Here is a 42,110-nt window from a genome sequence, read left to right on the forward strand (position 1 = left end):
CTGCGCGAGCAGCTATCACCCAGTAATGGGAATCCCCCTCCTGTGACGCGAAGCGCTAAGGTGGGGGAGGATGTCAACTTTCATGTTCTTGGTGCCGCTGGCCCCGAGATTGGCGCTGACCGAGGGGGTGAGGTTGGTGTCAGCCAGATCGGCGCCGAGCAGGGCATTCTTGAGCTTGAGCCCGGCCACCCGCATGTCCGGGTTGGCGGCCAGCACCGCCTCGACCAGGCGATCGAGCGCAGGATCCTGGAATCCCCTTCCACCAGGGGCCTGCCTGCTGCACGGTGAGACCCCGGCTCTCCTGCTGCCATGCTGGCGCCACGTCGAGATCGGGTCTGTGATAGGTGCTCTGCTGGCTGCAGGCACCGAGGCTGGCGGTGAGCATCAGGCTTAGCCCGAGCCTTGATAGGTTGTGCATCGTCATTCCCTCGCCAGTGCCTCCACCGGATCGAGCCTGGCCGCATTGCGGGCGGGCAGGTAACCAAACAGGATCCCGATGAGGGAGGAGCACCCGAAGGCCATCAGGATGGAGAAAAGCGAGAAGCGCATCTGGAAGCTTTCCACGAGCAGGGAGAAGAGAGCGCCGATGAGCAGGGCGAGGCCGATACCGAGCAGCCCCCCCAGCAGGCTGACCATCACCGCCTCGATGAGGAACTGTTGCAATATGTCGGATTGGCGGGCGCCGACGGCGATGCGGATCCCTATCTCCCGGGTACGCTCCACCACCGAGACCAGCATGATGTTCATCACTCCGACGCAGCCGACGATGAGGGAGATCACCGCGATGGCGGAGACCAGCAGTGTCAGGGTGGCGGTGGTCTTCTCCACCGATTTGACGATGCTGTCGCTGCTGAAGGTGAAGAAGTCCTTCACGCCGTGGCGCTGGATCAGCAGGGCGACTGCCGCCTGCTCGGCCAGGGCGGGCTGGACGCCGTCCTTGACCCTGATGGTGATCTGGGTGAAGTGCTGCTGGGAGAGGAGACGGCTCATGACGGCGCTGTAGGGGAGCCAGACATTGACCGACTGGCTGCTGCGGCCAAAGCCGGTCTCCTGGGTGACCACCCCCACGATGCGCACCGGCAGGGTGCCGACCAGCACCACCTGGCCGACCGGGTCCACCTTGCCGAGCAGGCTCTCTATGGTCTTGCCATCCACCACGGCGACTGCCGTCCGGTTGCGAATGTCCCGCTCATCGAGCAGGCGCCCCTGGGTGAGCGTCATCCCCTTGACCCGGAAAAAGTCGTTGCCGACCCCGATCACGCTGCCGCTGCTGGTTTTGTTGCGATAGCGAAGCTGGCCGGATGTCGCTATCTGGGGGCTGGCCCCCTCCAGATAGGGCTGGCCGAGCAGCGCGTCGAGATCCCGCTCGTTCAGGGTCTGGATGCTGGCGGCCTTCTCGTCTCCCCAGTCCTTGCCGGGGAAGATGTCGATGGTGTTGGTGCCCATGGCGTTGATGTCGTCGATCACCTTGGCGCGCGCCCCCTGACCGAGCGCCACCACGCTGACCACGGCGGCGATGCCGATGATGATGCCGAGCATGGTGAGGAAGGTGCGCATGCGATGGGCCAGCATGGCGTGCAGGGCCATGCGCCCCGCCTCCCGGTAGCGATCCCAGCCCCGGCTTGCGGTGTGGACGGCGGCGCCTGTGCCCTGTGCATCTTGCCCGACAGAGGGAGCGGCCAGCTGGCTGCCGTCACCTGGCTGCGGGTGGGTCGGCGTCCCGGATGGGGAGGCTGCGTTGTCATCGGTCGCCCGATGGCTGCTGTCCTCCACTACCCGCCCGTCACGCAGGGTGATGATGCGATCCGCATGGCTTGCCACCGCCATGTCGTGGGTCACCAGAATGATGGTGTGGCCCTGGGCGTGCAGCTCCTTGAGGATGGTCATCACCTCCTTGCCGCTTTGGCTGTCGAGAGCGCCGGTGGGTTCGTCCGCCAGGATCACCTCGCCGCCGTTGGCGAGCGCCCGGGCAATACTGACCCGCTGCTGCTGACCGCCGGAGAGCTGGCCGGGTCTGTGGTGGCTGCGATCCTGCAGTCCCAGGCGGGTCAGCAAGGTGCGGGCTCGGGCCTGGCGATCAAGGCGGGCAGTGCCGGCATAGATGGCGGGGATCTCCACGTTGGCGGCCGCATCCAGATGGGGTAGCAGGTGATAGCGCTGGAAGATGAAGCCGAAGTGGTGGCAGCGCAGCCGTGCCAGGGAGAGGGCATCCAGGGTCGCGGTGTCCTGGCCGCGAAACAGATACTGGCCCCCGCTCGGGCGATCGAGGCAGCCCAGCAGGTTCATCAGGGTCGATTTGCCGGAGCCGGAGGCGCCGACGATGGCCACCATCTCCCCGGCATCGATGGCGAGATCCAGCGGGTGCAGCACGGTCACTTCGTGCTCTCCGCTCTGGTAGCGCCGCTCGATGCCCTTGAGACGGATCAGGGGCTCGCTCACGGCTCCATCTCCCCTTCATCGTGCAGGGCCGGCTTGCCTTGCTCCAGGATCACCTTCTCATGCTCGGTCAGGCCGCTCACCACCTCAATCTTGATGTCATCCTTCATGCCGGTCTTGATGCGGCGGGTCTCTCTCTGATCCCCCTCCTTGAGCAGGCTGACCTCGTACTCGTTGTCGCCAGTCTTCTTGCCGAGGGCGGTCTGGGGAATGGCCAGTACCTGCTTGCGCTCGCCGAGCACGATGGTGACCTGGGTCGTCATGGCGACCCTCAACTGATGGCCGGGGTTGGGCACATCGAACAGGGCATAGTAGTAGATGGCCGCATTGCTGGTGGCCGTGGTGCTGGCCGTCTGCTCATTGATGTTGGTGGGTGCCAGCTCGACCGTGCGAAGGGTACCGTGGTAGCGAGTATCCGGATCCCCTATCAGGGTGAAATAGACCGGCATGCCCGCCTTGACACGGGTGACGTCCGCTTCGGAGATCTGGGCCTTGACCGTCATGGTGTCGAGATTGGCGAGCTTGAGCAGGGTCGGTACCGTCTGGCTGGCGGCCAGGGTCTGCCCCTGCCGGGTGACGATGGAGACGACGGTACCATCCATGGGGGCCTGAATGCGGTTGTAGCCGAGCTCTGTCTTGGCGCGCTCCACCTTGATGATGGCGTTGTCGATGTCGGCCTGGGCGCTTTGCAGCTCGGCCCGGGTGACGGCAAGCTGGGCTTCGGCGCTCTCCAGATCCGCACGAGAGCTCGCTTCCTGCCGAAACATCTGCTGCTGGCGGCGCCAGGCAAGCTCGTTCTGTTTGAGCTGTGCCTGCTTGATCTTGAGCTGGGCGCGGCGGCTGGCCAGCTCAGCTTCGGCGGTCTTGAGGTTGTTCTGGGCGATCAGGGGATCGATCTCCGCCAGCAGCTCTCCTTGTTTGACCTGTTGACCCGCTTCCACCGCGAGATAGGTGACCTGACCCGAGACCTGGGCCCCCACATCCACCTGCTCGATTGCCTGCAGTACGCCACTGGCGAGCACCGTCTGCTCCACATCCTGGCGGGTTACCGTTGCGGTCAGTACCGGGTCCGGTGTGTTGCCTGGCCAGGCCAGCCAGGTGACGAGAGGGATCAGCACAAGGGCGAGCAGGGCGAGCTTGCCGGGTTTTCGAAGAGCTTTCATTTATCACCTGAACGAAACGAGCGAAGGCGTGCAAGGGCCATATCGTGCAGCAAATGGCCCTCAAAAAGAAGCGAGCAATGTGTAAGAAATCGTGTGGTTCTGGCGGTGACGCAGTGGAGGAGGTCAAGCTGGGGGAGGATGACGGCGGGGCGTCAGAAACAAGAAGACCCGCTCAGGGAGCGGGTCTTGTGGTGTCAACCGACGGCTTTGAGCAAGGCGGCGTGAGGCTCGTGGCAGATCTGGATATCGAGGGGCAGTTTGTAGAGGAGCAGGCGGGCCAGCGAGCCCTCCATCCAGTGATGACGGCTGCCGACCAGCAAGAGATCGGCGGGGTGGGCGGTCAGCCAGCGCTGGAGATCCGGCACCACGTCATCCACCACCAGGCACTGGTAATCCACCGGATGAGACAGCTGGGTGATGAGTTCACTGATGATCGCCTTGGCATCCAGGGTGCCCTGGGCGCTGCGCTCCTCTTGTGACAGGGACAGACTATTGCGACGGGTCTTGCTGCTGTGGGTCAGGTGCAACAAGGTCAGGTTGGCGCCCAGCCCTTGTGCCAGACGGCTCGCCTTGGCCAGTGTCTCCTGCTCGTAATCCTTGCCTTCCAGCAACAGCACAATATTGGTCGGGCTCATAAGCAGTTCTCCTTGGCAGGTGCGGGTCAGACGGCGGAAGCGCGCTCCCATCCTCCCTTCCCGCGAAATGTCAGCTCAAACGAACCCGGTGTGTTTGCCTCAAGCGTCACCTTCTGTCGATGGCAACTGAAGGTACCGAGTCCGTTTACATCATCATAACAGACTGAGTTGAATGGAAAATGAAGGAGTGGGTCCGTTCGAAATGTGAATGAGTGCAACGAAGATGAGTGGTGTCCTGACCATGGCGATGGAAGCCCGACTGGGTGATGACCAGTCTGACAGACTCAGACTGAGCATCAAGACACGTGCCGCGGATTAGCCAGGGCAGCCCCTCGTTCTTTCTTGCGGCTCACGGCATCGGTCAACCAGGCCGGCGCCGTCGGCAAGAGGCTTCAACTGGCCACCGCGATGATGACTCGGTCAATCTGAAAGGGCCGACATGGACGGGAGGATGTCCCGCCCGCCCCGTGGTCAGCTTGCGAGCAACTCACGGGCATTGGCCAGGGTGTTGTCGGTGATCTGATCGCCCCCCAACAGGCGGGCCAGTTCGTTGAGCCGGGCGCCCGGGGTGAGTGCCTGCATCTGGGTTTCCGTTGTCTTGCCGTCGGTGTGTTTGCTCACCACCATGTGCTGGTGACCCTTGCCTGCCACCTGGGGCAGGTGGGTGACCACCATCACCTGGGTGGATTCGCCGAGCTGGCGCAACAGGCGGCCCACCACGGCGGCGGTCGGGCCGCTGATCCCCACATCCACTTCGTCGAAGATAAGGGTCGGGGTGGAGATCTTGCGTGCACTGATCACCACGATGGCGAGGCTGATACGCGACAGCTCGCCGCCGGAAGCCACCTTGCCAAGGGGTTGGATGGGCTGGCCCGGGTTGGTGGTGACCATGAACTCCACCCGATCGATGCCAAGGGGCGAGAGGCTGCTCTGGGCATCGGGTCGAACCTCGATGGCGAAGCGGCCATCTGGCATCGCCAGTTCGTGCATGCTGGCGCTTACCTTCGCGCCAAGCTCCTCGGCATAGCGCTGGCGACTCTGGCTCAGGGCCTCGGCGGCCTGCACGAAGGCCTGGCGGGCCGAGGCCAGCTCGTCTTCCATCCCCTCGAGTCGCTCTTCGTCGGAGTTGAGGCGGGCCAGATCGGCGGCCAGCTCCTGATGGTAGTGGGCCAGCTCCGCCGGTTTGACATGGTGCTTGCGTGCCAGGTTGATGGCCTTGGAGAGGCGGCTCTCCAGCTCGTTGAAGCGCTCTGGATCCAGTTCCAGCCGGTCGAGATAGCTGCGCAGCTCGCTGTGGCTCTCCTGTACGCCGATCAGGGCTTCGTTGAGCATGCCGAGCACGTTGCCAAGCCGGCTGTCCATGCCGACCAGGGTCTCGGCCCTGTCCACGGCCGTCTGCAGCAGACCGGCGATGGTGGTCTCTTCATTGTCATAGAGCAGATCGAGGCAATACCCGCACTCCTGCATCAGATCGGTGCCATTGGCGAGCCGCTGATGCTCCTCTTCAATCTCTTCAAACTCTCCCGGCTGAAGGGCAAATTCGTCCAGCTCCTGCACCTGGTATTCGATGAGTTGACGGCGGGCTTCCCGCTGCTGCTGCTCGGCCTTGAGCCGGTTGAGCTCGTTTTGCAACTGGCGCCACTGCTGGTAGTGGCGGCGCACATCGTCGAGGAGCAGATGATGACCGGCGTAGCCGTCCAGCAGGGCGAGCTGGTAATCGGGTTTGAGCAGCATCTGGTGAGCGTGCTGACCGTGGACGTTGACCAGCAGTTGACCCAGGTTCCTGAGCTGGGCGAGGGGGACGGGAACCCCGTTGATATAGCTGCGAGAGCGCCCCTCGGCGGACAGTACCCGCCGGACGATGCACTCACCGTCATTTTCAAGCTCGTTGGTGGCGAGCCAGGCCCGGGCGGCAGGATTACCCTCCAGCAGGAAGCGGGCACTCACCTCGGTCTTGTCGCTGCCCGGGCGCACCATGCTGGCTTCGGCGCGCTCCCCCAGGCAGAGCCCCAGAGCATCGATGGCGATGGATTTGCCCGCGCCGGTCTCCCCGGTGATGCAGGTCATCCCCGGTTGCAGATCGAGCTCGAGAAACTTGACGATGGCGAAGTTGTTGACGGTCAGCTGGGTCAGCATGGTCTCATCCTGTATGGGCCAACATTACTGTGTATGTATCCAGTATATACTGGTCTTATATACAGTAAAGTGGGCAGGGAGGATTTTTGCGAAACAGGGGGAGGGCAAGGATGTCAAGGCCGCGGCATGGGTGTGAGGCCGATCAGATGGCCTGCAAATCAACCTGCGTACCTGGCATGGGCTGAGGCGATGCGAGAAGCCACCTTGAGGGGCTCTCTTGTGGTGAGTGGCTGGCTGAGACACACTCGAAACAGTCCTGGTTGAGCCTGGGCTGTGTACAGACCTCTTCGCAAGGATGCGTCAAGATGATCCATACCCCAACCCTGCTGCTGATCTCCCTGGCAATCAACCTGATGTCGGGGCTGATCATGTTGTTCATCCACTCCTTGAAGCCAGGTCGAGGCAACTTTCTGTACTGGTCCCTCTCCGCTTTTCTCTTCTCCCTCTCCATCCTGCTGCTCAGTCTGGGGGTGTTGGGCGGCCATCCGGCGCTGGGCATCCGGGTCGGCGGCCTGGTCTCGCTCATGAGTATCCTGCTGTTGCTCGCCGGTTTTTGTGCGCTTTACGAGCGCGCATGGCATCCCCGTGCCGTGGGGGGAGGCGTGGCGGTGTTGCTGCTGCTCTATCTGGGACTGTCCAGCCTCGCCCCCGTGCGCATTGTGTTGGCTCTGATGGAGTCGATGTTGTACCTGTGGTGCGCCTGCCTCATCGTCTCTCTCGGCCGGCAACAGAAGCGGGTGCTCCATGCGGTGGCGCTCATTTACCTGCTGCATTTCACCATCCTGCTGAGCCAGGGGGGGCTGCTCTTGCTGGGAGTCGAAGAGCGGATGGGGGACGGAGGTTGGCTCGATCTCATCTTCTTCATGCACATGGTGCTGACCATCGGCTCGGTGTTGTTGCTGCCTCTGGTGGCCTATGTGGAGACGGAGGAGGCATTGCTGGCGCTCTCGGAGCGGGATCCCCTCACCGAGGTGCTCAATCGGCGCGGCCTCTTCAGGCACGGAGAGGGTACTACGCCTGGCCAGACGCGCTGCATGGTGGTCCTGGACATCGATCACTTCAAGCGGGTCAACGACCAGTTTGGTCACGGCTGCGGGGATGAAGTCATTCGCTATGTGGCCGGGGTGCTGGTGGCCGAGGTACGCAAGGATGATCTGGTGGGGCGCATTGGTGGCGAGGAGTTTGCCATCATCATGGGGGGCGTGAGCGGCCAGATGGCCCGCGACATCTGTGACCGGATCCGGCGCCAGATAGAGACGGGCTCCCGGCAGGGGGCCTGCCTGCCGTGCGAGGGGGTCACGGTGAGCATGGGGGTCGTGTGCGCCAGTGCCGAGGCTGACCTGGCTCTGATGCTGACCAAAGCCGATGCTGCCATGTACCGGGTGAAGGAAGCGGGGCGAAACGGGGTGCATCTGGCATTCGAGCCGGCACCGCCTCGGCTGGTCGAAAGCAGCGAGGGGTAGACCCTCGCCACAGGTGTTGCCTGGCTAGAAGAGCTTGCTGCCCCAACCGAGCTTGTTGCGCAGCACGTGGAAGTAGCTGTAATCCAGCGGATGCACCAGATGAAGCTTGTGGCTGCTCTTTTTGATGAGGATTTCGTCCCCCGGGTGGACCGCCAGGGTGACCTGGCCGTCGCAGCTCACTTGCATGGCGTCGTCCTGGTTGTCTGGCGAGACCAGCAGCCTCACTTCGCTGTCCGCATCCAGCACGATGGGGCGGCTGCTCAGGGTGTGCGGGAACATGGGCACCAGCGTGATGGCGTTGAGTTTGGGGGTGAGAATGGCGCCCCCTGCCGACAGGGAGTAGGCGGTGGAGCCGGTGGGTGTCGCCACGATGATGCCGTCCGAGCGCTGGCTGTACATGAAGCTGCCATCGATATAGACCTCGAACTCGATCATGTGGGCAATCTTGCCCGGGTGCAGCACCGCCTCGTTGACCGCGAGGTTGCTCGACTTGCGCTCCCCGTGGCGATAGACGGCGGCCTCCAGCAGGAAGCGATGCTCGCTCTTGAAGTGACCCGAGAGCACCTGCTCCAGGGGCAGCAGGTAGTCTTGGGGCGAGAGATCGGTCAGGAAGCCGAGGTTGCCGCGGTTCACCCCGATCACCGCCACATCGAACCGTGACAGCACCCGGGCGGCCCCCAGCATGTTGCCGTCACCGCCGACGACGATGGCGAGATCCGCCTGCTCGCCGAGCTGCACCAGATCCATCACGTTCTCCCCGAGCAGCCCCAGGGTATGGGCCACCCGGCTCTCCAGCAGCACGCGAAAGCCGCGGCTGGTCAGGTACTGATACAGGCCGGTCAGGGTCTGGTTGGCCCCCTCGTGATGGGGCTTGCCGATGAGGGCAACGGTTTTGAACGGAGAATCCATAGGTTATCGGGTCTGGGAGAGTCTTGGGGGGAGTATACCGCGCTTTGCCGGGGATTTGTCTGCCTCCGTGGCGGTTGGTGCAATCGGCCCCGAAAAGGGGCTGCCTGGCACGCGGATGGGCGCCATTGTGCCCGATCTGCCCTTTTCCCCTTGAAAGCCGGGGCTGTGTCCCCATAATAGCGCCAACACAGGGTCTGCTGGCGCGTGTCGCTTGTCTGAACGCCAGCCACCCTCACACGCAACCCCTGAATATTGGAGATGTCATGAGCCACGAAGAACAAAAGGTTGAAGCGATGGAGCAAGTGGAAGCCCAGCCAGTCGAACCGACCGATGTAGACAGTGAAGTGACAGCCGAGCAGGCCCGCATCGCCGAGCTGGAGGCCCAGCTGGAGGCGGCCCAGCAGGCTTCCCTGGAAGAGCGGGAGCGCGCCATTCGCGCCGTCGCCGAGATGGAGAACCTGCGTCGCCGTGCCGCTCAGGACGTGGAGAAAGCCCACAAGTTTGCACTGGAGAAGTTCGCCGCAGAGCTCTTGCCGGTGCTGGACAACCTGGAGCGCGCGATCGAGCTGGCGGACAAGGAGAACGACACCCTCAAGCCGATGATTGAAGGGGTCGAGCTGACCCTGAAATCCATGCAGAGCGGCGTGGCCAAGTTTGGCCTGGTGGCGCTGGACCCGACCAACCAGCCGTTCGACCCCAATGCCCACCAGGCCATGAGCATGGTGCCCAGTGCCGACGTGGCGCCGAACACCGTGATCGCCGTGATGCAGAAGGGCTACGAGCTCAACGGCCGCGTCATCCGCCCGGCCATGGTGATGGTCTCCAAGTCCGCTGACTGATCACGCTGTTCTCACCAAGCCCGCCGCTTGGCGGGCTTTTTGTTGGATGTGGCGCCAGAAAACGTGTCTGGTGTTATTTGGCTGTCAGGTGGCCTGTATGCAGGTTTTTTCAGGGCCGGACTTGAAGCGCCGACTTGAGACCCCATATAGGTTGCAAGGCCACGGCGGCACAAAAAATTTGATGCCGGGAGCTTGAAAGCCACAGTGGCAGGCCCCACCTAGCCGTTAACGTATCAAGGCGAGCCCCTCGCCAGTTTATTCAAAGTATTTGGAGATTCGTCAAATGGGTAAAATCATCGGTATTGACCTGGGTACTACCAACTCCTGCGTCGCTATTCTGGATGGCGACCATGCTCGCGTGATCGAGAACGCGGAAGGCGACCGTACTACTCCGTCCATCATTGCCTATGCCGATGACGGCGAAATCCTGGTTGGTCAGCCGGCCAAGCGCCAAGCCATCACCAACCCGAAGAACACGCTGTTCGCCATCAAGCGTCTGATCGGCCGTCGTTTCGAAGATGACGAAGTACAACGTGACCTGAAAATCATGCCGTACGCCATCGCCAAGGCCGACAACGGTGACGCCTGGGTTGAAGTGAAAGGCAAGAAGATGGCACCGCCGCAGATCTCTGCCGAAGTGCTGAAAAAGATGAAGAAGACCGCCGAGGACTACCTGGGCGAGCCGGTGACCGAAGCCGTCATCACCGTACCGGCCTACTTCAACGACGCCCAGCGTCAGGCCACCAAGGATGCCGGTCGCATCGCCGGTCTGGATGTAAAACGCATCATCAACGAACCGACTGCTGCGGCTTTCGCCTACGGCGTCAACAAGGTCAAGGGCGAGCGCAAGGTTGCCGTGTATGACTTAGGGGGCGGTACCTTCGATATCTCCATCATCGAGATCGACGAAGTCGAAGGCGAGACCACCTTCGAAGTGCTGGCAACCAACGGTAATACCCACCTGGGTGGTGAAGACTTCGACAACCGCGTCATCAACTACCTGGTTGACGAGTTCAAGCGCGAGCAGGGCATTGACCTGCGCAACGACCAGCTGGCTCTGCAGCGTCTGAAAGACGCCGCCGAAAAAGCCAAGATCGAGCTCTCTTCTGCCCAGCAGACCGACGTCAACCTGCCGTACATCACAGCAGATGCCACCGGTCCGAAGCACATGAACATCAAGGTGACCCGCGCCAAGCTGGAATCCCTGGTGGAAGACATGGTGAAAGACTCCCTGGAGCCGGTTCGTGTCGCCCTGAAAGACTCCGGTCTGGCGGTTGGCGAGATCGACGACGTCATCCTGGTGGGCGGTCAGACCCGTATGCCGCTGGTTCAGAAGACTGTGGCCGACTTCTTCGGCAAAGAGCCGCGCAAAGACGTCAACCCGGACGAAGCCGTGGCCATGGGTGCTGCCATCCAGGGTGCCGTACTGTCCGGTGACAAGACCGACGTACTGCTGCTGGACGTGACTCCGCTCTCCCTGGGGATCGAAACCATGGGCAGCGTGATGACCGCGCTCATCGAGAAGAACACCACCATTCCGACCAAGAAGTCCCAGGTGTTCTCCACCGCCGAAGACAACCAGTCTGCCGTGACCATTCACGTGCTGCAGGGTGAGCGCAAGCGCGCCAGCGACAACAAGTCCCTGGGCCAGTTCAACCTGGAAGGCATCCGCCCGGCACCGCGCGGTCTGCCGCAGATCGAAGTGACCTTCGACATCGATGCCAACGGCATCCTGCACGTCTCCGCGAAAGACAAGGAGACCAACAAGGAGCAGAAGATCACCATCCAGGCCTCTTCCGGTCTGTCTGATGACGAGATCGAACGCATGGTACGCGAAGCCGAAGCCAACGCGGCCGAGGACAAGAAGTTCGAAGAGCTGGTGCAGGCCCGCAACCAGGCTGACGGTCTGGTCCACTCCGTGCGCAAGCAGGTCACCGAAGCCGGTGAAGCTCTGCCTGCCGACGAGAAGACCAAGATCGAGACTGCCCTGAGCGAGCTGGAATCCGCCATCAAGGGTGACGACAAGGCTGCCATCGAAGCCAAGCAGCAAGCGCTGCTGGAAGCGTCCCAGAAGCTGATGGAGATTGCCCAGCAGCAGGCTCAGGCGCAAGGCGCCGCCGGTGCTGACGCCGGTCAGTCCTCCTCTTCCGCCAAGGCTGACGACGACGTGGTCGACGCCGAGTTCGAAGAAGTGAAAGACGACAAGAAATAAGCCCGACCCGGATGGGCGAAGTCCGCTTCGCCCATCGGCTCAGAATCTGTTCACGGTCTGTCGCGAGAGGCCGTCAGCAAGGTAAAGAGCAGCGCAGGAACCGGAGCGTATATATATACGTGAGGATTCCGAGCAGCACATGAGCCTTGATCACGGCTTCGTAGTAAGAGTGTGAGCAGATTCGTCAATGAATTTACGGGCGTTGGGTAACCAACGCCCGTCTGCGTAACTGCTGATATAGCAACAGGATGAGTATGTCGAAGCGCGATTTCTACGAAGTGCTCGGGGTGTCGAAAGGTGCCGACGAGCGCGAGATCAAGAAGGCGTACAAGCGTCTGGCCATGAAGTATCACCCGGATCGCAACCAGGGTGATGCCGGGGCTGAAGAGAAGTTCAAAGAGGTCAAGGAAGCCTACGAGGTCCTGACCGACGAGAACCTGCGTGCCCGTTATGACCAGTACGGTCATGCCGGGGTGGATCCGAGCCAGGGTGGCGGCCACGGCGGCTTTGGCGGTGGTGCCGATTTCGGCGACATCTTTGGCGATGTGTTTGGCGACATCTTCGGTGGTCGCGGGGGCGGTCGTCGCGGCCCGGCCCGTGGCGCCGATCTGCGCTACAACATGGAGCTGACGCTGGAAGAGGCGGTGCGCGGGGTCTCCAAGGAGATCAAGATCCCGACCCAGGTCCACTGCGAAGTGTGCAACGGCTCCGGTGCCCATACTGGCAGCTCCGCCCAGACCTGCCCCACCTGCCACGGCTCCGGCCAGGTGCAGATGCGCCAGGGCTTCTTCGCGGTGCAGCAGCCCTGCCCCCACTGTCACGGTCGCGGCAAGATCATCAAGGATCCGTGCCGCAAGTGCCATGGGGAAGGGCGCTATCAGAAGACCAAGACCCTGTCGGTCAAGATCCCGGCCGGGGTCGATACCGGGGATCGCATCCGTCTCTCCGGCGAAGGGGAAGCGGGGGAAACCGGCGCATCGGCGGGGGATCTGTACGTACAGGTTCACGTGCGCGAGCACGAGATCTTCGTCCGTGACGGCAACGACCTCTACTGCGAAGTGCCCATCAGCTTCACCACGGCGGCGCTCGGCGGCGAGATTGAAGTGCCGACCCTAGATGGCCGGGTCAAGCTCAAGGTGACCCCGGAGACCCAGACCGGCAAGCTGTTCCGCCTGCGGGGCAAGGGCGTCAAGTCCGTGCGCTCCGGCCAGGTGGGGGATCTGATGTGCAAGGTGGTGATCGAGACTCCGGTCAAGCTGACCGAGACCCAGAAAGATCTGCTGCGCCAGCTGGACGACTCCTTCAGCGGCGCCGCTGCCAAGACTCACAAGCCGAAATCCGAAGGCTTCTTCGAAGGGGTGAAACGCTTCTTCGACGACCTGACCAAATAAACGCGACCCGCGTTACCCAAGCCGGCACGGATGTGCCGGCTTTTTTTTTTTGCCCGCCATCTGGCCTGGATCCTCCCTTATTGAGTGGATCCCGATGAGGGATCCTCCTCACAACTTCCACCAATTCCTCCTGTACAAATGTTATCCCGCTCACACTCCTGCTGAAACGGTTTAGCTGGCATATTGAGTCAGCTAAAGCGGTTTAGCTATCCTCAGCTCGTCAACAACAACAGAGCCCGGACGGGCGACAGAAGACAGGTGAGGACGATGACGATGTTCAAGAGCAAGTTGGCGCTGGCCGTGGCGCTGGGATTGGGAATGAGCAGCCCGCTGTGGGCGGCGGATGGTGGTATCGAAGCCAGGCTGGCGGCGCTGGAGGCGCGGGTGCAGGCAGCCGAGGCGCGCGCCACCGCTGCCGAAGCGCGGGCCGACGAGGCCCAGAGCAAGGCAAACGAAGCCCGCGAGACCGCCGTGGTTGCCAAGGCCCAGAGCGAGAAGGTGGACAAGCAGACCGCCGGGGCCCAGGGCTTCGAGTTCCACGGCTATGCCCGCTCGGGCCTGCTGGTGAACGGCAACGGCAATGGTGGCCGCGGCGGCCCCTACATCACCCCGGCCGGCTCGGTGGGCGGCGCCGTGGGTCGCCTTGGCAACGAGGATGACACCTACATGGAGGCCAACCTGCTGAAGACCCAGACCTTCGACGATGGCAGCTGGGCCCGCTACAAGCTGATGCTGGCGGACGGGGTGGAGACCAGCAACGACTGGACCGCCAGCGATTCCAGCCTCAATACCCGCCAGGTGTTTGCCGAAATCGGCGATCTGGCGAGCTTCAGCGGTCCTTTCCAGCACTCGGTGCTCTGGGCGGGCAAGCGCTTTGACCGGGACAACTTCGACATCCACTGGCTCGACTCGGACGTGGTCTTCCTGGCCGGTACCGGCGGCGGCGTCTACGACGTGCAGCTGGCCGACAGCTGGAAGGCGAACTTCTCCCTCTACGGGCGCGACTACGGCGACATCAGCGCGAGCGGTCTCTCCGACATCGAGAGCTACATCCTCACCATGAACAACCGCGTTGGCAACTGGCAGTGGATGCTGAACGGCCTCTCCGCCAAGGACAACGAGGCGCGCATCAACGACGGCGGCGCGGGCAGCGAAGCGGCGAACAAGGGGGCCCACACCCTGGTGGCCTACCACGCCGACAGCTTCTTTGGCATCAACCCCGGTTTCTCCAAGGCGGCGGTGCTGTATGGCCACGGTCTGGGTGCCGAGCTCAAGGGGCTGGGCTCCGACAGCGAGCTGCTGCCGGATGCCGATGCGGTGCGGGTCGCCGTGTTTGGCGCCACCGATCTTGCGCCCCGCTGGCGTGTGGCCCCGGCCCTGCTGGCCGAGCACAGCCAGGATCGTTACGTGAAGGGGGACGAGTACCGCTGGGTGACCCTCAATGGCCGCCTGGCCCAGGTGCTGAGCCAGAACGTCGAGCTGGTCTACGAGGCGACCTGGCAGTACATGGACCTCGATCCCAAGGGCTACAAGGGTCGCCAGGCGGTGAGCGGCGATTTCACCAAGCTCACCTTCGCGCCGACCTTCAAGGCGCAGACCGCCGGCTTCTTCGAGCGGCCCGAGCTTCGGGTGTTCGCCACCTGGATGGACTGGTCCTCCGAGCTCGACAACTATGCCAGCTCCGATGCCATGGGCCAGAGCAACTTCACCGCCGGGGGCGAGTGGAACTTTGGCGTGCAGATGGAAACCTGGTTCTAGTTCGTTATTCCGATCACAAAAATGGCAGGCGGCCCCGGGATCTGTTGGTTAGCTAAAACGGTTTAGCTGATAATGCGGACCCAGAACCCGGGGCTGACCCCGGCAAATCCTGTGCAGCAGTGGAGTAGCAACAAGGTGACGAATCGTGTGTGGGTAATGGGGGATGCGGTAGTGGACTTGATCCCGGAAGGGGAGCAGTACTACCTCAAGTGTCCGGGTGGCGCACCGGCCAACGTGGCGGTGGGCGTTGCCCGGCTCGGCGGGGAATCGGCCTTCATTGGCCGGGTCGGCGCGGATCCCTTCGGCCGCTTCATGGGGGAGACCCTGGCCAGGGAGGGGGTCGACATTCGCCACCTGATCCAGGATCCGGCCCATCGCACCAGCACGGTGCTGGTGGATCTCGATGAGGCGGGGGAGCGCAGCTTCACCTTCATGGTGCGCCCGAGCGCCGATCAGTTCCTGAGCCCCGCCGATCTGCCGGTCTTCCAGGCCGGGCAGTGGCTGCTGACCTGCTCCATTGCGCTCGCCAACGAGCCGGTGCGCAGCAGTTGTCTGCAAGCCATGGCGACCATCCGTGCCGTCGGGGGGCGGGTCTGCTTCGACCCCAACCTGAGGCCAGAGGTGTGGGGCAACCCTGCCGAGATGCTGCCCGTGGTGCGCGAGGCCATGGCCCTCGCAGACGTGGTCAAGCTCTCGGTGGAGGAGCTGCAACTGCTGAGCGGTCTGGACGATCTGGCGGCGGGGCTTGCCACTCTTTCAGGCCCGGCCCTGGTGCTGGTGACCCGGGGGGCGGCCGGTGTGGTGGCCCGTCTGGGTGGCGAGTTGCTGGAGTGGGTGGGGCCCAAAGTGACGCCACTCGATACCACTGGGGCGGGGGACGCCTTCGTTGCCGGGCTGCTGGCGGCCTTGGCCGAACGGACCTCGCTGCCGACGCTGGCCGAGCTGCCCGCCATTCTGGCTCAGGCCCACGGCTGCGGGGCGCTCGCCACCACCGCCAAGGGGGCGATGACGGCACTGCCCACCCGCACCCGGCTGGATGAATTTTTGCGATCAGGCGCAGACGGCTGTTGATCTGCGGCTAGAAGCCCGGCTCGACAGCCCCTACTCTCATGTGACAAGGGCCCGCCAGCGTGGCGGGTCATAAGAGGAAGAATATGAATATCAGTGCGATAGCCCAGGATCTGGTGCCCCTGCTCGGGGGCAAGGAGAACATCGTCAGCGCCGCCCACTGCGCCACCCGGCTGCGGCTGGTGCTGGCGGACGACAGCAAGGTGAACAAGGCCGCCATCGACAAGCTGGAGGGGGTCAAGGGGTGCTTCAGCAACGCCGGCCAGATCCAGGTCATTTTCGGCACCGGCCTGGTCAACAAGGTCTATGCGGAGTTCGTCACCCTGACCGGGACCGGCACCGCCAGCAAGGCGGAGCTGACCGACATGGCGACGGCCAAGCTCAACGTGGCCCAACGTCTGGCGCGGACCCTCTCCAACATCTTCGTGCCCATCATTCCGGCCATCGTCGCCTCCGGTCTGCTGATGGGGCTGCTCGGCATGGTGCGCACCTACGGCTGGGTCAACGCCGACAGCGCCCTGTTCGTCATGCTCGACATGTTCAGCTCGGCAGCCTTCATCATCCTGCCGATCCTCATCGGCTTTACGGCGGCGCGCGAATTCGGCGGCAATCCGTACCTCGGGGCGACCCTTGGCGGCATCCTCACTCACCCGGCCCTGACCAACGCCTGGGGCGTGGCCGGGGGCTTCAAGACCATGGACTTCTTCGGCCTGGATGTCGCCATGATCGGCTACCAGGGCACTGTCTTCCCGGTGCTCCTGGCGGTCTGGTTCATGTCCCACCTGGAGAAGCAGCTGCGCAAGCGCATCCCTGACGCCCTGGATCTCATCCTCACCCCGTTTTTGACCGTTATCATCACCGGCTTCGTGGCGCTGCTTTTCATCGGCCCCGCCGGGCGGGTGCTGGGGGATGGCATCTCGTTCGGTCTGAGCGCCCTCTATGAGCAGGCAGGCTGGCTGGCGGGTCTGGTGTTTGGCGGCACCTATTCCCTTATCGTCATCACCGGCATCCACCACAGCTTCCACGCCATCGAGGCGGGGCTGCTGGCCAACCCTGCCATCGGCGTCAACTTCCTGCTGCCCATCTGGGCCATGGCCAACGTGGCCCAGGGCGGGGCTTGCCTCGCGGTCTACTTCAAGACCCGGGACGTGAAGATCAAGGCCATCACGGTGCCGGCGGCCATGTCCTGCCTGCTCGGCATCACCGAGGCGGCGATCTTCGGGGTCAACCTGCGCTACATCAAGCCCTTCCTGGCCGGCCTGTTCGGCGGGGCCTGCGGCGGCGCCTACGTGGTGGCGGCCAAGGTCGGCATGACGGCGGTGGGCCTGACCGGCATCCCGGGCATGGCCATCGTCCAGCCCATGAGCCTCATCCACTACGTCATCGGTCTGGTGATCGCCTTTGGCGCCGCTTTCGCCGCCTCCTACCTGCTCAAGTACAAGGTGGAGTGATGAAGGAAAGCCATCTCCTGAACCAGGTTGTCCGGTCCCTGCTGGCCGGACAGCTCAAGGCGGCGGCCGATCCCCATCGGCCCCGCTGGCATCTGGCAGCCCCGGTGGGGCTGCTCAACGATCCCAACGGCTTTATCGAGCACGACGGGCGCTACCATCTTTTCTACCAGTGGAACCCGCTCGGTTGCGAGCACCGCAACAAGGGCTGGGGGCATGTCACCTCCACCGATCTGCTGCACTGGCAGCACGAGCCGGTGGCGCTGCTGCCCACCGAGGCCTATGAGAGCCACGGCTGCTATTCGGGCTCGGCGGTGAGCGACGAGCAGGGGCGTCTGACCCTCATCTATACCGGCAACGTCAAATACCCGGACGGCAGCCGCACCGCCTACCAGTGTCTGGCCCGTGCCGACGGTGAGGGGGGCTTTGCCAAGCTGGGACCCGTGCTGGACCTGCCCGCAGGCTACAGCGGCCATGTGCGCGACCCCAAGGTGTGGCACGACGGTCGGCAGTGGCTGATGGTGCTGGGGGCCCGCACCCTGGACGATCGGGGTGAGGTGCTGCTCTATCGCGGTGACACCCTGGATGCCTGGACACTGGTGGGCCCCATCGCCGGCAGCGGGCGCGGCGGTCTCGGGGAGTTTGGCTACATGTGGGAGTGTCCGGACCTGTTCCCCCTGGGAGATCGCCATGTGCTGATCAGCTGCCCGCAGGGGATTGCCCCGCAGGGAGAGGATTATCGCAACCTCTACCAGTGCGGCTGGCTGGCGGGTGACTTCGACGGCGAGCGCTTCGAGCACGGGGCTTTCCACGAGTTGGACAGGGGATTCGAGTTCTATGCCCCCCAGACTACCCAGGACAGTCAGGGGCGGCGCCTGCTGTTCGGCTGGCTGGGCTTGCCGGAGGAGAACGAGATGAGCCAGCCCACTCTCGAGCACGGCTGGATCCACCAGATGAGCTGCCCGCGGGAGCTGTTCTGGCAGGATGAGTGGCTCTGCCAGCGGCCGGTGGCTGAGCTGGGCGCCCTGAAAGGGGAGCAGACCCGCTTCGAGGGGGCGCCGGACGAGCTGCCTGCCCTGGCCATCGACTCGGCCTGGCTCGATCTGGCGCTGACCGGCGAGGGGAGCCTTCGCCTCGGCACTGTGGCCGAGCTGGTGTGGCAGCCGGGGCGCATCATCCTGCGGCGCCAGAACTGGCAGAGCGGGGAGTGGGAGGAGCGAAGCGCCCCCTGGCTTGGGGGCAAGATCACCGTCTTGTGTGACCGCTCCAGCCTGGAGTGCTTCGTCGATGGCGGGCGCCAGAGCTTGTCGACCCGTTACTTCCCCGGCGAAAACCCAGTACTTTCCGCACGTTGCGGTGGTGATGACAGCAAAATTTGCCTCGATCACTGGCCGCTGGCGACCTGCCTAGTACAATAGCCCGGTGTCAGTGTGCCGGGAGGTCAGGTGGAGAAGAAGAAACGGATCACGATTGCCCAGATAGCCACGCTTGCGGGGGTCTCCAAGGCCACCGCCAGCCTGGTGCTCAACGGCAAGAGTGCGGAATACCGCATCGCCGACGATACCCGCAAGCGGATCCAGGCGGTGGCGGACGAGTGCCACTATCAGCCGAGCATCCATGCCCGCTCCCTGCGGGAGGTGCGCAGCTACACCTGGGGGCTGGTGATCCCTGACCTCACCAACTTCGGCTTCGCCAGCATCGCCCGGGCCCTTGAGGCCCGCTGTCGGGAGGCGGGGATCCAGCTGCTCATCGCCTGCTCCGAGGATGACCCCACCCTGGAGCAGCGGGTGGTGGACAACCTCATCAGCCGTCAGGTGGATGGCCTCATCGTCGCCTCCAGCGGCCACAGTGACGACATCTATGCCCGCATCCACGACCGCTTGCCGGTGGTGCAGCTCGACCGCCACATCGGTGAGTCGCGCCTGCCCATGGTGATCTCGGACGCCTGCAAGGCTACCGCCGAGCTGGTGCAGGATATGGCCGAGGATTGCGGGGAGGAGATCTATTACTTCGGCGGTCTGCTGGATCTCTCCCCCAGCCGCCACCGGCTGGCGGGTTACGAGCTCGGATTGCACCGGGCCGGGCTGGAGGCCACTTCAGACCGGGTCCGCCACCGTGACTACCAGCCGAGCTCGGGCTATCAGCTGATGTCTGAGCTGGTGGACGAACTCGGGGCGCCGCCGAAGGGGCTTTTTACCGCCTCTTTCACCCTGCTGGAGGGGGTGCTGCGCTACCTCAACGAGGCGGAACTGATGGAGACCGGCATGCGCCTGTGTACGTTCGACGATCACGATCTGCTCGACTGCATCCCCATGCGCATCGATTCCGTGGCCCAGGATTGCCCGGCCCTGGCCCGTGCCGCCTTCGAGATGATGCAGCAACTCATCGCGGGCAATCCCCCAGCCCAGACCGCCCAGGTCATCAACCCCAGGGTGCGCTGGCGCAGCCGCCGTTAGGCACACGGCTTCCCTTTCCTGTGAAAAAGCCCCGCCGGATCCGGCGGGGCTTTTTGTGCTGCGTCTGGTATGAGGGCGTCAATCGGTAATGCTGGCCCGCCAGAAGATCTGCTTGATGTGAGGGTGCTCCCCGAGCGTGTTCATCAGGGCATCGAGCTTGGTGCCATCGATGGCGGTGGCGAGCAGCGCCGCCGAGATCTCGAGATCCTGATCGCCGAAGGGGGTGATGTCGAGCTCGCTCAGGGGGTAGTGGGCCTGCTCCAGCATCTGCTCGAGCCAGGGCAGTACCTCCTTCTGGTGAGCGCGGCCGATGAGAGCGGTCACGTGATAGGTCACTTCGGTGTCCATGTTGTTCACCGGGTCACGGTTTATCTGGTTGACCAGGGGACGCAGCAGGGTGTTGGCGGCCAGCACGAAGAGGGCGCCGAGGATGGCCTCCAGGGCGAACCCGGCGCCGCAGGCGGCCCCGACCGCGGCCACGCCCCACAGGGTGGCCGCTGTGTTGATGCCCCGGATGTTGCCGGATTCCCGCATGATGACGCCAGCGCCGAGAAAACCGATGCCGGAGACGATGTAGGCCACCACGTGGACGACCCCGTAACTGCCACCATGCAGGTCATAGATGCGCTGGGCCAGGTTGACGAACAGGGCCGCCCCCACGGCGACCAGCACGTTGGTGCGAAGGCCGGCGGTGCGCTGGCGGTACTGGCGCTCCAGTCCGACCAGGCTGCCCAGCACGAAGGCGAGCAACAGGCTGGCCAGGGTGTCGAGCAGGGCGAGAAAATCGAGTTGTTGCCACATTCTCATGAGGTACTCCTTCTGATCAGTGATGGCCTCGCGCAATCCATGATGGCACGCCAGGTGAGATGGCGGATGAATCGCAAGGATGTGCGTGCGACAGGCCTGCATGAAAAATGCACGCTGGGACGCGGTTCTGGCTCCGGGCACGCAAGGGGGGAAGGGAGCCTGCCTGGCCAGCCCCCGATAGTGCCGATGACCCGGATTACTGCGTGGGCAAGGTGAGCGCCGTCAGGTGCGCTCGGGATCGCCGCCGCGGCGCGGACGCAGTTCCCAGCGTACCGGATGGTCTGCCCCGACCTGATGGACAAATTGCACCAGATAGCGGCGCTGGGGCGGGGTGCACTGGAGGTTGAGCACCAGCTCACGTCCGCCGCTGCGACCCGGTTTCATCGATTGCATGGGGTGCAGCCCGGCCGGTTGCAGGGTGTGGCTCACCATCTCCAGCACCTGCTCCAGATCGGCGCGATCCTCGCAGCGGATCTGCAGCCGGTAGTGGTGCTGGCGCGGTTTGCCGCCCAGCCAGCGCGGCAGCATGCCAAGGCCGAGCTTGCTCAGCAGGGGATGAGCCCGGGTAGCAACGGAACCTGTTGCGACCGCGCGATCCGCAGCCGGTTTGATTGAGATAAAACGCATAGCAGCCTCCTTGTGGGAAGCAGAAACTATGCAGGCAAGGCGCCCGTGGCGGTTGGCCAGGGTCACCCGACGTCAAGTGTAAAAAGAGAAGAGGGGAGTGGATTTCCGCTTCTCGCAGGGTTGCGAGTTGCGGCAGAGGGACTCTGCGGCTAGCTCGCGACCGAGGTGCCGACGATGAGGGTCGGCGTGCATCTGTCACTTGATGAGTTGCCCACCGATGGTCTCCGCTAGTGATAAAGAGGCGACATGGTAGCCGATGTGGCAACAGGGGTAAACCTTGGGGCTCTGACAGCAACATATTGAAACAAAATGGGTTTTTACCACGAGGGAGCCATAGCTCCCTCGTTTTCATCGTCCGGTTTGGGCTATTTCATGCCCATGCGCTTCAGGATCATGGCGGCGGGGCAGAAGCCGGTGAACGCACTCTGTATCAGGTTGACCCCGACAAAGACGCTCAGCCAGACGAAGCCCGGGTGGACCCAGGCAGTGAGCAGCAGCGACAGCAGCAAGATGCAGCCTGCGACCACTCTGACTCCGTTATCGACTGTCATGTGTCTCTCCTCTTTTTTTGGTTATTTAGTGGTTGCTAATTTAGTGTTGATTTATACAATAGACTAAATATCAGCAATTGCTAATTTATGCTTATGAGCCCATTCGACGAGATGCACAGACACGCGACGGCGGCCGCCTCCCTGCTCAAGGCGTTGGCCCATCCTGAGCGCCTGATGGTGCTCTGCCAGCTGGTGGAGGGGGAGAAGGAGGTCGGGGAGCTGTTGGCCCACAGCCAGCTCGGGCAATCGGCCTTCTCCCAGCAACTGTCGGTATTGAAGCGCCATGGCCTTATCCGTTCGCGCAAGGTCTCACAGCAGATCTACTACTCGCTGGTGAGCGAGGCGGCCGCCGATGTGCTGGCGGCGCTGCAAACCCATTTTTGTCACTCAGAAAATAAGGAATCTTGATGATGGAAAGCCAATGGCTGCTCTCTTTGGGCGGCGGCATGCTGGCGGGGCTGTCGGCCCTGATCCTGATGTTGTTCAACGGCCGGGTCGCCGGGATCAGCGGCATTCTGGCCGGTGCGCTGCAACACCGGGCGCCCTGGCGGGTACTGTTTCTGCTGGGGCTCGGGGCGGGCGCCTGGCTGGCGTTGACCCTGGGCTGGGCCAGCATGCCTGCATTCACCACGCTGCCCGGCTGGCCCGTTGTGCTGCTGGCCGGTCTGCTGGTCGGTATCGGTACCCGTCTTGGCAATGGCTGCACCAGCGGTCACGGTATTTGCGGCATTGGGCGGCTCTCCCTGCGCTCCATTGTCGCCACCCTGATCTTTATGGCGGCAGGCTTCATCACCGTCTTCGTCACTCATCATCTGCTGTAAGGAGCTGATCGCCATGAAGTTGCTGACAAGTTTGTTTGCGGGCCTGCTGTTCGGGCTGGGGATGGCCATCTCCGGCATGGTGGATCCCGCCCGGGTCACCGGTTTTCTCGATCTGGCCGGGGCCTGGGATCCCAGCCTCGCCTTCGTGATGGGAGGCGCCCTGCTGGTCTTTATGCCGGGTTATTTTCTGCTGGTGAAACCCCGCCGCCAGAGTCTGCTGGGAGAGCCCATCGTCGCCGTCCCCACCCCCAGGCTGGATCGCCGCCTGATCGGCGGGGCCGCGCTGTTTGGCATCGGCTGGGGGCTGGTGGGCATCTGCCCGGGGCCAGCCTTGAGTCTCATTTCCAGCGGGCAGCCCATGATAATGTTGTTTATAGCGGCCATGGTGGCCGGGATCTTGCTGGTCGACCGGGTGCTGGTTCACGCATGGAACAAGGCTCGCCAGCCCCGTACCGCCTGATCCCGTGAAGTGACTGATGATGCCAGGGAAGGAGAATCATGATGAACACAATCCGGTTGCTGGTGACCACCCTGCTGGTCATGACATCCACCCTGGTGGCGGCCGAGGAGGCCAAGGGGTTGCTGACGCTGACCCCGCAGCGCGTCATCGACTGGCTCACCCTGAGCGGTACCGTGAGCGCCATTCATCAGGGGACGGTCGCGGCCCAGACCAGTGGCCGCGTCTCCCGCATGCTGGTGGATGTGAACGACGAGGTACAGGCCGGGCAGCCCCTGCTCGAGATAAGCGGCAAGGAGCAATCTGCCGCCCTGACCGGCGCCGAGGCGCGGGTGGCCAGGGCCCAGGCCCAGCAGGTGGAGGCCGAGCGCCAGCTCACCCGTTATCAGGCCCTCATCGCCAAGGGGGTGATCACCCGGGCCCAGCTCGACAACGCCCAGGCAACGGATCGGGCCGCCCGCGCCGAGGTCAATGCCGCCGAGGCCGCCCTCATCCAGGCCCGGGAAGCCTACGGCTATACCCGCATCCTCGCCCCCTACGCTGGGGTGGTGACCAAGCGGCTGGTAGAGCTGGGGGAGACAGTCGCCCCGGGTACCCCGCTGCTCTCCGGCTTCTCCCTCGATACCTTGCGGGTGGAGGTGGAGTTGCCACAATCCGCCCTGACGCTTGCTCGTGAGCCTGCGGATGTGCAGGTGCTGCTGCCCGATGGCAAGACTCTAACCCCCGCCAAACTGACCCGCTTCAACTATGCCGACAGCCAGACCCACGCCTTCCGGTTGCGCCTCGACTTGCCGCCGCACACCGCCGGGGTATTGCCCGGCATGTGGCTCAAGGTGCAGCTCAAGCGGGGTGAGCGTCTGGTGTTGCAGGTGCCGGACCGCGCCCTGCTGCGGCAAGGGGAGTTCAACGGCGTCTATCTGCAGCAGCCCGCTGGCTGGGTCCTGACGCCGGTGCGGGTCGGCGATTGCGTCGAGGGACAGTGCGAGATCCTGGCCGGTCTGCAAGCCGGCGACAAGCTGGCCCCCGATGCCTGGGCGCAGCAGCAGGAGGTGGCCCATGAGTAGCGAGCTGAGCGGCAACAGGGAGAGGCTGGGGCCTGCCGGTCGGCTGGCGGCGCTGTTTCAGGGCTCGGCCATCACCCCGCTGCTGGCGCTGGTGGGGTTGCTACTCGGCCTGTTTGCGGTGCTGGTGACCCCCAAGGAGGAGGAGCCGCAGATCGATGTCACCTTCGCCGATGTCTATATCCCCTTCCCGGGGGCCACCCCGGCTGAAGTGGCCTCTCTCGTCACCACCCCTGCCGAGCAGGTGGTCTCCCAGATAAAGGGGATCGATACCCTCTACTCCTTCTCCCAACCCGATGGGGCCCTGCTGGTGGTGGTGTTCAAGGTGGGGGTGAGCCGCGAGCAGGCCATCGTCGATCTCAACAACCAGCTCGACTCCCACCGCGACTGGTTGCCACAGGGGATCGGGGTCGGTCAGCCACTGGTAAAACCCCGGGGGATCGACGATGTCCCCATCGTCAGTTTGACCTTATGGAGCAAAGATGGGAGCAAGCAGCTGGGTGCCCCCGAGCTGACTCGGGTCGCCCATGAGCTGGAGACCGAACTCAAGCGGATTCCCGGCACCCGCGATATCTACACGCTGGGCAGCCAGAGCGCCGTGCTGCGGGTGATGCCGGATCCGGCGGCCCTCAGCGCCCACGGCATCAGCTGGGGCGAGCTGAGTCAGCGACTGGCGGCCGCCAATCAGGTGGGCACAACACAGGCCATCGAGCAAGACAACAGTGAGATCAAGGTGCAGGTGGGGCAGTTCCTGCAAAGCGAGCAGGAGGCTAGAGAACTGGTGGTGGGGCTGCACGACGGCAAGCCGGTCTATCTGGGGGAGGTTGCCAAGGTCTCCCTAGGTCAGGAGACCCCGACCAAGCGCAGCTGGATGGGGCTGGGGGATCGCAGCTATCCGGCAGTGACCCTGGCTATCGGCAAGCAGCCGGGCCAGAACGCGGTCGAGGTGGCCAAGAGGGTAGAGGCGCGGGTCGAGAGTTTGCAGAATCGGCTGATCCCTGCCGGGGTCGAGGTGACGGTGACCCGTGACTACGGCGTCACCGCCGAGACCAAATCCAACACCCTGATCGGCAAGCTGATCTTTGCCACCACGGCGGTGGTGTTGCTGGTGCTGGTGAGCATGGGCTGGCGCGAGGCACTGGTGGTGGGCGTTGCCATCGTCATCACCCTGGCGCTGACCCTGTTTGCCAGCTGGGCCTGGGGCTTTACCCTCAACCGGGTGTCGCTGTTTGCGCTGATCTTCTCCATCGGCATTCTGGTGGATGACGCCATCGTGGTGGTGGAGAACATCCACCGCCATCGCGGTCTGGGCAAGGGGGCGCTCAAGGATCTTATTCCGGGGGCGGTGGACGAGGTGGGGGGGCCGACCATACTGGCGACCCTGACCGTCATCGCGGCACTGCTGCCGATGGCCTTTGTCAGCGGCCTGATGGGCCCCTACATGAGCCCCATCCCCATCAATGCCAGCATGGGGATGCTTATCTCCCTGCTGGTGGCCTTTATCTTCTCACCCTGGCTGGCGAGCCATTTGCTCAAGGGGGAGGTACACGGTGTCCACGGCGAGGCCAAGGTCGGTCTTTTTCACCGGCTGATGACCCCTTTTCTGATCGGTGATGGGGCCAAGAGAGCGAGGCACAAGCTCTGGCTGGTTATCCTGCTGCTGGTCGGGGCAGCCGCCGCCATGCCAGTGGTGCAGTGGGTGGTGCTCAAGATGCTCCCCTTTGACAACAAATCGGAGTTCCAGCTGGTGCTCGATATGCCGGAGGGGGCGACCCTGGAGCAGACTGAGCGCACCCTGCTGGCGGTCGGGCGGGAGCTTGCCAAGGTGGAGGAAGTGAAGGACTACCAGATCTACGCCGGCAGTGCGGCCCCCATCAACTTCAACGGGCTGGTGCGCCACTACTTTATCCGCAGCGGCGCCAACGTGGGGGATATTCAGGTCAATCTGGTGGACAAGCATGAGCGGGATCGCAGCAGTCACCAGATTGCCCAGTCGGTACGGGCACCGCTGCAGGCCATCGCCAGCACGGTGGGGGGCAACCTGAAAGTCGTGGAAGTGCCACCCGGCCCGCCGGTCTGGTCACCCATAGTCGCCGAGGTCTATGGCCCGACTCAGGCCGCCCGTGAAGCCGCGGCGCGCGCGGTACAGGCCCGTTTCGTGGCAACGACCGATCTGGTGGACGTGGATATCTATCTGACCGACCCGCAACCCAAGTGGCGGCTGGTGGTGGATCGCAGCAAGGCCGCCCTGCTCGGAGTCGATCTCGGGGACCTGGTGAGCACCCTCAATGGCGGGGTGGGCTATCAGGATGCCAGCTGGCTGCAGGGGCACGGCGCCAAGTATCCGGTGCCGATCCGCATCGAGCTCGCTCCCGGCGACAAGCGGGATCTGGCGGGCGTACTGGCCCTCAAGGTGCGCAGCCAGAGCGGCCAGCTGGTGCGGGTCTCCGAGCTGGTGAGTCGCCGCGATGAGGTGGCTCCCAGCTATATCATGCACAAGAACATGCAGCCCATGGTGATGGTGGTGGCCGACATGGGCGGCCATGCCGACAGCCCGCTCTACGGCATGTTTGCCGCCGGTGCCGACATCTCGCTGCCCCAGTATTACGTGCAGCAGCCCGACAAACTGGGAGAGGTGGCGCTGTTGTGGGACGGGGAGTGGAAGATTACCTACGAGACCTTCCGCGACATGGGGCTAGCCTACGGGGTGGGGATGATCCTCATCTACCTGCTGGTGGTTGCCCAGTTCCGATCCTATCTGGTGCCGCTCATCATCATGGCCCCCATTCCACTCACCCTCATCGGGGTGATGCCGGGTCACGCCCTGCTGGGGGCCCAGTTCACCGCCACCTCGATGATCGGGATGATCGCCCTGGCCGGGATCATCGTACGCAACAGCATCCTGCTGGTGGACTTTATCGAACAGCAGCGGGCGAATGGCGTGGCGTTCGAGCAGGCGGTGATTGCGGCGGCCCAGGTGCGGGCCAAACCCATCATGCTGACGGCGCTGGCGGCGATGATCGGGGCCCTGTTCATCCTCGATGATCCCATCTTCAACGGTCTGGCCATCAGCCTGATTTTCGGGATCCTGGTTTCCACCCTGCTCACCCTGGTGGTGATCCCGCTGCTCTACTACAGCCTGCTTGTGCGCCGAAGTCAGAGGTAAACACAGGGGGCCAATGCCCCCTGTTTTCTGGCATCACACCGCCTCGCGGGCATCGCAGGTTTTCATCAGGGGGAAATAACGGCGATCCGCCTGGCTCATGTGACCCACGACCAGCTCCTGGATGATGAAGTTGAGCAGGGCGTCGTTGCCAAGGGTGCCCGCCTGTGCGGCCGCCATCAGCTGACCGGCTTTTTTCAGCAGATGCTGGTGCTCCTGGCGATGGGCCGCCAGCTCCTCATAGCCATATTGCGCGAGGACCTGCTCTTCGAGGAGGAAGTGCTGGCGCGCCATCTCGAATATCTGCGCCATGTCTGCCAGCAAGGCATCGGGATGGATGCCGGGATCCTGCATGTGCTCGAGCAAGCGGTTGGCCAGCAGGTAGAGCTGGCGGTGGTCCGCATCGATGCGGGGGTGGCCGCATGCGTGGGCGGGCTGCCATTGCAGGGTGCCGGGGAGGGGATCCTGCCCGGTGGAAAACAGGCAGACCCTGCCCCGGCCATGGTGCTTGGCTTGATACATGGCCTGATCGGCGTGGTGCATCAGGGTCTTGGGGTCGGTGCCGTGATCCGGATAGAGGGCGACCCCTATGCTGCCGGAGATGCGCAGCGCCTGCTGCTCAAGCTGGAAGGGGTGATGCAGGCAGTGGTGCAGCTTGTCGGCGACCGCGAGGGCCGAGGCATCCGTATCGGGCAGCATGATCACGAATTCGTCCCCCCCAAGGCGTGCCACCAGGTCTTCTTCTCTGACGCACTCCCCCATGCGCTCGGCCACCAACTTGAGCAGCAGGTCGCCGGTTTCGTGGCCGAAGGTGTCATTGATGGGTTTGAAGTGGTCGAGATCGATGAAGACCAGGGCCAGGGGCTGCTGGGGAGCCTGCTCCAGGGTCTCCTTGAGCCGCTGTTGCAGCAGGCGGCGGTTGGCCAGGCCGGTGAGGGGGTCATAGAAGGCGAGGCGGCGCATCATCTCCTCCCGGGCCGAACGTTCGGTGACATCCCGGGTCACCCCCAAAATGGCGTCCGGTCTTGTGCTGGTGCTGCCGTGCAAGGTGGTGACCGTCTCGATGGTCACCAGATGACCCTGCTTGTGGCGCAGCTGGGAGTGGATGACGCACCGGGTCTGCCCATGATCCCCCCGTTGCCAGGCCTCGAGGGAGGCGGTGATGCCGTCGCGAAGCTGTTTCCAGGACTCATCGGGGAGCAGCTGGCGCAGGGAGAGGGCAAAGAGTTCTGCGGGCTCATAGCCGCTCAGGGACGCGATGGCGGGGCTGATGTAACGAAAACGCAGGCTGTCGGTGTCCATGGTCCAGATCACGTCGCCGCTGTTCTCCGCCACGAAGCGGTAGTGCTGCTCGCGCTGGGCCAGTTCCCGGGTGAGCCGCTGTCGGTCACTGGCCTCTTCCCGCAGACGCAGATAGAGGTGCAGGAAGACGCCGAGCAGGGCCAGCAGGGAGAAAGAGATCAGCATGGCGATGGCCACGCTCCTGTCGAGCAGTTGGCGCTGCTGACGAAGGCTCGCCTGGGTACTGTTGTAGAGAAAGGGGGTGAGGTTGGGCACCGCCTTGATCATCCCGGCCTCCTGGTAGGTGCGGGCGATCTGCTGCCAGCGATCCTGCTGCATGTAACCTGGCTCGATGATGTCGGGCTGCATCAGGGCCCGGGTTTCACGGGCCTCGAAGGCGAGCGCCTCGCGCCCGGCCCCGCTGGGGTAGTGCTCCAGGATCAGGTTGATCATCTCCTCGGGATGATCCATGGCATAGCGCCACCCCTTGAGGCTGGCCTGCAAGAAGCGCTGGACCCGCTCCTGCTGGTTGATGACCTCACTCTCCGAGGTGAAGAGGTTGTCTCCGTAAAAGTCGTAACCGATGTCGCGGGGGCTGAACACCCGGAAGGGAATGCCCTGTTGCTGCAGGGTGAAGGGCTCGGTTGTGCTGTAGGCGCTGATGACGTCCGCCTGGCCCCTCAGCAGTGCCTGGACCCCCCGTTCGTAGGGCAGGGTCTCCCACTGCCGGCTGCGGGTGTAGCGATGCAGGTAGGTGAGCAGCTCGTTGGAGCCGGGTTCGAGCATCAGCCGCTTGTTGGCCAGATCGCCCGGGGTCTGGATATCCGGCCGCTCCAGGGTGATGAGCATCAGGGGGGAGTGCTGCAACATGGCGGCGAGCACCACCACAGGGCGGCCTGCTGCCCGGGCCAGCAGCAGATCGCTGCCGCGGATGCCGAACTGGGCGCGACCCGTGGTGACTTCATTGATGACGTCGGTGCCCGGCCCCGCCTCCCGCAGGGTGACCTGCAGGCCGGCCTCCCGGTAGAACCCCTTGGCGATGGCGGCGTAGTAACCGGCAAACTGGAACTGGTGCTGCCAGGGAAGTTGCAGGATGACGCGCTCATCCGCCCTGAGGTGAGCCGTGGTCAGGGTGGCAATCATCACCCAGAAGGGCAGAAGCCAGCGTACAGGCTGGCGAGATGCATCGGACTCCGTCATACCGCTGTTCTCTCGGGAGGTGCTCTTCTGGCTAGAGTCAAACAATTTCCTGTTATTCGCAAGGGGAGCAAGCCCCAATAAGATGGGGCGCGGGAGGCATTAAAAGTCATTTTTGTGTCATTCATCACGTCAATGGGCGTCACGGCTCATTTTGAAACCTTGTCAACCCGTCACCGGCCGGTGACAAGGGCATTAGGTGTCATTCCAGGAGGGATGGCTGCCGCCTCTCTTCTCGCCTGTTAATGACAAACTGCGTGTTTTCTGCAATTCCCTCTTATCTTCTCCTGTCGTATCAGAAGTTGATGCTCTTGTCCGTGTCGGGTGTCGACCTGTGGCGGTCGGGGGACGCCTTCCTTCGTTCAGGGTGGTATGGTAGTCATCCGTTTCCTGTTTTCCGAGAAGGTCCTGTCATGTCTTCCTTGCGCCTGCTGCTCTCCGACTCCCACGATCCCCTGTTCAACCTCGCGGTGGAGGAGTGCATCTTTCGCCAGATGGACCCGGCCCAGCGGGTGCTGTTCCTGTGGCGCAACGACAATACGGTGGTGATAGGCCGGGCCCAGAACCCTTGGAAGGAGTGCAACACCCGCCGCATGGAAGAGGACGGGGTGACCCTGGCCCGGCGCAGCAGCGGGGGCGGCGCCGTGTTCCACGACCTTGGCAACAGCTGTTTCACCTTCATGGCGGGCAAGCCCGGCTATGACAAGAGCGTCTCCACCGCCATCGTCATTGATGCCCTCGCCAGACTCGGCGTGAGTGCTTTTGCCTCCGGGCGCAACGACCTGCTGGTGGCGACCCCGGACGGGGATCGCAAGGTGTCGGGTTCGGCCTACCGGGAGACCCATGATCGCGGCTTTCACCACGGTACCCTGCTGCTGGACGCCGATCTCGGCCGCCTCGCCCACTACCTCAATCCCGACCCCAAGAAGCTGGCGGCCAAGGGTATCAGCTCGGTGAGAAGCCGGGTGGCGAACCTTGGCGAGCTGTTGCTTGGCCTGGGTCATGAGCAGGTGGTGCAGGCCCTGTGCGACGCCTTCTTTGCCCATTACGGTGAGGTGGTGCCGCCCGAGCACATCTCCCCCGAGCGGATGCCCGACCTGCCCGGCTTTGCCGAGACCTTTGCCCGCCAACGCAGCTGGGAGTGGAACTTCGGCCATGCTCCCGCCTTCAGCCACCTGCTGGAGGAGCGCTTCCCCTGGGGCGGGGTCGAGCTTCATTTCGACGTGGAGAAGGGGGTGATAGGACGGGCACAGATTTTCAGCGACACCCTGGACCCTGCGCCCCTGGATGACCTGGCCGCACGCCTGCCCGGGGTGGCCTATCGTCCCGAGGCCATCGACGAGTTGCTGCGTCAGTGGCGGGCGACGTTTTCGGCCAACCCCGAGCTGGAAGGGTTTTCGGCATGGCTGCTGACCGCCCTGCGCTGACCTTGCCCATGACCAGGATCACAAGATGAACAGGGGAAAAGAGGGAAGAGGGGGCGCGGCGCCCCTCAGGGCGCCAACATGACAAAAAGTAGGGCAGACCATTAGTTATTGTCTCTGTTGATAGAGGTGTCACTGGAGTATAAAAACCGCACCTCAGCAGTATCAATGGTATAAAAATGAATCACTTGGTCTATCTGAAAGATGAGGGCGTCAACGCCGTCTCCCCCGAATTCGCTCGCCGTTTTGCCACCGTCAAAGCCCACTTCTTCTCGCGCAACCCCGATCTCTGGCCGGTCTTTCGCGAGCCCGGTTTTGCCACCCTCAACGAGTTTCGCGCCCGTGGACTGGCCCCGGCTGCGCGCCTCAACGCCTGGCCCGATGGCCGCGCCCGTCTGGCGGATCTCTGCGAGACCATGCCGGTGCCAGCCACCATGCGCACCCCGGGCGAGCCCATGGCCGAGCTGCTGTTTGCCGGCGCCTTGTCAAAGGACTGGGAGAACCCCTCCAGCGTCGAGAACGTCATCACCATGTCGGCGGATCCCGCCATCTACGGCGCCCAGATGGGGATCCTCGCCAACCCCAACCTGGTCTACTCCGAGTATGCCGGGGTGGCCGAGGAGCTGGAGAAGAAGGTGGTGCGCCAGATAGCGCTGCTGGCGGGTTACGACCCGGCCCGCGCCACCGGCATCTTCACCCAGGGGGGGACGTTTTGTAACCTCTATGGCTACCTGCTCGGCATCCGCAAGAGCCTGCCACAGGCCAAGCACAAGGGGCTAGGCCACTATCAGGATTACCCAAAAGCACCGTAAAGCCCCGTCATTCATGGCGGGAATATAAGGTGTGAATGGCGTAGCCGTTCCATGGTTAATGAGGTGTTTGCTGTTGCTCGATGTACTGCCGGATGATCTCTATCGGAGCGCCGCCACAACTCGATGCAAAGTAAGATGGCGACCACAACATGCCCTTGTAGTAGAACTTGGCGGCGATGTCTGGCCGCTCTTTTCGCAGCACCCGACTGGATGCCCCTTTTAGGCTGTTCACCAGCGCCGATACTGCCACTTTTGGCGGGTAATTCACCAGCAGGTGAACATGATCAACCTCTCCATCCATCTCTTGTAGCTCTGCTTCAAAGTCAGCGCAGATCTTGGAGAACAGCTCTCTAAGGCGGTCGATGGCGGCGTTGTCGAATACTCTTCTGCGATATTTCGTCACAAAGACCAAATGAACATGCATAGAGAAAACGCAGTATCTGCCAGTTCTAATGTCATTGATTTTGCTCATAGACCAAAGTATATTATAGCCATGCAACGACTTCAAGCCTTCAAATATGAACTTCGGCCAGACGGCCAGCAACAGCTGCGAATGCGCCGCTTCGCTGGTTCATGCCGTTTCGTGTTCAACAAGGCGCTGGCGTTGCAGCAGGAGCGCTTTGAACAGGGCGAGAAAAAGCTTGGCTATGCGGAGCTGTGTAAACAGCTCACCCAATGGAAGTCGGAAGACTCAACCGCTTGGCTTGCCGAAACGCCATCCCAACCCTTGCAGCAAACGCTAAAAGATCTGGAGCGAGCCTACACTAACTTCTTCGCCAAACGCGCCGATTTCCCTCGCTTCAAAAAGAAGGGTTTATCCGACAGCTTCCGCTATCCGCAAGGTTTCAAGCTCGATCAGGCCAATAGCCGTCTGTTCCTGCCTAAGTTGGGTTGGCTACGCTACCGCAACAGTCGGGATGCGCTCGGGGTGATCAAGAACATTACCGTGAGCCAATCAAGCGGTAAGTGGTATGCCGCTATCCAGACCGAGCGAGAGGTTGATGTGCCCGTTCATCAAGGCACAGCTGTTGGCCTCGATATGGGGATTAAACGCTTTGTCACCCTGTCAGATGGCAGCCACAAAGACCCACTCAATAGTTTCAAGGCTCACGAAAAAGCCTTGCGCAAAGCGCAGCAGGCGATGAGCCGCAAAGTCAGATTCAGCCGCAATTGGAAGAAAGCGAAAGCCCGTATTCAGCGCATCCAGACTCATATCGGCAGTGCCCGCCGCGACTACTTGCATAAGATCTCGACCGCCATCAGCAAAAACCACGCGCTGGTCTGTGTTGAAGATTTGCAGGTGCGAAATATGTCCAAGTCAGCGGCGGGCACAACTGACACGCCTGGGCGCAACGTGCGAGCCAAGTCGGGCCTGAATAAGGCTATTTTAGATCAAGGCTGGGGCGAGTTTCGGCGTCAGCTCGACTACAAGCTGGCTTGGAATGGCGGGCATTTGATCGCGGTGCCGCCGAAGAACACCAGCCGAACGTGCCCATGTTGCGGGCATATCTCGGCTGATAATCGTCAAACACAAGCTACGTTCGAATGTGTGGAGTGTGGTTTTAAAGAAAACGCCGATCTGGTCGGCGCGATCAATGTGTTAAGGGCGGGACACGCCCAGTTAGCCTGTGAAGTGAGTGGTGCAATAAGGCCGCCAGCAGCAGGAACCCACCGAAGCGAATTAGGCGTAATCGCCTAACCGCAGTAGGAATCCCCGTCCTTTAGGGCGGGGAGGATGTCAACGCATCATCAACTCCCAGGGCGGCCACTACTCCAACATCACCAACCTCTCCCTGCTCGGGGTGGACATCGAGAACAAGACCATCCGCATCCAGGTGGGCGAGAACAACGACATCGATCTCGACCACCTCGAGCGTACCCTGACCGCCTGCTTCGCCCTTCATCACGTGGTGCCCACCATCATGCTCACCATGGGCACCACCGACACCTTCGGGGTGGATAGGGTCAAACCCGTGGTCGAGCTGCGGGATCGCCTCTGCGAGCGGTTCGAGGTGGCGGTCAGGCCCCACATCCACGTCGACGCCGCCATCGGCTGGTCGATGATCTTCTTCCTGGACTACGACTTTGCCGCCAACCCGCTCGCCATCAACGCCGCCACCCTGGCGGGGATCGAGCGCAACGTGAGCCGCTTCGCCGAGCTCAGATACGCCGACTCCTTCACCGTGGACTTCCAGAAGTGGGGCTATGTGCCCTACACCTCCAGCTTGGTGATGATAAAAGAGCAGGACGATCTCAAGGCGATGGAGAACGATCCGGAGCACTTCTCCTACTTCGAGCGGGACATCCAGGGTCAGACCCACCTGCAATCCACCATCGAGTGCTCCCGCGGGGCGAGCGACCTGTTCGGTGCCTATGCGGCCCTCAACTACCTGGGGGTGGAGGGGTATCGCACCGTGCTTGCCCACTGCCTGCAAAACGCCAACTACTTCCGCTTCCGGTTAAGCCAGCTCGGCAACGTCAAGCTGGTGGCCCAGGAGAACCAGGGGCCCAGTGTCGGCTTCAAGATCTACAACTCAGAGTGGGTACAGGACCCCGAGGCCGAGTTCGCCTTCGAGCTGGCCCGCTCCAGCGATCCCGCCTACAAGGCGCGCCTGCAGCGCAACACCGACTACCACCGCAGCCTGTTCAAGGGACGTGGCAAGGTAGGGCTCTACACCAACTGGGTGGAGGCGGTGGCACACTCGGAATACGACGAGCGAGGCAAGTATTCCTACATCGCCGGCGAGAAGGCGGTCTTCATGAACCCCGCCTGCGGCCGCGAACAGATCGACGCCTTTATCGCGCATATTCGTGGCTGAAATAGCCACATGTTGTGATGTCATAAATAAAGGCTATGTCCCAATTACGTGTTGCATGGGGCGCCCCAGCGCCTCCTGCAAGCAATGTGGGATAGTCACTTCCCGTCCATAGCGCTCCAGCATCCTTCGCCAACCCAGATAATTCCTCAGATAGTGGGTCGCTACCCACCCATGGAACCGCTCCATCCACTCTTTCAACCGCCTGTGGTACCCGTTCACATGCTGGATGTGGTAGGCGCCAACCACGCGCTCGCCTTGACGATTACGCACGACCTGATGGGTCACTCCCTGCGCTTTGCTGAAACTGGCATACACCCCGGCGCCATCGCTACACAACACCGCATCTGGCGAGACAAGGGGTGCCAAAACCGCTATCACCGTCTCGGCATTCATTTTCTCCAACTGAAAATCCGCATGGTGGCCAGCCCGGTCCTGAACCACCATCACCGGGATGTAATCCGACCCTGTGCCTCGGGTACGGCCTTTGCCCCCACGATGGCGGGCCGGGCGGGGCAAACCACGTTGCCCTTTAAACGACTCCAGGAAGAAGGTCTCATCGACCTCGACGATACCCTCTTCCCGTACCGCCTGGTGGCTCGCCATGGCTTTCAGGGAGCGGTGACGCCACAAAAAGGCGGTGTTTTTACAGACTCCGCAGCGGACGGCAGCCTGTCGGACGGTCAGCCCGTCGATGAGGGCCTGGGCATAGTCTTCCCAGCACTGTGCCTTGCGAAGTCGGGCCAGCGGCGTCTTGGTGAGAACGGAACTGGTGCGCAGACACTGCTTGCAGCGATAGCGACGCAGTCCTCGACTCCAGCCCCAGGGAGCCAACTGCGCGGCCTCGGCCTGGCAGTGAGGGCAACATTGGCAAGGGGGGAGTTGGGTGGCTAACGAGGTGATGGGGTGAGGGGCGGCGAGTTCATGTTGCGCGAGACGACGCTGGCGCAAGGTGAGCAGTGGGAAGAGAGAGTAGATGTTGAAAGGCTTGGGTATCCATGATGGAGGCCCTCAGGGTGATGACCTACTTCAAGGTTAGCCTTTCAACACATAACTGGGACAGCGCCTAAATAAAGACGGCGGGATGATCCCGCCGTCTTTTATTGAAATCAGTCTGTTTACTGTTTCTGGATGGCTGTCACGGTGAGCTTGCCGGCTGGGTTCTCGGCGTGAAAGCGCACCGCATCCCCCACTTTCAGATCCTGGAGCAGAGCCGGATCGGCCACCCGAAAGACCATGGTCATCGCTGGCATCTTGAGGTTGTCGATCGCCTCGTGCTTGATGCCGACCTTGCCGTTGGCCGCGTTGATGCGGCTTATGACCCCCTGGGTCATCGCCATCTCGCCCATCTCGTTCATGCCTTCCATCTGGCTCATCTGGCCCATGTCGTGGCCGGCATGGTTCATCATCTCCTCGGCTTGCAGGCTGGTGTGGGTGGCAAGGCCCAGCAGCAATGTCAGGGTCAGCGTCTTGTAGTTCATGGTGTTTTCCTTCAATCGTTCAGTCGAAAAGGGTTGGGAAATCGGGTCATTCGGATTGTTGATAAGCAGGCAGGTTGCTGCTGCGCCACAGGTAATAGGCGGCGGGCAGCACCAAGAGGGTCAGACCTAAGGCGCTCACCATGCCGCCAATCATGGGGGCGGCGATGCGCTGCATCACCTCGGAGCCGGTGCCTTGGCTCCACATGATGGGCAACAGGCCAGCGATAATGGTCACCACCGTCATCATCTTGGGGCGCAGGCGCAGGGCGGCGCCGTGGATCACCGCCCGGTGCAGGCCCGCCTGGTCCGGCTTGCCGCTGGCCACGAGGTCATCCCAGGCGTGGTTGAGGTAGACCAGCATCAGGACGCCGGTCTCCACCGCCACCCCCGCCAGGGCGATAAAGCCCACCCCGACCGCCACCGAGAGGTTGAAGTCCAGCAGCCAGAGGGTCCAGATCCCCCCCACCACCGCCAGCGGCAAGGTGGTGAGAATGAGCAACACCTCCTGGAAGCGGCGAAACGCCAGATAGAGCAGCAGCACGATAATGGCGACGGTTAATGGCACTACGTAGGCGAGGCGGGCCTTGGCCCGCTCCATGTACTCGTATTGGCCAGACCAGGTGAGGGCGTAGCCCGCTGGCAGCACCAGCTGCTTGTCCACCTCGGCCTTGGCCTCTGCCACAAAAGAGCCGATGTCGCGGCCACGAATGTCGACGTAGACCCAGCCGTTGAGGCGCGCGTTTTCACTGCGCAGCATGGGGGCTTCGTCGCTGATATAGACCCGCGCCACGTCCGCCAGGGCGATACGAGCGCCACTCGGAGTGACCACCGGCAGCAGCTCGAGGCTCGCCACCGAATCGCGATAGCTCTGGGGATAGCGCAGGTTGATGGGGTAACGCTCGCGCCCCTCGATGGTCTGGCCCACTTCCATGCCGCCCACCGCGGTGGCGAGCACCGCCTGCACGTCGGCGATATTGAGGCCGTAACGGGCCGCTTTCAGCCGGTCGATGTCCACCTTCACGTAGCGGCCACCGGCCACCCGCTCGGCGTAGACCGATGAGGCGCCCTCCACCTTGCCGACGATCTGTTCCAGCTGCTGGCCGAGCTGCTGGATCACCTTGAGATCGGGCCCCGCTATCTTGATGCCGACCGGGGTCTTGATGCCGGTGGCCAGCATGTCGATGCGGGTCTTGATGGGGGGCACCCAGGCGTTGGTGAGACCGGGGAAGCGGATGAGTGAGTCAAGCTCCTCCTTGAGCTTCTCCGGGGTCATGCCGGGGCGCCATTGGTCGCGTGGCTTGAGCTGGATGCTGGTCTCCATCATCACCAGATCGGCGGGGTCGGTGGCCGATTCGGCGCGCCCCGCCTTGCCGAACACGTTCTGCACCTCGGGCACGGTGCGAATGAGCTTGTCGGTCTGCTGCAAAATCTCCCGCACCTTGCCCACCGAGATATTGGCCGCGGTGGTGGGCATATACATGATGTCCCCCTCATCGAGCGGCGGAATGAACTCGGAACCCAGGTACTTGAGCGGCCAGAAACCCGCCACCGTCACCACGGCGGCGATGGCCAGAGTGGTTTTCGGACGAGCCAGCACGGCTTTGAGCAGCGGCACATAGCCCTGGCTCAGCCAGCGGTTGAGGGGGTTGGCCTGCTCCGCCAGCACCTTGCCACGGATGAAGTAGCCCATGATCACCGGCACCAGCGTGATGGCGAGCCCGGCCGCGGCGGCCATGGCGTAGGTCTTGGTGTAGGCGAGGGGGTGGAACATCCGCCCCTCCTGTGCCTCCAGCGCGAACACCGGCAGGAAGCTGATGGTGATGATCAGCAGGGAGAAGAAGATGGCGGGCCCCACCTCTATGCTCGCCTCGGTGATGATGCGCCAGCGGTTCTTGTCGGTGAGCGCCTCCCGCTCCATGTGTTTGTGGACGTTCTCGATCATCACGATGGCACCGTCCACCATGGCGCCGATGGCGATGGCGATGCCCCCCAGCGACATGATGTTGGCGTTGATCCCCTGCAGGTGCATCACGATGAAGGCGGTCAGGATGGCGATGGGCAAGGAGATGACTACCACCAGGGATGAGCGCAGGTGAAACAGGAAGGCGAGGCAGACCAGCACCACCACGGCGAACTCCTCCACTAGCTTGCCGGAGAGGTTGTCGATGGCGCGCTGGATAAGATCCGAGCGGTCATACACGGTGACGATCTCCACCCCTTCCGGCAGGCTGTTCTTGAGCTCTGCGAGCCGTTTCTTGACCCCGTCTATGGTGTGCTGGGCGTTCTCGCCGAAACGCATGACGATGATGCCACCGACCACTTCCCCCTCGCCGTTAAGCTCGGCGACGCCGCGTCGACTCTGGGGGCCGGTGACCACATCCGCCACGTCACCCAGCAGCAGCGGGGCGCCGCGTACATTGGTACCGAGCGGGATCTGCTTCAGATCCTCCACGCTCTTGAGGTACCCGTTCGAGCGCACCATGTACTCCGCTTCCGCCATCTCGATGACGGAGGCACCGGTCTCCTGGTTGCCCTGCTGGATGGCGGTCTCGATGAGGGAGAGCGGGATGCCGTAGGCACGCAGCTTGTCCGGGTCGACCCGCACCTGATATTGGCGCACCATGCCGCCCACGGTGGCGACCTCGGAGACGCCGTCCACCGTCTGCAGCTCGAACTTGAGCAACCAGTTCTGCAGCGACGTGAGCTCGCTCAAGTCGTGCTTGCCGGTTCTGTCCACCAGCGCGTACTGGTAGACCCAGCCCACCCCGGTAGCATCGGGGCCGAGCTGGGGGCGGGCGGAGGCGGGCAGGTTGGGCGCAACCTGGCTCAAATACTCCAGCACCCGGGCACGGGCCCAGTAGAGGTCGGTGTCGTCGTCAAACAGCACATAGACGAAGGAGTCGCCGAAGAAGGAGTAGCCACGCACCGTGGTGGCCCCCGGCACCGCCAGCATGGCGGTGGTGAGCGGGTAGGTCACCTGATCCTCCACCACCTGGGGCGCCTGGCCCGGGTAGGCCGTCTTGATGATCACCTGCACGTCGGAGAGATCCGGCAGGGCGTCCACCGGGGTCTGCTTGACCGACCAGAGCCCCCAGGCGGTAAGCATGACGGTCAGCAGCAGCACCAGAAAGCGGTTGCCCACGGACCAGCGAATGATGGCAGGAATCATGATTGGACTCCTTTCTCATTGGGCGCAGAGAGTGAAGAGCGGTTGTTGGCAAAGCCGCGAATGATGGAGGGGATCATGACTTCTTCTCCATCTGGCTATGATCCATCCCTTCCATCTCATCCTTTGCCGGCGCATCAGCGCTGGCCGGAGCACTCTCCTGATGGATGGTGGTGATGCGGTACTCATCTCCCTCCTGCATCACTTGCAGATGCAGGGTCTGACCCTCGGTCAGCTTGCTCATGTCGACCCCGTCCGCCACGGTGAACTCCATCTCCATGGCGGGCCACTGCCACTCGGGGATGGGCTGGTGGGAGACCATCAGGGTGCGGTTGGCGAGATCGATGCTTTCAACCTCGCCCTGAGTCCACACCTGGGCGGGGCGCACCGCCGTCATGCGCTGGAAGTCCGAAGTGATGGCCGATTCGGAATCGAGCAGGAACTGGGCCGAGCTGACGATACTGTCCCCCGCTTCAACCCCCTCCTGGATGGCCACCTTGTCGCCAAACTGGGGGCCCAGGGTAACGGCCACCGACTTGAAGCTGCCATCTCCCAGCGCCAGCACCAGCCTGTCCTGGCTGCCGGTGCGGATCACCGCCTCGCTTGGCACCACCAGCCGGGGCTCTCCCTGACCAGTACGAATGTTTACTTTGGCGAACATGTTGGGTTTCAGGAACTCGTCCGGGTTGGCAAAGCGCAGCCGTACCTTGAGGGTGCGGGTGGCGGCATCCAGGGTCGGGTAGAGGTAATCGACCTGGCCCTGCCAGTTGCGGCCGGGGGCGTAATCCAGGGTCATGGTGACCGGATCGCCCACCTTCAGCTGCGCCGCCTGACGCTCGAACACCTCGACACTGACCCACACCTGCTTGAGGGTGCTGATGTTGAAGAGCGCCGCGGCGGGCTCCACGTACTGGCCTTCGCGCACTTTCAGCTCGGAGACATAACCGCTGCTCGGGGCATAGATGCGCACCGTCTCCTGCACCTGGCGACTGCGCTTGAGGGCCGCTATCTGATCCGCCGGTACCTGCAGGGACTTGAGCTTGCCCTCGGCGGCGCGCAGCAGCAGCGGGTTGGCGGTGTTGAGGGCGAGCAGGTACTCGTGCTGGGCGTTGACCAGATCCGGGGCGTAGAGCTCGTAAATCAGGCTTCCCTTGCTGACCTGCTGCCCCTCGCTCTTGATGGCGAGGGTGCGGATCCAGCCCGCCATGCGGGCGTTGACCGCCTCCAGCCGGTCTTCGTCATAGCCGACGTAGCCCACCGTCTCGATCTGCTGGTGGATGGGCAATCGTTCCACCTTGGCGAGGCGCACCCCCAGGTTCTGCTGGATCTCGGGGCTGATGGTGACGGTGCCCGGCGAGCCGCTCTTCTGCTCCTCATAGACGGGAATGAAGTCCATCCCCATGTTGTCCTTGGCGGGGCCGTCGCGCTTGTCGCGGGGATCCATGGGGTTGACCCAGTAGAGAGGCGTCTTCTCGGCGCTGGCGCCATCGCCAGGCAGGTGGCTGGCGGCCCAGTAGCCGCCACCGGCGCCGAGGGCGAGCAGCAACGCGGCCATTAACAGGGTCTTGTTCATGACAGGCCTCCGGCACACAGCGGGCGGGAGGGCCGGGCGCACGAGGGTGCGAACGTCTTGGGTGATGACATGGTACTTCTTCTCTCGTATCGGGCCGTCCGGCCGTGAGCGGATGCGGTGCAACAGGCACGTGGCGCTCGGCTCGCGGTGGACAGGATTGGCCGACAATCGGGGCACCGCCGACGGAGCGGCCGGTGCACGGCATGGCGATGGCAGTACCATCGCACGGGCTATCGGGAGAAGTGGTTTCTAATGGCGCAGCACAGACAGCATCAGATGCCGTCTGGGCCAGGAGGGCGGATGGGTACCACGCAGGCGCAGGAAGGGATCCCGCAGCCAGTTGTCCAGCAGGGGACCGACATGCCACGAAGGGGGCAGCAACAACAGCGGAAGCAGCAGCAATGACAGCAGCAGGCCGAACAGGGGAGGCGCATTGGCGGCACCGGAGAAGCCGCTCTGCATCTGACACTCATCCCCCGACAGGGACTCCGCATTCACTGTGCCCGAATGGCAGGAGAGGGGAGCTGTGCCGACCTGGTCATGGTTCATGGCGGCGTGCTGTACCGACTCGCTCCCGTGCAACCCATGAGACAGGGGATGGGGCTGTGCCATCGGGGTCAGGGTGGTGTCGGGTGAGTGGCTTGTAAGGGAGGTGGCCGCACCATGCCAGCCGATGCAGAGGGTGAGATTGCAGACGAGCAACAACGCCAGCAATAGCCGGGCGATGAGTTCTGTGGGCAATCTCGATGACAACATGGTGCATCTTTCCTGTGACGAATATGAGGAATGTAAACCTTACCAACAGGAGAAGGTCAAGGTATGGCAGACCCGCTCTGCCAAAGAGTTGATATGGATTAAGAAATGGCGGGGCTATAAACGAAAACCTGATTACCCATGATTAGCAGTCAGTTACCACGAACTATACTGATCTTACGTACAGTTATCGAGGTGCGAGATCA

The 42,110-nt window shown here is 63.0% G+C and carries 30 protein-coding genes and 4 pseudogenes; 18 read left to right on the forward strand and 16 right to left on the reverse strand.

Going from position 1 to position 42,110, the window contains the following annotated elements; all coding sequences use genetic code 11:
- Window positions 1-78: 78 nt before the first annotated feature.
- The 5 genes and pseudogenes from OKC30_RS04585 to recN form a co-directional block, all read right to left on the reverse strand.
- Window positions 79-424 (reverse strand): annotated as a pseudogene (locus tag OKC30_RS04585) (efflux transporter outer membrane subunit); the annotation flags it as partial.
- Entirely contained in the window at window positions 421-2,439 is a 2,019-nt protein-coding gene (locus OKC30_RS04590; RefSeq protein ID WP_270666124.1) for a MacB family efflux pump subunit, read from the reverse strand. The gene OKC30_RS04590 and the pseudogene OKC30_RS04585, both read right to left, overlap by 4 nt.
- Window positions 2,436-3,599, reverse strand: coding sequence for an efflux RND transporter periplasmic adaptor subunit (locus OKC30_RS04595; RefSeq protein ID WP_216986813.1), 1,164 nt, complete (start codon window positions 3,597-3,599; stop codon window positions 2,436-2,438). The genes OKC30_RS04590 and OKC30_RS04595 overlap by 4 nt, the downstream gene beginning before the upstream one ends.
- A 194-nt stretch (window positions 3,600-3,793) precedes the next feature.
- A complete protein-coding gene (locus tag OKC30_RS04600) occupies window positions 3,794-4,234 on the reverse strand; it encodes a universal stress protein (RefSeq protein ID WP_049636816.1) in 441 nt (146 codons plus the stop codon).
- Window positions 4,235-4,705: 471 nt separating this feature from the next.
- Window positions 4,706-6,370 carry a DNA repair protein RecN gene (gene recN, locus OKC30_RS04605; protein WP_069785328.1) on the reverse strand — a complete coding sequence of 555 codons (1,665 nt, stop codon included), beginning with the start codon at window positions 6,368-6,370 and terminating at the stop codon, window positions 4,706-4,708.
- A gap of 305 nt (window positions 6,371-6,675) precedes the next feature.
- Here recN and OKC30_RS04610 point away from each other — a divergent pair, with 305 nt between their 5' ends.
- Complete coding sequence (locus tag OKC30_RS04610) at window positions 6,676-7,833, forward strand: GGDEF domain-containing protein (RefSeq protein ID WP_160837213.1); 1,158 nt, start codon at window positions 6,676-6,678, stop codon at window positions 7,831-7,833.
- 24 nt (window positions 7,834-7,857) lie between these two features.
- Here the strand turns inward: OKC30_RS04610 and nadK are convergent, their stop codons facing one another.
- Entirely contained in the window at window positions 7,858-8,742 is an 885-nt protein-coding gene (nadK, locus tag OKC30_RS04615; RefSeq protein WP_010673644.1) for an NAD(+) kinase, read from the reverse strand.
- 263 nt (window positions 8,743-9,005) lie between these two features.
- On the opposite strand from nadK, the gene grpE reads away from it, so the two are divergent.
- From grpE to OKC30_RS04655, 8 genes are all read left to right on the forward strand, one after another.
- A complete protein-coding gene (gene grpE, locus OKC30_RS04620; protein WP_029314044.1) occupies window positions 9,006-9,581 on the forward strand; it encodes a nucleotide exchange factor GrpE in 576 nt (191 codons plus the stop codon).
- Window positions 9,582-9,864: 283 nt separating this feature from the next.
- On the forward strand, window positions 9,865-11,793 hold the full coding sequence (gene dnaK, locus OKC30_RS04625; RefSeq protein WP_010673646.1) for a molecular chaperone DnaK: 1,929 nt from the start codon (window positions 9,865-9,867) through the stop codon (window positions 11,791-11,793).
- Window positions 11,794-12,047: 254 nt separating this feature from the next.
- A complete protein-coding gene (gene dnaJ / locus OKC30_RS04630; RefSeq protein ID WP_045524008.1) occupies window positions 12,048-13,184 on the forward strand; it encodes a molecular chaperone DnaJ in 1,137 nt (378 codons plus the stop codon).
- A 267-nt stretch (window positions 13,185-13,451) separates the two neighbouring features.
- Complete coding sequence (locus tag OKC30_RS04635) at window positions 13,452-14,942, forward strand: carbohydrate porin (RefSeq protein WP_080944225.1); 1,491 nt, start codon at window positions 13,452-13,454, stop codon at window positions 14,940-14,942.
- A gap of 111 nt (window positions 14,943-15,053) precedes the next feature.
- Entirely contained in the window at window positions 15,054-16,013 is a 960-nt protein-coding gene (locus OKC30_RS04640; RefSeq protein WP_109112198.1) for an aminoimidazole riboside kinase, read from the forward strand.
- An 83-nt stretch (window positions 16,014-16,096) separates the two neighbouring features.
- Window positions 16,097-17,461 carry a sucrose-specific PTS transporter subunit IIBC gene (locus OKC30_RS04645; protein ID WP_041214803.1) on the forward strand — a complete coding sequence of 455 codons (1,365 nt, stop codon included), beginning with the start codon at window positions 16,097-16,099 and terminating at the stop codon, window positions 17,459-17,461.
- Window positions 17,461-18,876: a glycoside hydrolase family 32 protein gene (locus OKC30_RS04650; RefSeq protein ID WP_270667938.1), complete on the forward strand. Its 1,416-nt coding sequence runs from the start codon at window positions 17,461-17,463 to the stop codon at window positions 18,874-18,876. Before OKC30_RS04645 ends, OKC30_RS04650 begins: the two co-directional genes overlap by 1 nt.
- A gap of 27 nt (window positions 18,877-18,903) precedes the next feature.
- Window positions 18,904-19,914 carry a substrate-binding domain-containing protein gene (locus OKC30_RS04655; protein WP_041213247.1) on the forward strand — a complete coding sequence of 337 codons (1,011 nt, stop codon included), beginning with the start codon at window positions 18,904-18,906 and terminating at the stop codon, window positions 19,912-19,914.
- 78 nt (window positions 19,915-19,992) lie between these two features.
- Here OKC30_RS04655 and OKC30_RS04660 read toward each other — a convergent pair whose 3' ends face one another.
- The 3 genes from OKC30_RS04660 to OKC30_RS04670 form a co-directional block, all read right to left on the reverse strand.
- On the reverse strand, window positions 19,993-20,721 hold the full coding sequence (locus OKC30_RS04660; RefSeq protein WP_052814657.1) for an MgtC/SapB family protein: 729 nt from the start codon (window positions 20,719-20,721) through the stop codon (window positions 19,993-19,995).
- A gap of 222 nt (window positions 20,722-20,943) precedes the next feature.
- Window positions 20,944-21,348 (reverse strand): hypothetical protein, encoded by a 405-nt coding sequence (locus OKC30_RS04665; protein ID WP_043132503.1) that lies wholly within the window; start codon window positions 21,346-21,348, stop codon window positions 20,944-20,946.
- A 365-nt stretch (window positions 21,349-21,713) separates the two neighbouring features.
- Window positions 21,714-21,899: a YgaP family membrane protein gene (locus tag OKC30_RS04670; RefSeq protein ID WP_043132505.1), complete on the reverse strand. Its 186-nt coding sequence runs from the start codon at window positions 21,897-21,899 to the stop codon at window positions 21,714-21,716.
- Window positions 21,900-21,992: 93 nt separating this feature from the next.
- Here OKC30_RS04670 and OKC30_RS04675 point away from each other — a divergent pair, with 93 nt between their 5' ends.
- Genes OKC30_RS04675 through OKC30_RS04695 form a run of 5 tightly spaced genes read left to right on the forward strand, consistent with a single transcriptional unit; the run spans window position 21,993 to window position 27,404 of the window.
- A complete protein-coding gene (locus tag OKC30_RS04675) occupies window positions 21,993-22,307 on the forward strand; it encodes an ArsR/SmtB family transcription factor (RefSeq protein ID WP_270805217.1) in 315 nt (104 codons plus the stop codon).
- A complete protein-coding gene (locus tag OKC30_RS04680) occupies window positions 22,307-22,720 on the forward strand; it encodes a YeeE/YedE family protein (RefSeq protein ID WP_043132509.1) in 414 nt (137 codons plus the stop codon). Before OKC30_RS04675 ends, OKC30_RS04680 begins: the two co-directional genes overlap by 1 nt.
- A 13-nt stretch (window positions 22,721-22,733) precedes the next feature.
- Window positions 22,734-23,180, forward strand: coding sequence for a YeeE/YedE family protein (locus OKC30_RS04685; protein WP_043132510.1), 447 nt, complete (start codon window positions 22,734-22,736; stop codon window positions 23,178-23,180).
- A 41-nt stretch (window positions 23,181-23,221) separates the two neighbouring features.
- On the forward strand, window positions 23,222-24,241 hold the full coding sequence (locus tag OKC30_RS04690) for an efflux RND transporter periplasmic adaptor subunit (protein ID WP_160837221.1): 1,020 nt from the start codon (window positions 23,222-23,224) through the stop codon (window positions 24,239-24,241).
- A complete protein-coding gene (locus OKC30_RS04695; RefSeq protein WP_160837207.1) occupies window positions 24,234-27,404 on the forward strand; it encodes an efflux RND transporter permease subunit in 3,171 nt (1,056 codons plus the stop codon). The genes OKC30_RS04690 and OKC30_RS04695 overlap by 8 nt, the downstream gene beginning before the upstream one ends.
- A 33-nt stretch (window positions 27,405-27,437) precedes the next feature.
- Here the strand turns inward: OKC30_RS04695 and OKC30_RS04700 are convergent, their stop codons facing one another.
- Complete coding sequence (locus OKC30_RS04700; RefSeq protein ID WP_160837205.1) at window positions 27,438-29,882, reverse strand: diguanylate cyclase domain-containing protein; 2,445 nt, start codon at window positions 29,880-29,882, stop codon at window positions 27,438-27,440.
- Window positions 29,883-30,292: 410 nt separating this feature from the next.
- Between OKC30_RS04700 and OKC30_RS04705 the strand changes: the two genes are divergently transcribed.
- Both OKC30_RS04705 and OKC30_RS04710 read left to right on the forward strand, forming a co-directional pair.
- The gene (locus OKC30_RS04705) at window positions 30,293-31,306 is read left to right on the forward strand and encodes a lipoate--protein ligase (protein ID WP_160837203.1); all 1,014 of its coding nucleotides are present in this window, start codon (window positions 30,293-30,295) and stop codon (window positions 31,304-31,306) included.
- Between the two features lie 176 nt (window positions 31,307-31,482).
- A pseudogene (locus OKC30_RS04710) lies at window positions 31,483-32,100 on the forward strand (aspartate aminotransferase family protein); the annotation flags it as partial.
- A gap of 70 nt (window positions 32,101-32,170) precedes the next feature.
- Here the strand turns inward: OKC30_RS04710 and tnpA are convergent.
- A complete protein-coding gene (tnpA, locus tag OKC30_RS04715; protein WP_160837201.1) occupies window positions 32,171-32,587 on the reverse strand; it encodes an IS200/IS605 family transposase in 417 nt (138 codons plus the stop codon).
- Window positions 32,588-32,608: 21 nt separating this feature from the next.
- On the opposite strand from tnpA, the gene OKC30_RS04720 reads away from it, so the two are divergent.
- Window positions 32,609-33,814, forward strand: a complete 1,206-nt coding sequence (locus tag OKC30_RS04720) for an RNA-guided endonuclease InsQ/TnpB family protein (protein WP_041205370.1) — start codon at window positions 32,609-32,611, stop codon at window positions 33,812-33,814.
- Between the two features lie 40 nt (window positions 33,815-33,854).
- A pseudogene (locus OKC30_RS04725) lies at window positions 33,855-34,934 on the forward strand (pyridoxal phosphate-dependent decarboxylase family protein); the annotation flags it as partial.
- 33 nt (window positions 34,935-34,967) lie between these two features.
- On the opposite strand, the pseudogene OKC30_RS04730 reads toward OKC30_RS04725, so the two are convergent.
- The 5 genes and pseudogenes from OKC30_RS04730 to OKC30_RS04750 all read right to left on the reverse strand — a co-directional run bounded on the left by OKC30_RS04730 (window position 34,968) and on the right by OKC30_RS04750 (window position 41,907).
- A pseudogene (locus OKC30_RS04730) lies at window positions 34,968-35,931 on the reverse strand (IS1595-like element ISAeme10 family transposase).
- Window positions 35,932-36,049: 118 nt separating this feature from the next.
- Complete coding sequence (locus tag OKC30_RS04735) at window positions 36,050-36,412, reverse strand: copper-binding protein (protein ID WP_041205372.1); 363 nt, start codon at window positions 36,410-36,412, stop codon at window positions 36,050-36,052.
- A gap of 46 nt (window positions 36,413-36,458) precedes the next feature.
- Window positions 36,459-39,581, reverse strand: a complete 3,123-nt coding sequence (locus tag OKC30_RS04740; protein WP_042649822.1) for an efflux RND transporter permease subunit — start codon at window positions 39,579-39,581, stop codon at window positions 36,459-36,461.
- Window positions 39,582-39,654: 73 nt separating this feature from the next.
- Window positions 39,655-41,151, reverse strand: a complete 1,497-nt coding sequence (locus tag OKC30_RS04745) for an efflux RND transporter periplasmic adaptor subunit (protein ID WP_160837197.1) — start codon at window positions 41,149-41,151, stop codon at window positions 39,655-39,657.
- Between the two features lie 249 nt (window positions 41,152-41,400).
- Entirely contained in the window at window positions 41,401-41,907 is a 507-nt protein-coding gene (locus OKC30_RS04750) for a hypothetical protein (RefSeq protein WP_160837195.1), read from the reverse strand.
- Window positions 41,908-42,110: the final 203 nt, after the last annotated feature.

It is taken from the genome of Aeromonas sp. QDB18 (genome assembly GCF_027705325.1).
In the GTDB taxonomy this organism is placed as follows: domain Bacteria; phylum Pseudomonadota; class Gammaproteobacteria; order Enterobacterales; family Aeromonadaceae; genus Aeromonas; species Aeromonas caviae.

Coding starts and splice junctions, on each gene's coding strand:
- OKC30_RS04595 (WP_216986813.1), bottom strand. CDS start 3,599: ATGAAAGCTCTTCGAAAACCCGGCAAGCTCGCCCTGCTCGCCCTTGTG.
- OKC30_RS04600 (WP_049636816.1), bottom strand. CDS start 4,234: ATGAGCCCGACCAATATTGTGCTGTTGCTGGAAGGCAAGGATTACGAG.
- recN (WP_069785328.1), bottom strand. CDS start 6,370: ATGCTGACCCAGCTGACCGTCAACAACTTCGCCATCGTCAAGTTTCTC.
- OKC30_RS04610 (WP_160837213.1), top strand. CDS start 6,676: ATGATCCATACCCCAACCCTGCTGCTGATCTCCCTGGCAATCAACCTG.
- nadK (WP_010673644.1), bottom strand. CDS start 8,742: ATGGATTCTCCGTTCAAAACCGTTGCCCTCATCGGCAAGCCCCATCAC.
- grpE (WP_029314044.1), top strand. CDS start 9,006: ATGAGCCACGAAGAACAAAAGGTTGAAGCGATGGAGCAAGTGGAAGCC.
- dnaK (WP_010673646.1), top strand. CDS start 9,865: ATGGGTAAAATCATCGGTATTGACCTGGGTACTACCAACTCCTGCGTC.
- dnaJ (WP_045524008.1), top strand. CDS start 12,048: ATGTCGAAGCGCGATTTCTACGAAGTGCTCGGGGTGTCGAAAGGTGCC.
- OKC30_RS04635 (WP_080944225.1), top strand. CDS start 13,452: ATGACGATGTTCAAGAGCAAGTTGGCGCTGGCCGTGGCGCTGGGATTG.
- OKC30_RS04645 (WP_041214803.1), top strand. CDS start 16,097: ATGAATATCAGTGCGATAGCCCAGGATCTGGTGCCCCTGCTCGGGGGC.
- OKC30_RS04650 (WP_270667938.1), top strand. CDS start 17,461: ATGAAGGAAAGCCATCTCCTGAACCAGGTTGTCCGGTCCCTGCTGGCC.
- OKC30_RS04660 (WP_052814657.1), bottom strand. CDS start 20,721: ATGAGAATGTGGCAACAACTCGATTTTCTCGCCCTGCTCGACACCCTG.
- OKC30_RS04665 (WP_043132503.1), bottom strand. CDS start 21,348: ATGCGTTTTATCTCAATCAAACCGGCTGCGGATCGCGCGGTCGCAACA.
- OKC30_RS04670 (WP_043132505.1), bottom strand. CDS start 21,899: ATGACAGTCGATAACGGAGTCAGAGTGGTCGCAGGCTGCATCTTGCTG.
- OKC30_RS04675 (WP_270805217.1), top strand. CDS start 21,993: ATGAGCCCATTCGACGAGATGCACAGACACGCGACGGCGGCCGCCTCC.
- OKC30_RS04680 (WP_043132509.1), top strand. CDS start 22,307: ATGATGGAAAGCCAATGGCTGCTCTCTTTGGGCGGCGGCATGCTGGCG.
- OKC30_RS04685 (WP_043132510.1), top strand. CDS start 22,734: ATGAAGTTGCTGACAAGTTTGTTTGCGGGCCTGCTGTTCGGGCTGGGG.
- OKC30_RS04690 (WP_160837221.1), top strand. CDS start 23,222: ATGAACACAATCCGGTTGCTGGTGACCACCCTGCTGGTCATGACATCC.
- OKC30_RS04695 (WP_160837207.1), top strand. CDS start 24,234: ATGAGTAGCGAGCTGAGCGGCAACAGGGAGAGGCTGGGGCCTGCCGGT.
- OKC30_RS04700 (WP_160837205.1), bottom strand. CDS start 29,882: ATGACGGAGTCCGATGCATCTCGCCAGCCTGTACGCTGGCTTCTGCCC.
- OKC30_RS04705 (WP_160837203.1), top strand. CDS start 30,293: ATGTCTTCCTTGCGCCTGCTGCTCTCCGACTCCCACGATCCCCTGTTC.
- tnpA (WP_160837201.1), bottom strand. CDS start 32,587: ATGAGCAAAATCAATGACATTAGAACTGGCAGATACTGCGTTTTCTCT.
- OKC30_RS04720 (WP_041205370.1), top strand. CDS start 32,609: ATGCAACGACTTCAAGCCTTCAAATATGAACTTCGGCCAGACGGCCAG.
- OKC30_RS04735 (WP_041205372.1), bottom strand. CDS start 36,412: ATGAACTACAAGACGCTGACCCTGACATTGCTGCTGGGCCTTGCCACC.
- OKC30_RS04740 (WP_042649822.1), bottom strand. CDS start 39,581: ATGATTCCTGCCATCATTCGCTGGTCCGTGGGCAACCGCTTTCTGGTG.
- OKC30_RS04745 (WP_160837197.1), bottom strand. CDS start 41,151: ATGAACAAGACCCTGTTAATGGCCGCGTTGCTGCTCGCCCTCGGCGCC.
- OKC30_RS04750 (WP_160837195.1), bottom strand. CDS start 41,907: ATGTTGTCATCGAGATTGCCCACAGAACTCATCGCCCGGCTATTGCTG.